This window comes from Arthrobacter sp. UYNi723, assembly GCF_054057635.1.
In genome coordinates this window covers 1-51,881 of sequence record NZ_JBSRZM010000028.1, presented here as the reverse complement: position 1 = coordinate 51,881, position 51,881 = coordinate 1, and the positions used below count along the sequence as shown (strand labels likewise).

Below are 51,881 nucleotides of genomic sequence, written 5' to 3'. Positions count from 1 at the left end.
GGACTCTTGGGCGGGCGCCAACCAGACTGTCTACAACAGCTGGCCGGCTAGCCGGAATTGGAGACACGCAATACCGGCAGGGACTGAGCAGCTGCCATTATTGGGGCTTTCCTGGGAGGCCTGTTCCGCACGCGCGAAAGGACCTCGTCATGCCGGATCTGTCAGCATTCTTCCCGCTTCTTGCCGCGATTATCGGGGCAATGCTGGTGGTCGGCTTTGTTTGGGGGGCCATCAAACTGATGTGGAAAGTGGCGGAGCCCAATGAGGCCCTGATCATCTCCGGCCTGACCCGCGGAACCCTGGAAACCCGGGCCGGAATGGACTTCAAGATTGTCACCGGAAAGGGCGCCCTGGTATTTCCGGGCCTGCAGACCGTCCGCACGCTTTCCCTGACGCTGAATGAAACGGAGCTAAAGGTTTCCTGCGTGACCTGGCAGGGCATCCAGGTGATTGTGGAAGGCGTGGTAATTTACAAAATCGGTGACGCCCCGCCGTTTATCGCAAATGCGGCCAGGCGTTTCCTGGGCCAGCAGCCCAAAATGGAAAGCCAGGTCTACAACGTCTTTGAGGGCCACCTGCGGTCCATCATCGGAAGCATGACCGTTGAAGAGATCATCCGCGAACGGGACAAGATGGGGTCCCAGGTCCGCAGCGCCAGCGGAGTGGAAATGGAGAAGCTGGGGCTGGTGGTGGATTCGCTGCAGATCAAGGACCTGCAGGACCCCACGGGGTACATCCAGAACATCGCCAAGCCCCACATTGCCCAGGTCAAAATGGAGGCCCGGATCGCGGAAGCCACGCGGAACCGTGAGGCGGCCGAGAAGGAAGCCGAGGCGGCGGCAATGATCGCGGACGCGCAGAGCGTTTCGGCCATCCGGCAGTCGGTGGCGCAGGCGAACGCCGAGCGGGCCAAAGCCGAGGCCGCCCAGGCGGGACCGCTGGCGGATGCGACCGCGCGGCAGCACGTCGTCGTCCAGGAAACGGAAGTGGCCAAGCTTGAGGCGGACCGGGAGGAGCAGAAGCTCCAGACCACGGTCCGGAAGCCCGCCGACGCCAAGGCGTACGCCAAACGCACAGACGCGGAGGGCCAGAAGGCGGCGGACATCAGCGCCGCCGAAGCGCTGGCCCGCCGCACGGAACTTGAGGCCCAGGCCAACGCCCGCCGGACGGAGCTGCAGGCCCAGGCGAACGCCACTGCCGCGGCGGCCGCGGCCGGAGCCACGAAGGTCACCGGCGAGGCCGAAGCCGCTGCCACCAGGGCCCGCGGTGACGCCGCGGCCTCCGCCATCAAGGCCAAGGCGCTGGCCGAGGCAGACGGCATCAAGGCGCGGGCCGAAGCACTCGGGACCAACCAGGACGCCGTCATTTCGCAGCAGCTGGCCGAAAACATGCCGGCCATCATCGCCGCAGCGGCCGAGCCTTTCTCCCATGTGGGCCAGATGACCGTGCTAAACGGCGGCGAGGGCGTCAATAAGATGTTGGGCGGCATCCTGGCCCAGGTGGGCGACTACCTTCCTGCCTTGTCCTCGGCACTGAAGAACAGCCGGGAAGGCAAGCGCCCCGCGAAAGGCCCCGATGCATAGAAACGTTGACCGGAGCCTGACCGGCAAGATCGGCCGCGTGACCGGGCGCATTGGCCCCGGAACCCTCGGCGAGGTCATGCTGCCCTACCGGGGCGGCACCAACGCGTTCCACGCCCACCCCTTCGACAAGACAAGCGTCTTTGCGGTCGGTGACGAAGTGCTGGTCATCTATTTCGAGCCGCCGCAAACGGTCTATGTGGACGAACTCCCGGACGTGCTGCGGCACGGCGAAGACGGCTGACCCCAAGCGCTGATCTGTTAACCCAACCTTTCCCTCGACTCAACCCAGGTGACCCCGCCCCGACAGGCGCCGCGCCCACCGTGGAGGGGTGAGGATCGCAATTGTTGCCGAGTCATTCCTGCCGCTGATGAACGGAGTGACCCACTCCATCCTGAGGGTGCTTGAACACCTGGAGGACCAGGGCCACGACGTCCTGGTCATCGCCCCTTCCACCTATGCTGTCGCCGAGTTCGGGGGGCCGGCCGAGGTGGTTCACGGCGCGACGGTGCACCGGGTTCCCGCGGTTCCGCTGGCTGGCTACACCAACGTGCGAGTGGCGATGGGCGGTGTGTACCGGGTCAAGCGAATCCTTGCCGACTACGCACCCGACGTCGTCCACCTCGCATCGCCGTTTATCCTCGGGTGGCGGGCAGTGCAGGCCGCGCATCAGTTGGGGATCCCCACCATAGCCATCTACCAGACCGAGGTTCCCAGCTACGCCGCACGCTATGGTGTGCCGTTCCTGGAGAACTGGGCGTGGAACCGGGTGGAGAATATCCACCTGCTGGCCACCCGGACCCTGGTGCCGTCCACCTTCGCGCTGAACCAGTTGCGCGGCCGCGGGATTCCGCGGGTGGGCATGTGGAAGCGCGGTGTGGATACCGCGCGGTTTTCGCCGGAAAAGCGCGACGCCAGGTGGCGGGCAACGGTTGCCCCCGGGGGTGAGCGGATCATCGGCTACGTCGGCCGGCTGGCCATCGAAAAACAGGTAGAGGACCTCGCCGCGCTCGCCAACGTCCCGAACACCAAGCTGGTGATTGTGGGCGACGGACCCCAAAAGTCCGCCCTGCAGGAAGCCCTGCCGGACGCCGTGTTCACCGGGTTCCTCGGCGGTGAGGAGCTGGCGAAGGCGGTGGCGTCCTTCGACCTTTTTGTCCATCCCGGCGAGTTCGAGACGTTCTGCCAGACCATCCAGGAGGCCATGGCATCGGGGGTACCGGTGGTGGCCACGGGCCGCGGCGGACCCTTGGACCTGGTGGAAAACTCCCGTACAGGCTGGCTGTACCAGCCCGGCGACCTGGCCGGCTTCCGGGCCCGGGTGATGGACCTGATGGGCGACGACGCCAAGCGCCGAGCGTTCGCCACGACAGCGCACGCCTCGGTCCAGGCGCGGACGTGGCCGGTGCTCAGCGCCGAGCTGGTGCGTCAGTACCAATCAGTAATCGCCGGAGAGCCGTTGGCTGAAACCGTCGAAACCAAGAGCCGCCGCCCGGTGGTTGAGCCAGTCGAAACCAAGAGTGGAGCGTCCCTGTGAAAATATCGGTGATCGGCTGCGGCTACCTCGGCGCGGTGCACGCCGCCACGCTCGCGTCCATGGGCCACACCGTGGTGGGCATCGACGTGGACGCCACCAAAGTGGACCAGCTGGGCCGCGGCCAGGCCCCCTTCTTCGAACCCGGCCTGGACGAACTGCTCCGCGACGGACGCAGCACCGGCCGCCTCACGTTCTCCACCGACGTCGCCGCTGCCGCCGGCGCCCAGGTCCATTTCCTGTGCGTCGGGACGCCGCAGTCCAAGACGTCCGACGGCGCCGACCTCACCTTCCTCGTTTCCGCCACCGAGGCGCTGCTCCCGCACCTGGCGAGGGGCGCCGTCGTCGTCGGTAAATCAACGGTGCCCGTGGGCACGGTGGACATGCTCCAGGGCGTCCTCGCGGGGCGGCCGGACGTGCAGCTGGGCTGGAACCCGGAGTTCCTGCGGCAGGGCACAGCAGTGAAGGACTCGCTGGTGCCGGACCGGCTGGTCTACGGTGTGGCGGGCGGACGCGCCGCGGCCTTCAACCCCAAGACCGGGGCGCCGCGTGCCGTGACGGCTGCGCTGGATGCCGTTTATGAGCCGCTGCTGAACGCCGGCATTCCGCGCCTGGTGTGCAACTTTGCCACGGCTGAACTGATCAAGTCGGCCGCCAACGCGTACCTGGCCACCAAGGTCAGCTTCATCAACGCCATCTCCGAACTGTGCGACGCGTCCGGCGCGGACGTGGCCGAACTCAGCGAGGCCATGGGCATGGACCCGAGGATCGGGAACCGCTACATGCATGCCGGGCTGGGCTTCGGCGGCGGGTGCCTGCCCAAGGACATCCGCAGCCTCCGCAGCCAGGCCGCGGCTCTGGGCGTGGACCCGGTGAACGACTGGATGGGCGTGGTGGACGCCATCAACGTCCGCCAGCGGACCCGGACGGTGTCCCTGGCCGGGGAACTGTGCGGCGGCGCGCTCTCCGGACGCGCGATCACCATCCTCGGAGCCTCCTTCAAGCCCGAGACCGATGACATCCGCGACTCCCCCGCCCTGGACGTCGCGGCCCGGCTGGCAGCGGCCGGCGCGCACGTGACGGTGACCGATCCGAAGGCCGTGAACCACGCATGGCTGCGGTATCCGCAGCTGCGGTTCGAAGCCTCCGCAACGCGGGCCTTGGAGGGTGCCGAACTGGTGCTCCTCCTTACTGAGTGGGACGAATACCGGCGCCTGAGCCCTGCCGCTACGGGCGCTTTGGTGCGGCGGCGGGTGATCCTGGACGCCAGGAATGTGCTCGACGCCGCTGCCTGGCAGGCGGAGGGCTGGGTGGTCCGCGGGCTGGGCACCAATGCCGGTGCCGCTGTCAGTGTCGTTTCCGGGGCCGGGGCCAGCGCCGGAATGACGGGAATGCGTAACTCTTAGCCAGTTTTCACCGCTACGGACCAAGCGAAGCGCGAATTCCCGGGCCTCCATTCCCAACAGCGTCTCAAAAGTGACGCATTTTCGTACGGCGATCACAACCTGCACTTTATGATGTGCGTGGGGGTGGTAGCGCATGGGGGGTTCCAAGCGGCAGAACAAGGATTTGGGCGCGCCAAATTTCCGCGCGCTTCTTGATGCCAGCCCGGATGCGCTTCTCGCTGTCAACGCGGACCGCACCATCAAAATGGCCAACGCGGCCGCCAGCAAGCTGTTCGGCTACACCCGCGCTGAGCTGATCGGCAGCGACCACTGGCTGCTCCTGTCGGAGGGGTTCCGGAGCGAAACGCGGCTTCTTCAGGAGCACCTGCAAGCGCAGCCCGATAAACCGCTGCCGCCGCGTGAAGTGTACGGACTGCACCGGGACGGCACAGAGTTCTCCGCCGAGGTGGCAGGCTCACTGCTGGACGACGGCGGCTCGCAGGTTTTGCTGGTTTCAGTCCGGAGCACGGAACACCGGAAGGGAGCTGACGCTGACCTCCTCGAGGCCATGTCACTGCTGACGGCCACCCTCGAATCCACCGCGGACGGCATCCTGGTGATCAGCTCGGACGGCAGTGTTGCCGGGTTCAACGACCAGTTCCTGAAAATGTGGGGCATCCCGCCGGAACTCCTGGACGGTGACACCGAAGTGCCCATCATGCGGCTGATCATCTCCCAGGTTGCCAACCCGGAGGCCTTCATGGCAAGGATCGCCGAGGTTGTGGAGAACCCTGCGGCAGAAAGCCACGACGTGCTGGACTTCAAGGATGGCAGGACCTTTGAAAGGTACTCGCGGCCCCAAAGGGTTGGTGAGAGGATCGCGGGCCGGGTGTGGAGCTTCCGGGATGTCACTCCGCGCAGGCAGGCGCAGGAGCAGGCCGAGCGGGCCCTGACTGATTTGGCCGCGCAGGCGGAACAGCTGAGAGCACTTGCGTTCCAGGACCCGCTGACCGGGCTGGCCAACCGGGCGGTGTTCAACCAGGCCCTCACGGCGGCCCTCACCGAACCACGCCTCAAGACCGTCGATGTCCTGCTGATCGACCTCGACAACTTCAAGGAAGTCAACAACATCCTTGGCCACCAGGCAGGCGATGACATGCTCGTGGAAGTGGCACGCCGGCTGCGCGGCTGTGTCCCCACGGCCGACGTGGTGGCCCGGCTCGGGGGCGACGAGTTTGTGGTGCTGCTGATGGCCTGCCCCGACGCCGAGGCCATTGCCAAATGCATCGTCCGCTCTCTGCATGTGCCCGTGACCATCAACGGCACGGCGCTGCGGCCGAGCCTCAGCCTGGGGCTCGCCTCCATTGGCAAGGATACGATGGTCGCTTCCGAGTTGCTTCGTGAGGCGGATATCGCCATGTACGCGGCCAAAGCTGCCGGCAAGAACCGTTTCCTGCGCTTCCATCCGGACATGATGACTGCGCTGGTGCAGCGGACGGAGATGGAAGCGGGATTGCAGCTCGCGGTCACCCGCGGTGAGATCTCGGTGGCCTTCCAGCCGATTGTCTCCCCGCGGATCGGGCAAATGGTCCAGTTCGAGGCCCTGGCGCGGTGGGACCACGCCGGCGAGCGCATCCCGCCGTCGGTCTTTATCCCGATGGCGGAGCGCAGCGGCCTGATCGGCGAGATCGGCAACGAAGTGATGGGGCTCAGCCTGGTGCAGCTGGCGCCTTGGCTGCGCGAGGACCTGTCGCGGTCGCTCGCGGTCAACGTGTCCGGTGTGCAGCTGCAGGAACCGGCTTTTGCCGGAGGCGTCCTCCGCCTGGCCGCTGCCTGTGGCGTGGGCGCTTACCAGCTGGTCCTGGAAGTCACCGAAAGCGTGTTTTTCGACCCGGACTGCGGACTGATCAGGCAGCTCAGCAGCCTGCGCGAGGCCGGCGTCCGGGTGGCGCTGGATGACTTCGGCACGGGCTATTCGTCGCTGGGCCGGCTGCAGGACCTGCCTGTGGACACCGTCAAGATCGACCGAGCGTTTGTGTCCATGGTCCGGACGGGACAGGAACGCCTGCCCATCCTGAGCTCCATGATCAACATGGCCCATAGCCTGGGCCTGACCGTCACCGCCGAAGGCGTCGAAACCGCCGTGCAGGCAGACTACCTGACCGCGCTGGATTGCGATTCGCTGCAGGGGTACCTGTTCTCGCTGCCGGAGACCGGGCAGCGGCTGGGTCTGGCCTGCCGGCAGGCGGAAGACGCCCTGGCAGCGCTGGCGGGCAGGCGGCCTACAACCGCCTGACCGAGCCAACTTCGGGCTGCGGGAGGACAATGAACCTATGGACGTCGTTGTCATCGAAACGCGGCCGCTCGGGGACCGCAGCTACCTGGTCCACGACGGCGAGGTGGCGCTGGTCATCGATCCGCAACGGGACACGGACCGCGTGGAAGCCGCGGCCGCGGAAGCCGACGTCCGGATCACCCACGTTGCCGAAACCCACCTGCACAACGACTACCTCACCGGCGGGCTCATCCTCGCCCACACGCACAGTGCCGAGTATCTCGTCAGCGCAAACGACGACGTCGCGTTTGAACGCACGCCAATAGCCGACGGCGGCACGGTCCAGGTGGGCCGGCTCACCGTGAAGGCCGTGGCCACGCCCGGCCACACCCACCACCATCTCAGCTACGTGGTCAGCGATGGCGAGGACCAGGCGGTGTTCTCCGGCGGCAGCCTGCTCTACGGGTCCGTGGGCCGGACGGATCTGGTCAGCGACGAGGACACCGAAGACCTCACCCACGCCCAGTACTCCTCGGTCCGCCGCCTGGCCGCAGAGGCCAAGCCGGACGCAGCCCTGTACCCCACGCACGGGTTCGGCTCGTTCTGTTCGTCCGGGCCGGCGTCGAGCGCCCGATCGTCCACCATCGCCGAACAGCAGGAAAACAACCACGCTTTCACGGACGCCGATGAGGACCACTTTGCGCGGGAGCTCATCAGCAACCTGACGGCCTACCCGTCCTACTACGCGCACATTGCCCCCGCGAACCGGCAGGGCCCGGGGCAGGCGGACCTCACCGTGCCGGAATCCGTGGATCCGGAGGAGCTCAGCCGCCGGCTCGCGGACGGCGAATGGGTGGTGGACCTGCGCCACCGGGTGGCCTTCGCCAGCAGTCACCTGCAGGGTTCGGTGAGTTTCGAGTACGGCCGCGGCTCCAGCTTCACCGCGTATCTGGGCTGGGTCCTGCCGTGGAACCAGCAGCTCACTCTGGTGGGGTCAGAGGAGGACGTCGAAAAGGCCATCCGGGACCTCTCCCGCATCGGCATCGACTCCCCCGACGCCGCCCTCGGAACGGACCCGTCGGCACTCGCGCCGGGCACCGCCCTCGTGCATTATGCGCGTGTGGGGTGGGAAGACCTGCTACACGGGCGCAGTGCCGGGGACGTGGTGCTGGATGTGCGCCGGACGGAGGAGTACGACGCCGGCCACCTCGCCGGGGCGGTGAACATCCCGCTGCATGAGCTGCTGGGGCGGATGGCCGAGATTCCGGCGGGCACGGTGTGGGTGCACTGCGCCAGCGGATATCGCTCCGGGGTGGCGGCGAGCCTGCTGCAGCGCGCGGGCCGGCAGGTGGTTCATGTGGACGGGAAGTACGGTCCTTCTTGAGTTGTGAGGGATATCATAGGGATGCGTCTCCGCCCAGGTCTCGGGCGGGCCCGGGTCTCAGCTTTTACGGGTGACGGGCGCACCTATGGGGAGGGATCCGCGTGTCTCAGACTGGTCTCCTGGAGCGACGTCCCGCCATCGGCAGGAGCAAGGCCAAACTGGGTTGGCTGATCTTGCTTGCTGCCGTGGTGCTGGGCGTGCTTGGGCTTTACTTGAGTGCCAACAATGGCACTCTCCCGGCCCTGGTGACCGGTGATTTTTCGATCCTCTTCGCGGCCTTGCTCGCGGGTGCCAGCTGCGGCCGGGCTGCGCTGCGCGGCGGCGTGAACGCCAAGGCCTGGGGCTTTATGGCCGCGGGAGCCTTCATCTGGGCGGCCGGCCAGACGGTGTGGACCTATTACGGCCTCAGCAACGACCACGTGTACCCCTTCCCCTCGCTGGCCGATGCCCTGTTCCTGGCCTATCCGGTGCCGGCCGTCATCGCACTTTTCAGCTTCAAGCGGCAGGCCGGCAGCCGGACGGCGATGTTCCGGACGGTGATGGACGCCGCCGTGATCGCCGGCTCGGTCCTGGTGGTCAGCTGGTACACGGTCCTCAGCGCGGCGTTCAGCTCCGACAGCGGGGACCTCCTGGCCCGCCTGACGGGCATGGCCTACCCCGTGGTGGACGTGATCATCACCTCGCTTGTCCTGGCGCTGGCGATGCGCCGGCAGCCCGGTGAGCGCCTGCCCTGGCTGTGCTTCGGGGGCGGGCTGCTGGTACTTACGGTCACGGACAGCATCTACGTGCGGCTGACGTTCGAGGGCATCTTCGGAGTGACCGGTTCGCCGCTCGCACTCGGATGGATCGTGGCGTTTCTTTTGATTGCCCTCGCACCGCTGCTGCCCTACGCGGAGAACCCGGGGCCGGACCGCAAAGCCTATGCGCTGGCTCTGGAGCTCCTCCCGTACGCGCCGCTCCTGGCCGCCGTGATGATGCTTGCAGCCCCGCACGTCAACGAACTGGGTCCCTTCCTGCTGGTGGTGGGCAGGGCAACGCTGGTTTTCGTGCTGGTGCGGCAGGTGCTGATCGTCATTGAGAACATCACCCTAACCGCCGGGCTGGAGCAGGAAGTGGCGGCCCGGACGGCGGAGCTCGAGGGCCTGGGCGCGATCGTGAACTCCTCCAGGGACGCCATCCTGAGCACCACGCCGGAGGGCATCATCACCAGCTGGAACCCGGGAGCAGAACAGCAGTACGGCTTCACAGCCGCGGAAGCGATCGGCAGTGATGTGGTCCAGCTTCTCCTGCCTCCGGGGAGCACTGAAAGCGATGAAGTCTTCATGCACCTCCGCGATAGCGGGGAGGCCATGAGCTTCGAAACCGAACACCTGCGCAGGGACGGCGTGGTCATTCCCGTGTCCGTGACCATCTCCCCTATCCGGGAAGGTGGGACGCTCCGCGGAGTCGCGTCCATAGCCAGGGACATCACCCTGCGCCGTGCTGCCGAACAGGAGCTGCAGGCGGCCCGGGAGGCTGCGCTGGAATCCAGCCGGCTCAAGTCCGAGTTCCTGGCCACCATGAGCCATGAAATCCGTACGCCCATGAACGGCGTGGTGGGGCTGACCGCGCTGCTGTTGGAGACGCCCCTGGACGAAACGCAGAAGCAGTACGCGCAGGGCGTCAAGGGAGCCGGCGAGGCGCTGCTGGCCCTCATCAACGACATCCTGGACTTCTCCAAGCTGGAGGCCGGCAAGGTGGATCTGGACGCCCGGCCCTTCGACCCACGCCTCCTCGTTGAGGAAGTGGCAGGCCTGCTGACCGAACCCGCGCAGGCCAAGAACCTGGAGCTCATCGCCTACTGTGAACCCGACGTTCCGGCACGGCTGCACGGCGATTCCGGCCGCATCCGCCAGATCCTGCTGAACCTCGCCTCCAATGCCGTGAAGTTCACGGCGACGGGCGAGGTGTCCATCCGCGTGAAAACGGAGACACCTGACGCGCAACCGGGGGCCACCGCCATGGTCTGCTTCGAGATCCGCGATACGGGCATCGGGATCGACCCTTCGCACCACGCGCGCCTGTTCGAATCCTTCTCCCAGGCGGACGCATCCACCACCCGGCGCTACGGCGGCACCGGCCTGGGCCTGGCCATTTGCAGCCGGCTCACTGAGGCCATGGACGGCGAGATCGGGCTGGACAGCTCTCTGGGCGAGGGCAGCACGTTCTGGTTCCGTATCCCCGTGCCTGTGGCCCCGCCGTCCACGGATCCCGTGCCGGCCGCCGGTTTCCTTACCGGGCTGCGCGTCCTGGTGGTGGACGACAACGCCACCAACCGCCTCGTCCTGGAATCCCAGCTGCGCGGCTGGAAGCTGCAGCCGGAGGCCGTGCCGGATGCCCGCACCGCGCTGGCCCGCGCCCACGAAGCCGCAGCAGCCGGGGTGCCCTTCCACCTGGCCGTGCTGGACCTCTGCATGCCTGATACCGATGGCCTGGAGCTGGCCCGCAAACTCAAGGCCGACGCCGCACTGGCGGACATCGAGCTGATCATGCTCACGTCCACCATGCAGGTCAACGCCGCCGAGATCGCCGACGCCGGAGTCCGCGAATGGCTCATGAAACCGGTCCGCAGCTCCGAGTTCTACAACCGCCTGGTCCGGCTGATGTCCACGAGTGAACACCATGCCCCGGCGCCTTCGGCCGGCTCGCCGTCCGGGCCTTCCGAAGCTGAGCAGTCCCCTGAATCGTCCCCTAATTCGTCCTCTGAGCCGTCCTCTGCGTCGTCCTCTGCGTCGTCCCTGCGGGGGCCGTCCCGCGGCCGCATCCTGGTGGTGGAGGACAACGAGGTGAACCAGCTGGTGGCCCGCGCCACGGTGACCAAGTTCGGCTACGCGGTGGACGTGGTTGCCGATGGCGCCGAGGCCGTGGCCGCCACTGCAAAGACCAGGTACGCCGCCGTCCTGATGGACTGCCACATGCCGGTGATGGACGGGTTCGAGGCCACGCGCGTCATCCGCCGGCGCGACGGAGGGGCCGGCCATCTTCCCATCATCGCGATGACCGCCGGCGCCCTGGACGGGGACCGGGAACGGCGCCTCGCCGCCGGCATGGACGATTACCTCTCCAAACCGGTGGACGCCGCCGAGCTTGAAGCCGCCCTGGCCCGCTGGGTCCCCGAGCAGGCCACGGAGGTTCCTGCGCCGCCGGAGCCGGCGGCGCCTCAGTGGGAGGAGGCTCCCCAGCACGAATCTCCCCAGCAGGTGGCTCCCCTGCTGCTGGCCGTCACCGGTGGAGGTGCTCCCGCGCTGGATGCGGACCGGCTCGCCATGCTGCGCGGCCTCGGCCCGGAGGACGGCCTGGGCTTGCTGCCCGCAACGACAGAGGCGTTCCGGAAGGACGTTCCCGCGCGGCTCGCGGCGCTGCGCGAAGCGGTGCACAACGGCGGCGGGCCGGCCCTGGCGCAGGCGGCGCACGCTCTGAAGGGTGCGGCCGCCAACATCGGGGCTACCGCCGTCGCAAGCCTGTGCGGCGAGCTGGAGGACCTGGGACGCAGCGGAAAGCTCGACGGCGGCCGGCAGCTGGTCAGCCGGCTGGAAGCTGAGCTTGTGCGCGTGGACTTTGAACTCGATCTAGCGCTGGAGGTGGCACAGTGAAAGTCCTGGTGGCGGATGACGATCCGGGCTCGCTCCTGGTGGCCCGCGCCGCCGTCGAACGCTACGGGCATGACTGCCTGACGGCGGCCGACGGTGACGACGCGTGGGCGCTGTACCTGGAGCACCAGCCCGATGTTGTCGTGACGGACTGGATGATGCCCGGGATGGATGGGCTGGCGCTATGCCGTGCCATCCGGGCGCGCGGGGCGGACCTGTACACGTACATCGTGCTGCTGACGTCGCAGGGGTCCCGGGACGATGTGCTCGCCGGGCTCGAAGCCGGAGCGGACGACTACGTCACCAAGCCGCTGGATCCGTTTGTCCTGCATGCCCGGCTGCTGGTGGCGCTGCGGGTGACAACGCTGCACGCGGACCTGGCGCATTACCGGAAGGTGCTGTCGCAGCAGGCGCGGACCGATCCGCTGACGGGCCTGCACAACCGGCTCAAGCTTTCCGAGGACCTGGAGCAGCTGCATGCGCGCAGCCAGCGGTACACGGAGGAATACTGCGTGGCCATGTGCGATGTGGACCATTTCAAGAGCTACAACGACATCTACGGGCACCAGGCGGGCGATCTCGCGCTGCGGGCCGTGGCGGAGGCGCTGGTGGGCGCGGCGCGCAAGAGCGACGGCGTGTACCGCTACGGCGGCGAGGAGTTCCTGCTGGTGCTGCCGAACCAGTCACAACTGAGCGCCAGGGCCTTTATGGAGCGGGCGCTGGACAGTGTCCGCGCGCTGGAGATTGTCCACTCCGGGGATCCGCTGGGGCAGCTGACGCTGAGCGCCGGGATTTCCGCGTTCACCGCCGAGCACCGGGCCGACGCCGATACCCTCCTGGGCGAGGCCGACGTCGCGCTTTATGCGGCCAAGGCCGCCGGCCGGAACCGGGTGGAGCTAGCGATGCAGTAGCGGCTACGCGGCTTTCTTGCGCTGCTTCTTGGCCGGCTGCTGCTGAGCAGGCTGCTGCTGCACCGGATGGCGCTTGACGGGCTGCTGCTGGGTTACCGGGCGGTGTTGTGCGGGCTGTTTCGGCGCGGACTGCTTTGGGGCTTCGGGCTCGGCGGGCTGTGCCGGGGCCTCAGCCTGCGTTGCGGGCTCCTGAACCTGCTCGTGCGCTGGTTCTGCGTCCTGCAACGTTTCTTCCTGCGCGGCCTCGTACTCGGCGGTCCCGTCCTGTTCCAGCTCAACCAACGCGTACATGCGGTTGCGGCGCCAGCGGCGGACCAGGTCCACACCGGCCAGGATGCCTGCCAGCGGCGTCAGGACAGCCGCGGCATAGACGAACAGCATCCACGTCAGCGTGGCCATGGGGGGCTGGTTGTTGTTCAGCAGGGAGAGCCCGCCGAACATGGCGATGATCCAGAAAAGCAACACCGCCGTCAGCACCGCGGCCGCGGGGAAGTACTGGTTGCGTACGATCTTCTTCAGGGTTTCCATGCATGTTCCTCCTGCCTGGCCGGGTGCGGTGAGAGGCCGCATGAACACCAGTATGCGGCTGCCGGCCCGCGGATTCGCGCAACACGCAGGGGGTGGTGACGAACGTAACTGCGGCCAGGCGAGACCGGTGATCAAGCCTGTCGAGATCCAGGTTTCGACAAGCTCAACCAACGACGGACTCAAGCTCAACCACCGGTCGGGGCTTCCATGCTGCGGGCATTGCCAATACCGTGGATGACAACCGCCCCCTGACCCGCATGATGGAAAGCGTGGACACCGTGGTGCTTGGCCGGGTGAGCTACCAGGAATGGGCTGGGTACTGGCCCACAGCATCGGTGGACGAGGACTTCGCCGGCTTCATCAACCCGGTGGAGAAGTTCGTGGCATCCCGGACGCTGACAGAACCGCTCGAGTGGCAGAACTCCCACCTGATCGAGGGACCGCTGGAGGAATTCGTGGCGGGCATGAAAGAGCGCGACGGCGGCGAGATCGCCGTCACCGGCAGCATTTCCGTGGTGCGCCAATTGCTGTTCGCCGGGCTGCTGGATGAGCTGACCCTGATCACCCACCCAGTGGTGGCCGGCAGCGGCAGGAAGCTGTTCCAGGACGGCGACCCGGTGACGCGGCTCGGCCTGAGGGACCAGTACCGGACCACGAAGGGCAACGTCGTCAGCACCTATGGGCTGCTGGGCGAATAACGCTCTAAAGGACTTCCTGGACGATTTGAGTCAGAGTCATCGACTGGCCTCGCGCCCAGGAGAGACCGAACGGGATGGGGCCGGCCTGGGATCGGGCGCGGCTGATGATCCCTTCCACTCGACGCTGTTCCGGAGCGCTGAGCACCAGCCCACGGTCTCCACGGTAGGCGTGGACGGCAGCCAGAACTCGGATCGCCCGCTCATGACGGCCCTGCTCAACGTAGACGTCTGCAAGTGATTCAAGGAACGTCGCAATGTTGGTCTCTGCACCAAGCTCGACGACAGAACGTACTGCCTCGTTCAAGAGCCGCTCCGCAGCGTTGACGTCTCCAGCCTGACGGGTGCTGTCGGCCAGATTAACCAGCGCTATGCCAAGCAGCCATCTGTCCCCAAGTGGCCGCGCAAGCTCAAGGCTCCGTTGGCAGGAATCAATTGCCCGTGTGTAGTCGCCGGCATAGAACGAAGCCAGACCAAGGTTGGTGAGGGCAGCCGCCTTGATTCGTGGGCTGGCGTTGGGTGACCGTACGGCCGCTTCCGCAAATTGCTGTCCCGCCCCAAAGTCGTCATCTTGCATGGCCTGAACTGCCAGGCACGACAGGCTCCAGGCGACACCTTCTTCGTTACCGGCGAGCCGGAAGGCTTCCAGGGCCCGCTGATGGAGGCGCTTCGCCTTTCCATTGCGGCCGGTCATCCAGCAGAAGGTGGCAGTTCCACTGAATGCGGCGGCCTGGAGGTCCTTGGGAACATCCGTAGCCTGCTCAATCAGCCCTAGAGCGATTCCGCACTGCTCCGCCACGTCTTCTGTCAGCTGCCAAAAATGCCAAAGCTGCCCGATAAGCCTGAGGGCCAGTTCCGTTGAACCATCCGGACCGGCCGCCCACAGCAGCGCCGCTCGGAGGTCGAGGGCATCGGACTGCAACAGCCGGAAGGCTTCCACCTGGTCGTGCCCCCACAACCGGGGGCCGACAGCCTCGGCGAGGCCGAGGTAGTACTCGGCGTGCCGGCGTCGAACCGTCGCGGGGTTGTCGAGCGTGCACAGCCGGTCGCGGGCAAACTCGCGAATCGAATCCAGCAACGACGCCCGGCTTTGTCCTGCGGGATCGGTGTAGCGACGCAGCAGGCTGTGCCGGGCGAGCGCGGTCAGCACGTCTTCCGTCAGTAGGTCTTTGCCCACAGGCTCCGTGTCTGGCGGCACCCTACAGATGCTGCTGACTGCCGCCATGGTCGGATCCGCAGCGAAGACGCCGAGCTGGTCGAAAAGCTCTCGCTCCGCCCCGCCCAACAACTCGTAACTCCACGCGATCGTGGCCGTCAGCGTCCGCTGGCGGGCCGGAAGGTCGCGGAACGCTGCAGGCAACGCGGCGAGACTGACTTCAAGGTCCTCCAGGAGGGCACTCTCGCTGCGGTGCCGCAACTGCGCGGCCGCCAGTTCAATGGCCAGCGGCAGGCCGTCCAGCCGGTGGCACAGCCGGGTGAGCACGGCCGCATTGGCATGGTCAACGTCGAAATGCGGACGGACCGCCCGGCCGCGGGCCAGGAGCAGTTTCACGGCCGGCACCTCCCGTAACAGCCGCGGAGGCAGGGGCGCGTCGAGCGGCGGCAGGGCCAGTGGCGAGAGCTCATATTCGTACTCTGCGCGCAGCCCGAGGCGTCTCCGGCTCGTGGTCAGGATCAGGAGGTCGGGGGCTGCGGTGAGCATATCCAGCACCACCGGCCAGGCCTCCTCCAGATGCTCGAAATTGTCCAGGACCAGCAGCAGCCGGCGGGTACGCAGGAAGCGGGACGCGACCTTCAGCGGATCTTCACCGCCCCAGTCCTCCAGGCCAAGGGCCGCGGCGATGGCGCCTGGAACTTGCTGCACCTGGGTGAGCGGGGCCAGATTAACCCAGCCCACGCCGTCGGCCATCCGCTCACCGAGCCGGGCGGCGGCCGCCAACGCGAGGCGGGTTTTTCCCGTCCCGCCCGGACCCGTGACGGTCAGCAGCCGGCACCCCTCCGAGCGGTACAGGGAGCACACTTCCCCCAGCTCTGCTTCCCGGCCAACCATCGGAGTGAGTTCGGCCGGCAGGTTGTCCAGCCGTTGCCTGATCCCGCGGTGCCCGTCGGCGGCGGGGGCAGCGAGCGACCCATCCTGCCGCAGCACCAGCGTTTCCAGTTCCCGCAGGCGCGTACCGGGATCAATACCCAGTTCTGCCGCGAAGATGCCGCGCGCTTCACGGCATGTAGCCAGTGCATCCGCCTGCCGCTCGGAACGGTACAGGGCGAGCACAAGTGAGCCCCACAGGCGTTCCCGGTATGGATGCCGCTGAACCAGTCGCCGCAGCTCCCCCACCAACGTGCCGTGCCGGCCCAAAGCGAGCTCGACGTCGATGAGGTCCTGATAAGCGTCCAGCCGGGCTTCTTCCAGCTCGTCCAGATCCGGACCCAGAAGTTCGACGTCGGCAAGGTTAGGGAAGGCGGACCCCTTGAAGAGCTCCATGGCGTGACGCAGATATTCTGCTCCGCCTGCCAAATCCCCCGACTGAACAGCCCGCTCCCCGGCGGAAACGTGCTCACGGAACTGCAGCAAGTCGAGTTCGTCTTCGGTGGCTGTCAGGATGTAGCCGCCGGGCCGGCTGGCCAGCCGTTGGGAAGCCACATCTTTGGACCGGCCGGGCTCGAGCAGGCGTCTGAGGTTGGCCACGTACACCTGCAGTTGTGGTCCTGGTTGGGAGGGTGGCCGGCCCTCCCAGACTGCCTCGGCCAGGAAGTCAGTGGGCACCACCGAGTTAGCCCGCAGAGCAAGGCACGCCAGGACTATCCGAAGTTTCCCGCTGCCCACGCTGACCGGTGTGCCGTCGGCAACGACTTCCAGCGGGCCCAGGGTCCTGATCCACAGTGCGCCCATCGCCAAGCACCCCTCACCGACCGGCCGCTGGCCCGGACCTGACCGGCCCGGTACTGCGGAACTCATCGACCAGCGACCCCATTGCGCCCGCCCTGACACGCGATGGGCCCCGAGGAGCCGCATCAACCCCATCATGCTCCTGCGGCGGGCAGAGGGTCCAGAGTCCCGGCAGCGATTAAGGACCGGTTAAGCCCCGGGAGCCACGCTTGAGTCACCCATCCGATATACGTTCGAAAGGAAATCCCATGAAAACCACGATTACCCGCGCATTGGCCCCTGCAGCCTTGGCTGCAGCCGCCCTGGTCGCCCCTGCGCCCCCGGCTGTTGCCGCCGCTACTCCCGGGCCGATTGCTGGCTCATTCACCGTGCCATGCCCGGGCTTCAAGGTGGTCCTCACGGCTGACGGCAAGGTAGGGTCCATCGCACTGCCCGGTGACAGGGGGAAGATCATCTGGCCTGGCTTGAGTATCATTGTCACGGCTAAATCAGGGAAGTCTGTAACCTATCAGGGCGCCACAGGCGTGACACACACAGAGACGCTCTCCGATGGCGGCCAGTACGTTACAGCGACGGGACGCAACGTCATCACGGTCCCCAAGGCCAACGGACATCCTGTGGGGGTGTTCTTCACGATCGGTACCGTCAGCTGGATCCTCAACGCCGACGGAACGGAACGAGGAGATATGTTTTCGGGTAGCGGCACGGTAACCGACGTCTGCGCCGAACTGGCCGGCTGAGTTCTAGGACGCGTTGCGTTCGATTGCCTGGCCGATGATCCGGGCGCCCTCGGGAAAGGCGCCCGGATTCGTCCCTGAGTAGTTAAGCCGGATGAACGGGCCTGCTGGTTCGGCCGGGAACCATTCGTTTCCCGCGGCGATGATCACCCCGGCGCTTTCGCAGTCGCGGGTCAGCCGTTCGAGGTCGGTCCCGTCGGGCAGCCGCGCCCACAGGTTCAGGCCGCCCTTGGGCACCTGCTCGATGTGCGCCTGCGGGGCGTGCTGGCGCAGGCTGGTGACCAGCAGGTCGCGGCGTGACTCGAGCTGGTGGCGGAGGCTGCGAAGGTGCGTCTGCCACCCGGGCTGCGTCACGACGTCGAGCGCTGCCGCCTGGAGCAGCCCGCTGACGTACATCGATTCGGCCGCCCGGTCCGCCAGGATGCGCTCCCGTGCCGGACCGCGGGCGATCACCGCGGCGACCCGGATCGACGGTGACACGCTCTTGGTCAGCGAGCGCAGGTAGACCACGTGGCCGGAGTCATCGCGGGAGGCGACGGGCACGGGGTTGGAGCTGATGCCAAAGTCGTGCGCCCAGTCGTCCTCCACAAGGAACGCGCCCTTCGCGCGCACCACGTCCAGGACCTGTTCACGCCGTTCAGCAGACCACTGCGCGCCAGTGGGGTTGGCGTAGTTGGGCTGCGCGTAGAACAGCCGCGCGCCGGACTCCTCAAAGGCTCGGGCCAGTTCCGCCGGGTCCGGTCCGTCCGGTCCGCTGGGCACCGGGACAATGCGCACGCCGCCTTGCCCCGCTGCCAGGATGGCACCCCAGTAGGACGGCGATTCCATCAGCAGCGGCTGTCCGCGGCCCGCGAGCGCGCTGAAGATGGAGCTCAGCCCGCTTTGGCTTCCGGGGAGTACGACGACGTCGCTCGGGTTCGGCGGGGTGGTCCCGGCCGGTGTCGAGGCACCGAGTTCGTGCGCGAACCACGATTGCAGTTCCGGCATTCCGGCTGCGGGCGGACGGAACAAAGCCGCGTCACCGCGGGCTGCCCGGGCAATGGCGGCCCGCACCAGCCGCTCGGGCAGGAGTTCGCGGTCCGGGTAGCCGGAGTGGAAGGAGATGGCATCGTTGGCCACGTTGCGCATGGTGCTGGACGCCGGGGGCGGGGGCGCCAGCGGGGAACGGAGGGCCGCCGTCTGCCAGCCGTAGTCGGACGGACGGGCGCTCCGGACGGCGCGCACGAAGGTCCCCACGCCGGGCCGGCTCTCGATCAGCCCCTGTGCCGTGAGCGTCTGCAGGGCCTTCTGCACCGTGACGGGACTGGCCTGGTACTCGGCCACCAGCGAGCGCGTGGACGGCAGCTTCGCACCGGGCGCGGCCGAAGAAATCCATTTCTTCAGGTGCGCCACAATCCGGGAACTGCTATCGTTGTTCATGAGAGACAATAGTAGCGCTACTACGCTTTTACCGCCAGTGATACCGTCCCGTCAGCCCATCGGCCTCTGGTGGGGTCTCATCGGAGTAGCGGCGTTCTCCTTCACGGTTCCGTTCACGAAGGTGGCCGTCGAGTCCCTGTCGCCGCTGTTTATCGGGTCAGGCCGTGCGGTGGTAGCTGCCATCCTCGCCGCCTTCGCGCTCGCCCTCACCCGGCAGCGGCTACCCCGCGGCACGCAGTGGGTCCGCCTCGCGGTCGTGGCCGGCGGCATCGTCGTCGGGTTTCCCCTGCTGACTTCCTTTGCGCTCACCAACACCCCGGCCAGTCACGGGGCAGTGGTGATCGCCCTGTTGCCCGCCGCGACGGCGACCGTGGCTGTCCTGCGGGGGCGTGAGCATCCCCCGCTGGCGTTCTGGCTCATCACCGGCGTGGGCGGGTTGGCCGCAATAGCGTTTGGCTCCCTGCAGTCCGGCGGGTTCGGGCAGCTGCACTGGGCCGATCTGCTGCTCCTCGGCGCGGTCATTGCCGCGGCCATTGGCTACGCGGAAGGCGGCCTGCTGGCCCGTGAGCTCGGCGCCTGGCAGACGGTGTCGTGGGCGCTCGTTCTGGCGTCGCCGCTGATGGTGTTCCTGGCGGCGTTGTCCGTGGCGCAGCAGCCGCCGTCGGGCACACCGGTGCAGTGGCTGGCCTTTGCCTACCTCGGCGTGGTTAGCATGTTCCTCGGCTTCTTCGCCTGGTACCGCGGCTTGGCTATTGGCCCCATGGCCCAGGTCAGCCAGATCCAGCTTGTCCAGCCCGTGCTGAGCATCTGCTGGGCGGGCCTCCTGCTCGGCGAGTCGCTGACTTTGCCCACCATGGTGGGCGGCCTTGCTGTGATCCTCTGCGCAGGGGCCGCCGTCCGGGTCCGGCTCAAGCCAGCCTCAACTCACGCCGCCGGCCTCCGCACAACCAAATCCCTCCAGCCAACAAAGGATTAGTCCCATGTACACGCCAGTCCATTTTGAAGCCGGCCCCGACGCCATCCATGAACTACTGACCCGGCCGGGCGCCGCCAACTTGGTCACCATGACGTCAGGAGGCTTGATCGCCACGCTGCTGCCGTTTGTCTACGATTCCTCGGTGGGCGAGCACGGCGCGCTGCAGACGCACGTCGCCAGGAACAACCCCCAGTGGTCCGAACCGGCCAGCGGGGAATCCCTGATGATCATCCAGGGCGCGGACGCCTACATTTCGCCGTCCTGGTACGCGTCGAAGGCCGAGCACGGCCGCGTTGTGCCTACGTGGAACTACTCGACGGCGCACGTGTACGGCCATCTCGTGATCCATGACGACCCGGCCTGGCTCGCCGGCCAGGTCAGGCGGCTCACCGGCGTCCACGAGGCCGGTTTTGACCACCCGTGGAGCGTGGACGATGCGCCGGAGCGCTACATCTCCGGCCAGCTTCGCGGCATCGTGGGCATTGAACTGGTGATTACAAGGATCGAAGCCAAGGCCAAGTTGAGCCAGAACCGGCCCGACGCCGATATCGACGGCGTGGTCGCTGGCCTCAGCTCCAAGGGACAGGCAGAGAGCGCCACTGACGTCGAGCGGGCACGCTGACTCGGTTCAGGCCTGGACCGGCGCCCCTGCAAAACCGGCTCAGCGGGCGATGAGCGCCTCGCTGGCCTCCCACAGACCCTGCGCCAGCTCGGCGTCGTACGCCTGGGCGTTGGCCTTGGCAAGGGCGCGCTTGGCGTAGTAGGCGCCGGAGATCCAGTCGGTGCCGGCGGTGCCGTTGACGAGCCAGAGCAGGTTGTCGGCGCCCTGGTCCGGCGTGAGCATAAAGCGGTTGAGCAGGGTCTTGTAGGCGTGCCGCATGGGGCTGGTGGAGTCCGCCGCGAAGTTGGTGCGGACCACGCCCGGGTGGAACGCCGCCGTCGTGATTCCCTGCTCGCCGAAGCGGCGGTGCAGCTCGGACGTGAAGAGGATGTTGGCGAGTTTGGCGGTGCCGTAGGCGCGGTTGGTGGAGTAGGTGTGCTCCGATTTGAGGTCGAAGAGGTCCATTTTGCCGAAGCCGTTGGCCGCGCTGGCGGTGTTGATGACCTTGGCGTTGCTGGCGGTGAGGACATCCATCAGTTCGGTGGTGAGCAGGAACGGCGCCAGGTGGTTGATCTGGAAGGTGGACTCGTTACCGTCCACGGTCAGCAGGTGCTTGCCCAAGATGCCGCCGGCATTGTTGGCCAGGACGTCGATACGCGGGTAGTCGGACTTCAGCTGCGCGGCGAGCGTACGCACCTGGTCCAGCTCGGCGAAGTCACTGACGAAGTAGTCCGCGTTCAGCTCCTTCGCGATGGCCTGCGTCTTCTCCTCGGAACGGCCGACGACGACCACCCGGTCGCCTGCCTGCGTCAGCGTCCGCGCGGCTGCCGCGCCGATGCCGTCGCTGGCGCCGGTGATCACGATGGTGCGTTGGGTCAAGGGGTGTCCTTTGGTTGAGGTGGGAACCTGGGAGGTGAGTGCGGACTCCTGCAAGCCTAGCGGTACGGAAATTCTGTCCACGGCGCCCGGGCGGGCATAAGCTGCACAAGGAATCACACCGCAACCCTGGGAGAATGCCACATGGAGATGGCCAAAGCGTCCGACGAAGCCAAGGAGCGCTTCCGCTCAGTAGTGCCGGACAACCCCGAAGTAGTCGTCAAGCCGATGTTCGGCAACCTGGGCGCCTTCGTGAACGGCAACATGTTCGCCGGACTGTTCGGTTCCACCATCGGAGTGAAGCTGTCCGACACCGACCGGCAGGAGCTGGAAAGCTCCGAGCGGACCGTCCCGTTCGGCCCGGCGGAGCGGCCCATGGGCGGCTACACCGGGCTGCCGGAGGTGTGGAACGCCGAGGGCGAGGGTGACGACGCGCGGGCAAGCGCGTGGGTGGAGAAGGCCTTCGAGTACGTCGCGGGGCTCCCGCCGAAAGCGCCCAAGGCAGCCAAACCGCGCAAGTAGGCGCCGGTGGCTGAACTTGTCGAAACCCGGGGTTTCGACAAGCTCAACCACCGAAGTCAAGCACGACGGCGGGGCGGCCAGAATTTCTCTGGACGCCCCGCCGTCGTACTTCAGTCAGCCGTGGCTGGAGTCGGTTCGCTAACCCGCCACGCCGGCGAGCAGGAACAGGACCGCGGCGATGGCGAAGCCCATGACACCGATCAGGGTTTCCATGACGGTCCAGGTCCGCAGGGTGGTCTTGACGTCCATGCCGAAGAAGCGGCCCACCAGCCAGAAACCGGAGTCGTTGACGTGGGAGACCACCACGGAGCCGGCCGCCACGGCGATAACCAGCGCGGCGACCTGCATACCGGTCAGTCCGGCGGTGGCCACGGCCGGGGCGATGAGGCCCGCGGTGGTGGTCAGGGCCACGGTGGCGGAACCCTGGGCGATGCGCAGGATGGCGGAGATCAGGAAGCCGGCCAGGATCAACGGGATGCCCAGGTTGCCCAGGACATCGGCGAGTGCCGCGCCGATGCCCGAGGTTCGCAGGACACCGCCGAACATGCCGCCGGCGCCCGTGATCAGGATGACGGAGCAGACCGGGCCAAGCGAGGATTCGAGCAGCTTCTCGATGGCGCCGGCGTCCTTGCCGCGGCGGGCGCCCAGGACGAACACGGCTACCAGGACGGCGATCAGCAGGGCTACGGGGGTTTCACCAATGGTGCGCAGGATCTGGAACCACTGCTCGCTCTTGACCGAGTCGGAAAGCACGCCGGAGGACGCCAGGGTGTTCAGGCCGGTGTTGATGAAGATCAGGACGAGCGGCAGGAGCAGCAGGCCGATGATGGTGCGGAAGCGCGGCGGGTGGGACTCGGCCTCGGCGCTGGCGTGGCCGAGGATTTCCGGCACCGGGAGGACCAGCTTCTTGCCGGTCCAGAGGCCAAACAGGTAGGCGGTGACGTACCAGGTGGGGATGGCGGCGATGAGGCCGGCGATCAGGACCAGGCCGATGTTGGCATCAAAGAAGGCGGCAGCGGAGACCGGGCCTGGGTGCGGCGGCAGAAAAATGTGCATCACGGAGAACGCACCGGCGGCCGGGAGGCCGTAGCGCAGCACTCCCCCGCCCAGGCGGTGGGCCACGGCGAAGACGACAGGCAGCATGACAACCAGGCCGGCATCGAAGAAGATGGGGAAGCCGAAGATCAGGGAGGCAAGGCCCAGGGCGAACGGGGCACGCTTTTCGCCGAACACGCCGATCAGGTAGTCGGCCAGCACCTTGGCGCCGCCGCTGGTCTCAACGATGCGCCCGAGCATTGCGCCCAGTCCCACCAGGAGCGCCACGGTGCCCAGGGTTGTGCCGAACCCGTTGATCAGCACCGGAACCACCTGGTTGGCGGGGATTCCGGTGGCGAATGCCGTCGCGAGGCTGATCACGATCAGGGCGACGAGTGCGTGCATCCGCAGCTTGATAATCAGAAACAGCAATACGGCGATTGCCGCAGCCGCGATGAGCAGCAGGGGGCCTGCGCCCAGCGTCTGGGTCCATCCTTCGATGACCATGGTTCTCCTTTGAAACAGAACTACTTGGGGATTGGGGAAAATTGGGCCGGCTCAGCAGGCGCCGGCTCAGCTGGCGCTGGGCTCCATGTGGGCGCTCGGCTCCAGACCCGCGGGAAGCTCGAGGCCAGCCAGCACGGCGGCGACGATCTCCTCCGGGGAGTTGGAGATGTCCAGGCGGAGGCTGCCGGCGGCAAGCTCGTTGCCGGTCAGCGGCTCCAGGGTGGCCAGCTGGCTGGGCAGGAGGGTGGGCGGCATAAAGTGGCCTTCGCGGCCCTGCATGCGATGGCCGATCAGGTCGGCCCCGCCGTCGAGGTGGATGAACAGGACCCGGCCCTGCGCGTCGGAGAGCAGCTGACGGTAGCTCTGCTTGAGCGCGGAGCAGGTGAGCACGGTGCTCTTCCCGGCAGCGGCATTTGCGGTCATCCAGTCCTGGATTTCCTGCAGCCAGGGCCAGCGGTCCCCGTCCTGCAGGGGAATGCCCTGGGTCATCTTGTCGATATTTGACTGGGGGTGGAACTCGTCCGCTTCGGCACAGGCCCAGCCAAGCTGCTGGGAAAGCGCAGCCGCAATGGTGGACTTGCCGGAACCGGCAACGCCCATCACCACCAGGTGCGTGGCTGGATACTGCATGTTTTACCTCCGAAGAAGACGCCGTTGGCTAAATGAAGAAAGCTCATGGCGCACCTCACAGGGAACTGCGCCGGGAGATAAGGTATCACCATTTCGAGCCATAGATAGTATCTTTTGGTGTCACAAGTCATACCTTTGGGACTTTGTCGGTACGATTGGAGGGCGCACAGGCGCAGACGAAAGCAGGAAAGATGTCGACGGCGACACCACCGGACGCGGATGACGCGCACGACGGCGGGGCTTCCCCCGCCATGCATGAACGCGTTCTCGAGGCGGTTGGCTCTGCCATCGCGGCAGGGAGCCTTCCTCCGGGCAGCCGGCTGACCCTTGAGGGCCTCCAGCAGGAGTACGGCATCTCCCGCACCGTTGCGCGGGACAGCATGAAGGTCCTGGAGTCCATGAACCTGGTGTATTCGCGCCGGCGGGTGGGCATCGTGGTCCAGGAGCGCAGGCTGTGGAATGTCTTCGATCCCAAGCTGGTGCGCTGGCGCCTTGGCTCTGTCCGGCGCGACATCCAGTACAGCAGCCTCACGGAGCTGCGCATCGCCATCGAGCCCATTGCAGCCGCAGGTGCTGCCCGCCGGGCGAGCGCCGCGGAACGGGCCAAGCTGGTTGCCCTGGCTGCGGAGCTGCGGCGGCTGGGCGAAGCCGGCGAACTTGAGGCGTTCCTGGCGGTGGACATCGAGTTCCATTGCCTGCTGCTCCAAAGCTGCGGCAATGAGATGTTCACAGCGTTGGAAGGCATGGTGGCCGAGGTGCTCACCAGCCGGACCAAGCAAGGCCTGATGCCCTTCAAACCGCGGAACGAAGCGTTACAGGCCCACGAGGATGTTGCGGCCGCAGTGGCCCGCGGCGACGCGGTGGGGGCGGAGACCGCCGTCCACCACATCCTGGACGAGGTCCGGAACGCGATGGGCCTGCACTGACCCGGTGGTTGAGCTGGGCCCACACCCGCAGGGTTCCCTGGCCGAGCTTGCGAGGTTAGGGAACGGGTGGGGAGAAACCCTTCCCGCCCCCTGATTTCCTGAGTAGCCTGCAATTAGGCTCATGCAAAGGGCCCATACCTGCCGTCCAGAAGTATCTGTGAGGTGAAAGATGGCCACCACCGGACATTCACGAATAGGGACCGCCGCAACTGCTGCTCCTGCGGTAGTACCCCGGCGCAAAGGCGCCATGGTGGTCAGCTGGATGACCTCCACCGACCACAAGGTCATCGGGTACATGTACCTGATCGCCTCGTTTGTGTTCTTCCTGATGGCTGGAGTGATGGCACTGCTGATCCGGGCCGAGCTCTTCGAACCCGGCATGCAGGTCCTGCAGACCAAAGAGCAGTACAACCAGCTGTTCACGATGCATGGCACCATGATGCTGCTGATGTTCGCCACCCCGCTGTTCGCCGGCTTCGGCAATGTCATCATGCCGCTGCAGATCGGCGCTCCCGACGTCGCGTTCCCGCGGCTGAACGCCCTGGCCTTCTGGTTCTTCCTCTTCGGCTCCACCATCGCCGTGTCCGGCTTCATCACCCCGCAGGGCGCTGCGGCGTTCGGCTGGTTCGCCTACGCGCCATTGAACAACACCACCTTCACCCCTGGCATCGGCGGTGACCTCTGGGTCTTCGGCCTGGCGCTGTCCGGATTCGGCACCATCCTGGGTGCGGTCAACTTCATCACCACCATCATCTGCATGCGCGCCCCGGGCCTGACCATGTGGCGGATGCCCATCTTCACCTGGAACACACTGGTCACGGCCATCATGGTGATCATGGCATTCCCGCCGCTGGCCGCGGCCCTGTTCGCACTGGGGGCGGACCGCAAGTTCGGTGCCCACATCTATGACCCGGAGAATGGCGGCGCTATTCTCTGGCAGCACCTGTTCTGGTTCTTCGGCCACCCCGAGGTCTACATCATTGCGCTGCCGTTCTTCGGCATTGTGTCCGAGATCTTCCCGGTCTTCAGCCGCAAACCGATCTTCGGCTACAAGGGCCTTGTCTACGCCACCATCGCCATCGCAGCCCTGTCCATGACCGTGTGGGCGCACCACATGTACGTGACCGGTTCGGTGCTGCTGCCGTTCTTCGCCTTCATGACCATGCTGATCGCGGTGCCAACCGGCGTGAAGTTCTTCAACTGGATCGGCACCATGTGGCGCGGCTCCCTGACGTTCGAGACTCCCATGCTGTGGGCCCTCGGCTTCCTCATCACTTTCCTCTTCGGCGGCCTGACCGGCATCATCCTGGCTTCACCGCCGCTGGACTTCCACGTCTCCGATTCCTACTTCGTGGTGGCGCACTTCCACTACGTGGTGTTCGGCACCGTGGTGTTCGCGATGTTCGCAGGCTTCTACTTCTGGTGGCCAAAGTTCACCGGCAAGATGCTCAACGAGCGCCTCGGAAAGATCCACTTCTGGATGCTGTTCCTGGGCTTCCATGGGACCTTCCTGATCCAGCACTGGCTGGGTGTCAAGGGCATGCCCCGCCGCTACGCGGACTATCTGGTGGAGGACAACTTCGCCTGGATGAACCAGTTCTCCACCATCTCGTCATTCCTTCTCGGCGCCTCGACAATTGCGTTCTTCTGGAATGTTTACATCACGTCGCGCAGCACGGAGCGCGTCGAGGTGGATGACCCGTGGGGCTTCGGAGCCTCGCTCGAGTGGGCAACGTCCTGCCCGCCGCCGCGCCACAACTTCATGTCCCTGCCCCGGATCCGTTCGGAACGTCCCGCCCTGGACCTCCACCACCCCGAGCTCAGCGTCCGCGCGCACGAAACCACGCATAGCCCAGCCGCGGCCGCCCTCGGTGCTGCCGATATCGGCGAAAAGGACGTACGCAATCCAAACCCGGACGAGTGACGGGCGTTGAGCCTGCCAACCTCCGGTGGTTGAGCCTGTAGAAACCTAAACCGAGCGGCCCACAGCCTGGACCGCCAGCATGAACTTCACGCCGCCGTCGGTTAGCAGTGCCCTGTCAAGAGGCCCCACTTTGGGCGCCATCAGGTGCAGGCACTTGAAGTTTCGCCGCACCACGCGGTTGATGTCGCTGACCCACTCGTCCGGGATGGGATGGCCGGACCGGGTAACAAACCCGGCGGCCAGCATGACGCCGCGGATCGCCTCCATCTCGCGGTTCCACGTGGGCGCGATGCCACTGAGATGCCAGTCCGTGTGGACGCGGGTGACCAGCCGGACGGCGTCGTGCTCCTGATGGCCGACGGCATCCACGAGGTAGTCCCACAGCTCCGCGGGCCGTTCCAGGCAGCGTTTTCCGCGTGGCGTGAGCACCAGCCTGCCCTTGAACTTCCGCAGGAGCTTCCAGTCGATGAGGTGTAGCCGGAGCTCGAGAACCGGCCGTGCGTGCGTCTCGCGGTTGCCCTTGCCCATGATGGGATCGCTCCAGCCGAGCTCGTCCATGGCGCGTTTGACCATGGCGGGCTTCAGGTAGCCGTCCTTGGTGAGTTCCAGGCCGTCCGGAGCGGCGTTTTCCAACAGCCAGCGGACCGGCAGCAACACGGCGTCGCGCTCCTCGTCCGTGAGGGGCTGCGGCCACCATTGGAGGCTGAGCAGCCGGAGTTTTCGGTTGGCGGCCCGGCGGTCGAATTCGGCGGGTGCAAAGTGGCTGCCATACTCGCCCGTTACGCCGGAGATCCAGTACTTCGCCGCCGAGTGTTCCGGATGCTCCGGGTCCGAGACGATCTGCAGCAGTCGCTTGTAGCCGTGCGGTCCGCCGGAGTCCTCCACCGGTCCGCGGTTGGCTCCATCAACGCACAGCAGTTCCCCGGCCGGAAGGTCCGTTGAACCAAGCAGCTCCACGTGATGCGTCCAGCTGTCGCCAAAGTCGTATTCGTATTCCAGTGCGGTTCCCGGCTTTTGAGGATCCAGCAGTTCGGAAAGTACAACGCCGACGGCCGGTTCTGCGTCCAGATCTTCCGTGAGGTCGTGGGGACCCACAATCTCCCGCGCCTTTCCGGCCCTGTCCACGCCGCGGATGGCGTAGAGGTGGCTGTTTTCCCAGCCGAAGGCGGCCTGAACAGCGAGGTGGAACTCGGGAACCGTCAGTGTCAAAGGGACCTGCAGCCTCCGCCAGATCAGCGGTTCGGTGTCCGTGATGCTGATCCGGAGGTCGAAGGCGTGGACGGTTCCGGAAAGTTGCATGCGTGCCATCCTGCCAGAGTGCGTCCGGGGATCCGTCATAGTGCAGGCTCAACGGACTCAACGGACTCAACGGCATAGGGTTTGGTGGCCGCCCGCCGCAGCGGATGACGCAGGCGCACCTGGTACGGACCATTCCGGAACGTGGCGCGGGGGTCCATCTGGACAACCACGAGTGGTTCGTCGCGGGAGCAGTCCAGCCGTACCACCATGCCATCCCGCCGCCCGTTCACGTACAGCGGGGTTGCCCGCTCCACGGCTGTTTCCTGAAGGCGTTCCCGATATTCCTGCTCTGCCGCCAGGAAGAGGATTCCATGCGCCAGCCCCATGACTTTCAGCGGGATCACGGCGTCAGGCGGTGCGGGTTCCGTGGTGGGCAGAGCGCGGACGTGGTGTTCCTGCGCAGCTGACGCCCTGGCGGCCTTCGCGTGCCGGTCGCATTCCGTGCACCGGGTCCGCTCCCCGACGGCGGCCAATGGGGTCACGAACAGTCTTCTGGGGGCGTGGTCCCAGCTGTTGGCCGTGACCTGGCACCACGCCGGGTGGTAGTCCGTCCCGTACTTCATGATGTAGACCTGGTCGTCGCCCAGCAGGGGCGCCCCGTCCGGACGGGCGGCGGGCTCCACTGGTTTGAGCTCGCCAGGGCCTCTGGCCTCTGCCTGGGCGGAGCGGCTGAAATTGAGGTACGTGCGGATCAGCGGACTGAGTCGGCGTTTTGATATTGGCACGGAAATGCGCGGCCTCTCTGTGCTGGAACGATGCGATCAGCACATCCGGGTTAACAAAAACAGGGCCGGTCAGATGACCGGCCCTGTTTTGAAAATGAAACCCTAAGGCCCCAGAATCTCTAAAGAATTAGAGTGCCTGGATGTTGACGGCCTGGGGACCCTTGGGGCCCTGCTCGGTTTCGAAGGAAACCTTCTGGTTCTCTTCGAGTGAGCGGAAGCCGGAAGAGGCGATCGCGGAGTAGTGAGCGAAAACGTCCTGTGAGGAGTCATCGGGGGAAATGAAGCCGAAGCCCTTTTCAGCGTTAAACCATTTGACGGTACCAGTAGCCATTATTTTTGTCCTTCGTGAAGGTGGAGGAAAAGTCCCGACTTTCGGGTCCTCCGGTGTGGGGTGTTCAAAACCGCTACTTCAGAAAGACGCGGACTTTCGACCGCGCGTACTGCCTGAACTACCAACTGCATAAACACAACAACAGGATCAACAGTACAGGAGATTTTCCGAACCATTTACCACCGGCCACCGAGACGCTTGGTTGAGCCTCCAAGATCCGGTGGTTGAGCCTGTCGAAACCCAGGCGTACCGTTCTCCCATGGGACCAATTCGGGCCATCCTTCTACCGGGTGCTGTACTCCCCGCCCAGGCCGCCTTCGGCGAACTCATCGCAGCCCTCGGGCCGGATATCCAGGCAATCGCCAAGGATCTCGAGCTCTACGCGGACGATGGGCCGCCGGCGGACTGGAGCCTGGACACAGAGATCGACGGCGTGCTGCGCGAAGCCGATACCCGGGGATGGGAGACGTTCCACTTAACGGGCTATTCAGGTGGCGGCGCGGCGGCGCTGGCGTTCGCTGCCAAGCACCCTGGCAGGCTGCTGAGCCTGGCGCTGCTGGAACCTGCCTGGGCCGGGAACTGGGACTGGAGCCCTGCGTACACGGAGCTCCGAAAGAAGTACGAGCAGCTGGAAACACTCCCGCCGGAACAGTTCATGCCCGCCTTCATGAGGCTCGGAGTTAAGCCCGACGTCGTCCTTCCGCCGCCGCCGGATCCCCCGCCGCCGTGGATGGCCAACCGGCCGGCGGGTATCAGGGCGTTCCTGCGAACCTTCAAAAACTATGACCTGGAGAGGGCGCGTTTGGCTGCCTTTCGCCAGCCCGTCTACTTCGCCTTGGGCGGCCTGAGCAATCCCCATGACTACGGCGATATCGCCAGCCGGCTGTCCAGGGTCTTCTTCCCGGACTTCCACCTGGAAGTGTTCCCCAAGCGCCACCATTTCGATCCGCCACACCGGATCGAGCCCGAGCGGCTGGCTGAATTGCTCCGGCGGCACTGGGAGCAGGCGGTGGTTGAGCCTGTCGAAACCCACGGTGGTTGAGCCTGTCGAAACCCACGGTGGTTGAGCCTGTCGAAACCGAGCCTCCCGAAACCCGCAGTGGGTGATCCTTACCCTCGGGCGCACAGATTGCTACGCTTGCTACGGAGGTAACCATGGCGACCATTCCACACCGGGAACTGCGCAACCAGAGCAGCAGAATCCTGGAGCGCGTTAAGAACGGCGAAACCATCGACGTCACGAACAACGGCGAGATCGCCGCAACCTTGATCCCGCCGTCGGCGTCGCCCTTTGAGCGGTTGCTGCTGGCGGGCCAGGTACGTCCAGCCGCCAAGGGGCCGGTCGATTTCCAGACGCTGCCGCGCGTCCCGTCCGAAGCCGGCACGGCTGAGATCCTGGCTGACCTCCGCGGGGACCGGTGATCATCTACCTGGACACGTCGGCTGTCCTCAAGCTGGTGGTCGAAGAGCCAGAATCATCCGCGGCCGCCCAATACCTCTCAACCGCGGCAGCCCAGGGCCACCAGCTGGTGGCCTCGATGCTGCTCCATACAGAACTCCATTGCGCGGCCCATCACCGCGGATTTCCCGGCGAGACCGTCAATACGGTCGTGGGAGCCATCAACCTGGTCGATCTTGCCCGCTCGGACCTTATGTACGCGGCGGCCCTGCCCGGCAAGCTCCGAAGCGCCGACGCCATACATCTGGCCGCAGCCATCCGGCTGCAGTCCGACTTAATGGTGGCGTATGACGCCGAGCTCCTGGCTGCTGCCGTCGATGCGGGCATCAACGTCCTGTCGCCGGGGACGACAAGTTCGATCACTGTCACCGTCCCCGTGTAGCTTAGGAATAACAGCACCCTGCATGAGGACGCCATGGATTTCTACGCCATCAACGCACTGCGTGAGAACCACGCAGGGTGGTCCCTGCTCCGCGCACAGAACGCCCCGCTGGCCGTCAGCTTCTTCATCAAGGCCTTCACCGGGCCCAACCAACGGGACATCGGCCGGCAGCAACTCATTGACCACCTCGACGATGTCCTGTTCGGCCTCCGTGAAGTCTTTGGCGAGGACAGGTTCCCCCGCCCGGCCGGTGAGTACCTGGACGAGTGGGCCGCCCCGGAACGCGCGTGGCTGAGAAAGTATTACGTGCCCGGCCATGACGAGCCCCGCTACGATCTCACCGCCGCCGCCGAGGACGTGGTCCGCTGGGTGGAGAGCCTGAGCGGGCGGGACTTCGTGGCCACCCAGTCCAGGCTGACCAGCATCTTCGCCGTGCTTAAAGCCCTGGTCCAGCAGTCCGAAACCGATCCGGAGGTCAGGCTCGCCGAGCTCCAGCGCCAGCGGGACGGAATCGACGCCGAGATGCAGCGGATCAAGGACGGCAACATCCGCGTGATGACGGCTCCGGAAGCCCTGGACCACTTCCAGCAGCTGACCACCCTGGCCAAGGACCTGCTCTCCGATTTCCGGGAGGTGGAGCAGAATTTCCGCAAGCTGGACCGGCAGGTCCGCGAACAGATCGCCACGTGGGACGGCACCCAGGGCGAGCTGCTGGCCTCCATCTTCGCCAACCAGCAGGACATCAGCGGCTCCCTCCAGGGCCGCACGTTCCAGGGCTTCTGGGACTACCTGATGTCCCCGCAGCTGCGCACCGAACTGCGGGACCTGCTGCAGCGGGCCACCCAGATCGACGCCCTCGCCAAACTGGACAACCTGCACGCCGTGACCAACCTGCACCAGGACTGGCTGCCCGCCGTCGAGCAGACCCAGGCCACAGTCCGCCAGCTCTCACAGCAGATGCGCCGGCTCCTGGACGACAAGGTGTTCCTGGAGAACAAGCGCATCATGCAGCTCGTCAGGAGCATCGAATCCGGCGCACTGGGCACCCGGGAGGTGCCGCCGTCGGGCGTCTTTTTGGAGATCGCGACGCAGTCCGTGGACGTCGTGCTCCCCTTCGAACGGCCGCTGTATGAGCCGAGCCGGCGGATCATGGTGGACGACGTCGTGGTGGCGGCAAACGACACGGAAGTGGACGCCGGCGCCCTCTTCCGCCAGTTCCACGTGGACACGGAACGCCTGAAGTCCAATATCGACGATGTCCTTGCCGGCGCTGAGCAGGCCACCCTTGGCGAGGTGGCGGCGGCGCATCCCCTCTCGCAGGGACTGGCCGAAATCGTTGCCTACTACCAGCTCGCCACCGAATCGGACTGGGCCTCCATCAACCCGGACGAGTCACAGCAGTTGTCCTGGCAGCTCCCGGACGGCAGCATCCGGGAAGCCACCGTCGAACAGATCATCTTCGTGAGGCCAGCATGACCACCACAGACGCACCTGAAACACACACGCCCGAGGAACTTCCCGGCGTCGTCACCAGGCTCTTCAAAGGCGTGGTGTACGCCGAGTCCGACGAGAAGATCTGGCAGTCGCTGCTGGGACTGTCCTCCCACGTCCGCGACTACGTGGCTGTGCTTGGCCTTGACCTGATCCTGGACGAGTCCGAGGGCTACGCGTTCCTGAAATCGCGCGAGGATCCGGACGGCACACTTCCGCGGCTCATCCCACGCCGCCCGCTCACCTTCAACGTCAGCCTCCTCCTGGCGCTGCTCCGCGGCCGGATGCTCGAATTCGACACGAACAGCAGCGAACTGCGCCTGATCATGACCGAGCAGGACATCGCGGACATGGTGGCCGTCTTCCTGCCCGAATCCAGCAACGAGGCTCGGATCCTGGACCAGCTCGGCACCAACATCAAGAAGGTGGTGGAGCTGGGCTTCCTGCGGAAACTGCGCGGCCAGTCGGGCACGTACGAGGTGGCCCGGATCCTGAAGGCATACGTGGATGCCCAGTGGCTGGAGGAATTCGACGCGCGGCTGGCCGATTACCGCGCTTCGCTCACCGGAGCCACCGCCACCGGCCCCAAGGAAGAGGACCGCACATGACCACCGAGACGGCCACCGCCACTAATGCTGAGGCTGACCAGCAGGAGATGCTGTTCAGCCTGGATGAAAAAGCGGACGACGCCGGCACTCCCCCGGGCTTCCGGCTGCACCGTCTGGAGCTGCTCAACTGGGGCACCTTCCATCAGGAGGTGCGGACGTTCCGGCTTGACGGTTCGAACAGCCTGCTGACCGGCGACATCGGCTCCGGGAAGTCGACAGTGGTGGATGCGATCACCACCTTGCTGCTGCCGGCCAACAGGATCGAGTACAACAAGGCGGCGGGTGCACAGAAGAAGGAACGCACGCTGATGTCGTACGTGAGGGGTTTCCATAAGAGCACCCGGAGCGCAGGCGGTGAATACTCCAAGCCTGTAGCGCTGCGCGGCACCGGCAAGCTGACAGTGGTCCTGGGCGTGTTCCACAACGCCGTCCTGGGCAAGTCAATCAGCCTGGCCATCACGCTCTGGGCCACCCAGGAGGCCGGCCAGCCGAACCGCTTCTACTCGCTGGTGGAGGGCGAGCAGTCCATCGCCGGGGACTTCGCCAACTTCGGCCAGGACCCCGCGAAGCTGAAGAAGCAGCTCCGGGCCGCGGGGGCGTCCATCCATGAAACCTTCGAGCCCTACGCGGCGGCGTTCAAGCGGCAGTTCGGCATCAGCGGCAATCAGGCCATGGAGCTGTTCCACCGCACGGTGTCCATGAAGCAGGTGGAGAACATCACCAACTTCGTGCGCACCAACATGCTCGAGGAAGACGACGTCGAAGCCCGGATCGGCAACCTCATCCACCACTTCGACGACCTGAAAAAAGCCCACGACGCCGTCCTCCGCGCCAAGGACCAGATCGCCCTGCTCACCCCCATCACCGAGGGCGCGGCCCAGCACACCGCCCTGAGCCGGGACGATGAATTCGCCCGCCAACAGCGGGACCAGCTGCACCCGTGGTTCACGGACCGGAAGCTGCAGCTGAGCATCGAGCACCAGACGGAACTGCAGAATACCGGCCTGCGGCTGCAGGAGGACAGCGGCAAGCTGGCCACCGAAATCACCCAGCTCCGCCTCGACCTGGCCGCCGTCAAGGAAGACATCCGCAGCAACGGCGGCGGCCGGCTGGCCGCCATCGAGGCCGAGGCCGCACGGCTGGGCGAAGAGTCCCGGTCCCAGCGGGTGCGCTTCGAAAAGTACGCCGAAGCTGCCGCGGAGCTCGGTCTTCAGGCCCCGGCCGACCGCGTCCAGTTCGACGCCAACCGGGCCCGGCTGGCCGACGTCGAAAAGGAACTCGCCGCCACAGCCAACGACGTGCAGGATAGCCGCACCGAACTGACCATGACGCGCACGGTGCTCACCGGCCGCGCCACCGACATCGCCGCGGAGCTGACCAGCCTGCAGGCGCGCCCCAACCTGCTGCCGCGCCCCCAGGTGGAGCTCCGCCGTCGGCTCTGCGACGGGACCGGCATCCAGGAATCTGACCTGCCGTACGCCGGCGAGCTGCTGCGTGTCCGCGACGGCGAGGCGGCCTGGGAAGGCGCCGCCGAACGCACCCTGCGCGGCTTTGCGCTGTCGCTGCTGGTGCCGTCGGAGCACTACGCTGCGGTGAGCGGCTGGGTGGACGGCAACAACCTGCGCGGCCGGCTGGTGTACCTGAAGATCGGCGAATCGTACGCTCCGAAGCCGGCCGAGGCGGGCACGCTGGGGGCGAAGATCGCCATCAAGCAGGGGACTCCGTTCCGCAATTTCCTGCTGGATGAGCTCAGCAGCCGCTTCGACTATTTCTGCTGCGACACGCTGGAGGACTTCCGCCGTCGCTCCAAGGCCCTCACCGCCAACGGCCAGCTCAAGGGCGGCCGCGGCCGGCACGAGAAGGATGACCGGCAGGACCTGTCTGACCGCCGGAACTATGTCCTGGGCTGGGACAACCTGGACAAGATCAGCCGTTTCCGCGCCGAACAGGACGAGGTCCAGGGCCAGCTCAGCGTGGTGGCTGGCCAGCTGTCCCGGGTCAACGATTCGCTGGGCGCCATCGGCCGGCAGAACCAGCAGCTGGGCATCATCGGGGCGGTCTCGGACTTCGCCGAGCTCAGCTGGCAGCTCACCGCACGCCGCATCGAGGAGCTCAAGGCAGAAAAGGCCCAGCTGGAGTCCACCAGCGACGTGCTGCGGCAGCTGACGGCGAAGGAAGCCGAGCTCACCGGAAAACTGGAACGCCTGCAGGTGCGGGCCGATGACGTCCAGCGCCGGATCGGCTCCAACGAGGGCGCGGCCAAGGACATCGTCGAGGCGATCGAGGACTGCCGCAGCGTCCTGAACGAGACCCCGTTGACGGACGACGTCGGCGTGCTGGCCGCCGTCGCAAGGCTCGCCGCCGGGGCACTCGCCGGCAAGCCGCTCACCTACAAGAACACCGGCACCGTGGAAAGTGCGGTCCGGAATGGGCTGACCGACACCATCGACGCGCTGTCCAAGCAGATCGCCCGGGCCGCCGAGAAGACTGTCCGGCTGATGGCCGAGTTCCGGAACAAGTACCCGAACGAGACCACGGAGATTGACGCCGCCCTGGAGTCCGCCGGCGAGTTCGGCAAGCTGCTGGAGCAGCTGGTCAGCAACGATCTGCCGCGCTTCGAGGCGCATTTCAAGGAGTCCCTGAACCAGAACACCATCCATGAGGTGGTGGCGTTCAACGCGTTCCTGGACAGCCGCCGGCAGGACATCGTGAACCGGATCGGCGAAATCAACCTGTCCTTGGCCGGGATTGAGTACAACGCCGGCCGGCACATCCAGCTGGAGCACCAGAACAGCACCGACCTGGACGTGCGGCAGTTCGGGATGGACCTGCGGGCCTGTTCGGAGGGCACCATCGGCGACGATGACCAGTACTCGGAGCAGAAGTACCTTCAGGTGGCGCGCCTGATCGAGCGGTTCCGGGGCCGGGACGGCTACACCACCCTCGACGAGCGCTGGACCGCCAAGGTCACGGATGTCCGGAACTGGTTCACGTTTTCCGCCTCGGAGAAGTGGACCGAAACCGGCGAGGAGTTTGAGCACTTCACGGATTCGGGCGGCAAGTCCGGCGGCCAGAAGGAGAAGCTCGCCTACACCATCCTCGCGGCCGCCCTGGCCTTTCAGTTCGGGCTGGCGTCCGGCAAGGGCGCCGGCAAAAACGCCGGCAGCGGGCGCAGCTTCCGGTTCGTGGTCATCGATGAGGCGTTCGGCCGCGGCTCCGACGAGTCGGCCCGGTACGGGCTGGAGCTGTTCCAGCGGATGAAGCTGCAGCTGCTGATCGTCACTCCCCTGCAGAAGATCCATGTGATCGAACCCTTTGTCTCCCATGTGGGGTTCGTGGCCAACACCAACGGCGACGATTCGCAGCTGCGGAACATGACCATCCAGGAATACCGGGACGAGCGGGACCGGCGTGCCGGCTGACGCACGCGGTCTCGGCTGGACCACGCTGGCAGACCTGCGGGCGCAGTCGCTGAAGGCCTGGGGCAGCGGGGCGCTGCTGCGCGAGGTGCTGGAACCGGGCGGACTGTACCCCCGCCGTCGTCCGTTGAAGCGTCCGACGGCGGCGACCCTCCGGAGTGACTACGCTGCGGCGAGTGCGTGGGCGGCTGAGTTGTTCGCCGCAGTGGGTCCGTTCAGCCTGGAAACCGCGGAGGTGGGCCGCACCACGGTGGGGGCCAACCAGCTGCCCGCCGCGGCGGTGTTCGCGTCTGCGGAGGCCGAGATTGCTTTTACAGGCAGGATGAAGGACGCCGCCCGGTTTGTGGAGCTTGCCGGCGGGTTGTCAGCACTGGATCCTGCGTTCCGCGGGTGGGCGCTGAAGCGGCCGTTGAAGCTTTTGGAGCTCGGGGCTGATGTGCTGACGGCTGCCCGGGTGGCGCTCTGGCTGCGGGACCACCCCGAGCCGGGGTTCTACGTCCGGCAGCTGAGCCTGCCCGGCGTGCACACCAAGTTCATCGAGAACCACCGGGCTGTTGTTGGCGAGCTGGCATCGGAGCTGCGGGCGGACGTTGTTGATGTTTCAGATGCCGAGGAGGACGGGGGCCTGGCTGAGACCCCGGCCGCGCCCGGTTCGCTGCTCGGCTTGACCCCGGCCCGGACGCCGGCGGCGCGCTTCGCTGCGGCGCACGGCTTCCTGCATCCGCCCGAGCTGGTCCGGTTCCGCCTTCTGGATCCCGGCATGCAGCTGCTTGGCCAGGCGCGGGACCTGACCGTCACCGCGGAGGCGTTCAGCACCCTGCAGCTGCCCATCAGCACAGTGATGATCACCGAGAACCTGGTCAACTTCCTGGCCGTCCCGGAGCGCCCGGACGCGCTGGCCGTCTATGGGGGCGGTTATGGGTTCTCATCGCTGCGGGATGCCGGGTGGCTGCGGAACTGCGAGGTCCTCTACTGGGGCGACCTGGACACCCACGGGTTCCGGATCCTCGACCAGCTCCGCGCGGTCCACCCGCACGTGGTGAGCCTGCTGATGGACGAAGCCACGCTGCTGGCCCACCGCGATGCCTGGGGCAGTGAGCCGTCGCCGTCGAAAGCTGTGTTGACCCGGTTGACCGCCGAGGAGTCGGCGCTCTACGACGGGCTCCGCAGCGACGCCTACGGTATTGCGGTCAGGCTGGAGCAGGAGCTGATCCGCTGGAACTGGGCGCTGGAGCGGCTCGATATCAGTCACTGAGACTGCTCACGGTGACTTCGAATTCTTCCACCGCAACGATCTGCGTTTTTTCCGCCTCGCTGTTCTCCTTGCGGATCTTGTTTGCTTCCTGCCGGCTGGCAGTCATCGCTTCCTCGGTATCCCAAAGCGTGATGGAGATGGCCTTGTCTATTTCTTTCCCGCTCAGGTAGTAGATTCCCTTGCAGCCGGGGATCTGACGCACCCTGCTGACGATGTCTTCCGTAGGGGTGTCTGAGACCGTCTCGGGGCCGGTCTTGTACGTGCTGACTCTAGCGAACATCGGTTTTTCCTCCCGTAGTCACTGCGCGGAACCGCTGGCCGGCTCCCCGTTGCGACACAGGGAACCAGTCCGTGCGGCAGGAACCTGGTGTTGCCATCCGTAGCAGATGTCCTCCGGATGGCGGTTCCTTCCATTAGTAAGGACCGGCCAAGGTCCAAAAGCAAGGCCCTGAAACTGGCCAGCTATGACTGCTGGCAGTGCGGCGGGTGACAGGAGTAATCTCTCGTGCTTAGGGACGGGGGTTTAACCCGTTCCCGACCAAGGGGACCGGCCCCCACCCCGGAAGGGTGGAAGCCCAAATGAGAACCAAAGCGCTCGCCGTCGGCGTCATCGTAGCCGCCTCATCAGTCATGTTTGCCCCGAGCGCGCTGGCGTTCGAGCCTTCAGCGGACCCCCAGGATAAATTCAGCTGTCCCGGAGGCAATCCCGTCGCCGGACACCCGGGATTCCCCGGAATCGTGACGGGCGTTGAGAAGTCGTTTGTAAATACCGATGCCACTGCCGCGGCCGCGTGGTCAGCAACGGTCCTGTTCGATGGCCCGCTGGCCGTCTGCTGAGCGGCCCAAGTCCATCCCGGCGACAAAGACCCCCGTCCGGAACTTTCCGGACGGGGGTCATTTACTGGAGTCCACCGGGTTGAGCCCCGCGAGAGACCTCACATCAAATTGTTTTCCCAACAAGCCATCCACACTGCGATGCGGCCCCGAACAGCAGGTATAACCCGTTGGTTCAGCAGGTCAGCACTACCCGCTGATTCAAAAAATGCACTCAGGAGATCATCATGGCTACCCACACCCACACCGGCACAACAGCCCGCACCAACGTCCAGAAGGCATCGATGCTTGTCGGCGCAGTGTTCCTGCTGGTCGGCATCCTAGGCTTCGTCCCGGGCATCACCGGCAACTTCGACCAGCTGCACTTCGCCGGCCACGAATCCGAAGCCATGCTGCTGGGCCTCTTCCAGGTCTCGGTACTCCACAACATCGTCCACCTGCTCTTCGGCGCAGCAGGAATCGCCCTGGCCAAAACCGCCACCGGCGCCAAGTCCTTCCTCCTCTACGGCGGCATCATCTACCTGGTCCTGTTCGTCTACGGACTGATCGTCCCCCAGGAATCAGCCGGCAACTTCGTACCCCTGAACGGCTTCGACAACGGCCTGCACCTCCTCCTCGGCGTCGGCATGATCGCCCTGGCCCTCATCCTCACCAAGGGGCATACCAAGGCACACGCCTAACCCAAACCCACACGCATGACAAGGGCCCCGGCCGCAGCTTCCCGCTGCTGCCGGGGCCCTTGGCGTTTCCGGCATCATGACCTCGAAACGCCCACGGTTGAGCCTGCCGAACGGCTGCGGCGGCTGCCGGTCCGCACGCACCCTTTCGGGGTAAGGCGGGCCTGTCTGAGCAATAAATCCCCGCTCAGGCTCCGGATGCGCTCAGTTCTCCGGGGAGTTCTTCCAGGGAAGCGACGGTGTAATCGGGTGCGGTGAAATAGCCAGGGTAGCTTCCGCCGGTCCGGTTGATCCAGGCAGTGCCGAGGCCGGCCCGGGCTGCGCCGTGGATGTCCCAGGGGTGCACGGCCACGAGCAGCATCTGCTCGGGAGCCACCGCGCAGACCCCGGCGGCGTAGTCGTAGGCGGCCCGGGCAGGCTTCCATCCCCGGGCATCCTCCACGGAAAGCAGCCGTTCAAACTGGTCCCGTATCCCTGCCGGGCCGAAGAGTTTTTCCGCGACCTGGGCGGAGCCGTTGGTCAGGGTCACCAGCCGGTATCCCGCTGTCCGCAGTGCCCGGACGCCTTCCGGAACGTCGGGGTGCAGGCCGAGTCCGGCCATTCCTGCCATGACATGTTCCACCGCCGTGTCCAGGTCCGTGCCGATGCCCGCATTGGCGAGCAGCCCGCGCAGAGCCTCTGCACCGATCTCGGCGAAGGCGCCGTTGCCGCCGGCGGCAGTGAGGGCGAAACCGTCGCGAAGCAGCGTGGCGAACCAGAGTTTCGCCAACTGGGCAGGGGCGCCGACTTCGGCAAAGCGGTCCCCCATCGGTGACATGTCCGAAAGCGTTTCGTTAACGTCAAAAACAATGACTGACGGGGCGCTGTTCATGAGTTCTCCTTCATCTTCACGGCCTTGTGGTTTACGAGGCGCAGCAGGAGAGCCGCGAGACGTCCGTAGTGTAGGTCTGCGCGGCAATTTTCAGGCCTTCTGCCATGGTCAGGTACGGCGCCCACAGGTGGGCGACGTGGTCCACGCTCAGGCCGCCTTCCAGGATATAGACGCCCGCAGCGGCCAGGTCTCCTGCTTCCTTGGCCACCGCCGTGATTCCCACGATCCTGCCGGTCGCTTTCTCGGCGACAATCTTGATGAAGCCGCGGGTGTCTCGGTTGACCAGGGCGCGCGGGACGTATTCCAGCGGCAGCACCCTGCACTCGCACGCGCTTCCGGCCTGGTTGGCCTGCCGGTCGGTCATGCCCACCGCGGCCAGGGCGGGACTGGTGAAGGCGACCCGAGGCAGATGCCGGTAGTCGATTTTCCGGGCGCCGGCGGTGAAGGCGTTCTCGACGGCAAGGGCCCCGTGCGCCGCGGCGACGTAGACGAACTCCCGGTGGCCTGTGACGTCCCCGGCAGCCCAGATGCGGGGATTGCCGGTTGCCAGTGTGTCATCAACCGGGATCTCGCCGTTCGCTCCAAGTACGACGCCGACAACCGGCAGGTGCAGACCCGCCGTGACAGGGCGCCGGCCGGTGGCCACGAGCAGATGGGTGCCTTTGAACTCCCTGGTGCCCCCCGCAACGGTGGCCGTGACGCTCACCGTACCTCCGGCGTCGCGCGCTACCTTTTCCGGTACGGCACGCCGGACCACCCGGATGCCTTCATCCGCGAAAACCTCCGCCAGGGCCTGTCCGGCTTCGGGTTCCTCAGTGGAGGCCAGCCGGGAGCGGACCAGCATGGTCACCTTCGAGCCGAGCCGGGCGAACAGCTGCGCCTGTTCCAGGGCCACGAAGCCTCCACCGATCACCAGCAGGGACTCGGGGACCTCGGTGAGATCCATCGCCGTGGTTGAGGTCAGGTATCCCGTTTCTTCGAGGCCGTCCACCGCCGGTGCCCACGGCGAGGATCCGGTGGCCACCACGTAGTGGGCGGCGCGGATCCGTTTCGGCTGCCCGTCGGGAAGGGCGATGTCCAGCAGCGGATCGTCCGCGCTGCCGGTGAACGAGGCATGGCCCTGGTGCAGATCCCAGCCGTAGTCCGCGATCAGGTCCAGATACTTTTCTGCGCGCATCCCCTCCACCAAATCCTGTTTTCCGGCCGTCAGTGCCGGCATGTCCACCGGCATGTCCACCGGCATGTCCACGGCGGGCAGGCCCGGGAAACGTCCCGCGTCCAGGGCCGTGTGGCGGGCCTCTGCCGCGGCAAGCAGGGCCTTGGAGGGAACGCAGCCGGTGTTCACGCACGTCCCGCCGACCGTGCCGCGTTCCACCATGGCCACGCGCTTGCCCAGTCCGCTGGCCCGTATCGCGGCAGCAAATGCCGCGCCGCCGGAACCGATCACAGCCAGGTCGTACTCATTTTCGGCAGTTTCAGTCATGGGGGCCTCCGAGGGGTGGGATGCATCGGGTCGGTGCTGCGTCGGTTACTGTAATGACCCACTCTTGACCCTTCCCCATAGGGGAAGGTCAAGCTCCGCTCCCACCTGAAGATCAGCTGAGGAGTCAACCGTTCCACTATGGTGGAAGGTCAGAAGCCGGTGGAATCAGCCGAAAGCGGGAAGCCATGCGTATCGGAGAAGCGGCCGCCGCCGCGGGTGCCACCACCAAAGCCTACGGTTCTACGAAGAGCGCGGCCTCCTGCCCGACGTCGGCCGTACAGTCAGTGGATACCGCGAGTACACCGCCGAGACGGTCAGCAGGCTCGAATTCATCAGGCGCAGTAAAGAAGCTGGCCTCAGCCTTGCCCAGATTGACGAGATCCTGCGGATCCGCGACGCCGGGCACGCGCCCTGCGCCCACGTACGTGAGCAGCTGGCCCACCAACTGCGCACCCTGGACCGGCAGATCGCCGAACTGACCGCGCTCAGAATCGCCGTGGCCGAGCACCACCGCACCGTAACGGCCGCCGACCCGGCCGCCTGCGAGCCCACGCAGATCTGCAGTTACCTCTGAGACCGCACGCCCGATGCCCGGCCTCCTCGAGGGGCCAGGTGACGGAGATTCCAGCCTGTCGAAACGCCCGGCCGGGCGTTTCGCTGTTGCTGGGGCGGTACGATCTGTCTCATCGGCAGTGCGTCAGCTTTGCCTGAGCTGGAGATTATTTGGGGACGCCTCGTTAGTGGGACCCGGTCCGGCGTTTCAGCCGCCAGCAGCGCCGCGAAGGCATGGCCCGGGCCGCTGGCCTTTGTGAGATAGAGGCAGGGTTCCGCCGCCGTGGTTCCCGTCCCGCCAGAATTCCTTCGCCAGGCCAACAGGGTCGCATAGAACCACGACGGCGGGGTACGTCACGCCCTGTGGTTCCGTCAGCGTCGGCGAACGGCAGCCGCTCCCCTAACCCGTGGGACTGAACAGGGCACTTGTCCAACAAACGCGTCACACCGGTAGGCTGGGAATCCCCACACCTACGAAGCGAGGCATAACGTGCACGAGGACGCCGCCAGGTTCCTGTCCCAGCCGGTGGAGGCCCAGCCCGGCTCCCCGCTCCGGGTTGCGGTGTACTCCCGGATCGCCGAGGCCATCCGCAACAGCCTGCTGACGCCCGGCTCGATGCTCCCCACGGAAACGGAGCTCGGCGCGGACATGAAGGTCAGCCGCACCGTGGTCCGCGAAGCGCTGATGCTGCTGGAGGAAGACGGCCTCATCCGGGCCCGCCGGGGCGTCGGGCGCTTCGTCGCCGACACCCTCCCCCGCATCGGCATCGAGCGGATCCGCCCCTTCGAGGAAGTCCTCGGCGGACCCGGGCAGCACCTTGAAATCAAACGCATCCAGCGGGAGCGGCAGCCGGCCTCCGAATTCGTCGCCCCCGGCGTGGGCGTCGGGCCCGGCGCCGACTGCTGGCTCTGGGAGTCCGTCCTGATCCGCGACGGCGAGGCCATCGCCCACCTGCAGGAAAACATCTCCGCCCTGCCGGTGAGCGTGCGCAGCGGTTCCGCCGCCGCCGCGCCGCTGGATATAGAGGACGACGGCGGCAGCACCCTGCTTGCCTCCCTGAACAGCCGCTTCGGTAAGGTCCTCGGCCCCGGCGAGTGCCAGATCAGCCTGAGCCAGGTGGGGCCCAGCCGGGCGAAGCTGCTGGACCTGCGGGCGCCGGATCCGGTCCTCGTGCTGACGCAGTACGTCAGGCACGGGAACCGGCCCTTCTATCTGGCCAAGTGCCTCATCGCCGCCCGCGCCGGGCACCTGTCCGTGATGCAGTCCCTTCAGTCCTGACCCATGTCCTGTCCGGGAGTTTTTGGGCAGATATGGTGGCGTGGAACGTGCCAAAAGGCCATTATCTGGACAAAAACTCGGGGAGGGGTCAGCTACCGGACACAAGCTACCGCATCGCATGCGTTCACGCGGCCATGTGCCCAGTAGGTTCCTGTGCCGGGAATCTTGTCGGCGGTTGATTCGACTTTTTCGCGGACTGAGGTGTTTCCGGTCCCAGCAGAAGTGCTCCAGACAAGCGCGGCAACGCCGGCGACGATGGGTGAAGCCATCGAGGTACCGCTGGCGATGTCGTAACCATGGGAGCGATTATTCTGGGTGCCGAGGGTGAACTCGTGGTTCGGGAAGGTCGAGTACACGCTGACACCGGGCGCTGCGACGTCCACCCACTTGCCGTAGGTCGAGAAGGAGGCTTTTGCGCCGTTGTTGTCGGTTGCTGCGACGGCAATGACGTTAGGGTAGGCGCCAGGGTAGATCTTGGCCTGGGTACCGGCATTCCCGGCTGCGGCAACGATCACGACACCCGCAGTCCATGCCTTATTGACGGCGATTTCGAGGGTGCGTGAAGAGACGCGCTGTCCCAGGCTCATGTTGATGACCTGGGCACCATTGCTGACGGCCCAAGCGATGCCGTTGGCAATGCTCGAGGTGGAGCCGGACCCGGAGTCGTTCAGGACTTTGCCGTCCAGAATGTCGCACTCCGGGCACACACCGGAGACCCCAACCGTGTCTTTGATGGCGGCAATGATACCGGCGACGTGGGTGCCGTGGCCATAGTTGTCTTCGCCGGTTGCCGCATCACTGTAGTTAATGCGTGCAACAACCTGTGATGAGATGTCGGCGTGGCCACTTGTGACTCCTGTATCGAGCACAGCCACCCTGATGTCCGGACCTTCGGTTTTAACCCACGCTTCGACGGCGTCCACATCGGCGTTGGGCTTACCCCCGGCCACAGTTACGCCTCCCGTGGTGCTGGTAAATCCCTGACCAGTGTTCTGCAAAGCGTACTGGCGCGGGAAATAGTCGACGTTCGGCTGATCATTAGCAGCAGTGACCACCTGGTCCGGCTCGGCGTACTCAACTGCCGGGTTCCGGCTCAGTGCCTCGATGAGTTGGAGTTCCTTACCGGCCGGCACTGCGATGAGGTGGGCGCCGGTACTGCCAATCCCCGGGCCGTCGCTGAGGCCATGGCGGCGCAGTACCCCGGCTGCCGCCGCATCGTCACGGAACTTGACCATGATCTGTCCCGCAATGTGCGACGGCTCGGGCGCTGCGTTGAGTGGGCCTGCGAAGGTGAAGGCGCCGAGCCCCATCATGAGCGCTGCGAAACCGGCGATAACTGTTTTTTTCATGGGGTTATCTTGCACCAACCCGGACCGGCTGGATAGTTCGGCGCGGCAAATCGCCCTACCTAATCACGCAGGTGACGGAACCGCGGCGGCGAGTGCCGCCGTCGTACTTTCAGCGAAGGAAAGCAGTGTCTCCACCAGGTGCGGTGCGAAGTCCTGTTCAAGTGAGAGCACCACACGGCACCGGGCGCCGGGCTGCTCCGGGTAGCCCAGGTAGAAGCCGCGCATGTCGCAGACGGTCTGCCCGCGGCCCGGCCCGGCAGAGGTGTCGACGGCGGCATGCACCACCGGGGCCACCGTCGCCTTAATGCCGCCCACCGCGAGCGCCGCCGCCAGCGGATCGTGCATGGCGGAGCAGGGCCGGCCGAAGATGCCCTCGTAGAACCGGAAGTAGTAGCCCAGCATGTCGCCGAGGGCATGCGGGACCGGGTGGTCCGCGGCGAGCAGTTCCTCCCGGTGGCTTTCCTCCAGGACGTTGGCCATGGTCACGTCCAGCGGCACCAGGGTCACGTCCCAGTCGGCGGCCAGCACCAGGGCGGCGGCCTCGGGGTCGTTGAAGATGTTGGCTTCCGCCACCGGGCTAATGTTCCCGGGGGCCAGGGCCGCCCCGCCCATGATGGTGATGTACTGCACGAGCCGGGGCAGCTCGGGGTCCAGGCGCAGCGCCTCGGCGATGTTGGTCAGCGGGCCGATGGCGAGCACCCGCAGCGTTCCCGGATACTCATGGGCGAGCCGGACCAGCATCTCGGCCGCACTCTCGGACTCCAATGTGGCGGACGCCGTCGTAAGGGAAACCCCGCCGATCCCGTTCTCCCCGTGCACCCACGGCGCCCCGCCGCCGAACGAGCCGGCGAGCGGATCGTGGGCGCCAAGTGCCACGGGGATGTGCGCGTGGCCGGCGAGCTGGAGCAGGTCCAGGGTGTTGCGGGCGCCGACAGCGGCACTGACGTTTCCGCTGACGGTCCCGATCCCCACGACGTCGGCCGCGGGCGCGGCGAGCAGGTAGGCCAGGGCGAGGGCGTCGTCGATCCCGGTATCGCAGTCGAGGTAGAACGGGAAGGTGTCGGTCATGGCGGTGGTTCTCTTTCGGTAAAGGGGGTTAGACCGTCTCGCCCTTGGGGGCGGCGACGAAGAGGCTGACGATGAACGCGGCGGCCGTGATGGCCACCGAGATCCAGAGGGCGGTGGTGTACCCGGCGGCGGTGGCCTGGGCGGCGAAGGGTGCCACGAGGACGACGCCGAGGCTCGCCCCGATGCCGAAGGAGGCACCGTTGATGCCGGGCAGGGCAGCCGGGGCTTCCTTGGGTGACAGGAGCACGGAGAGCCCGTTGATGGCGGTGAGGAAGAGCCCGTTGTAGAAGATGCCCAGTGCGGCGACGGCGATCAGCACCGCCACTTGGTTGTCGGAGAACGTGGCCGCGGCGATGGCGCACGCCAGGCTGAGTCCGGTGCCGGCGCGGAGGGTTTTGATCCAGCCGCGGCGGTCGGCGAGCCAGCCGGCCAGGGGTGCGGCGAAGACGCCGATGAGGGCTGCCGGGGTGAGGAACAGCAGCGCGGACACGGAGGCGGTCAGCCCGAAGCCGGCACCGGCGTCCTGGCTGAGGAGCACCACGGTGAAGTTGATGATGGCGAAGATGCCGGCGAGGGTCAGGACGGTGGTGGCGATGACGGGCCAGACCTGGCGAGAGCGCAGGTGGTGGACTGCGATGAGAGGGTTGGTGCGCCGTTTCTCGATGATCCAGAAGGCGGCGAAGGACGCGATGGTGGCGGCGAGCAGTGCCAGGGTGCTGGGCGCGGTCCAGCCCGCGGCGGATCCGCCGGAGACGAAGTAGGTGATGAACACAAGGAACACGGAGAGGGATCCGGCGCCCCACCAGTCCATGGCGCCGCGCACTCCGGCGGGGCGTCCGGCCGGGACGATTTTGATGATGCAGGCCGCGGCGATGGCGGTGAGGACGAGCACGACGACGAAGATGGACCGGTAGCCGAGGGTCTCGGCCATGAGCCCGCCCACGTAGCCGTCCACGCCCCCCACTCCGCCGTTGATGGCGGCGATGATGCCCACGGAGGTGCCGAAGACCTTCGCCTGCAGATTTTCGCTGAGGACGATGTAGGCGAGCGCGAAGACGGCGCTGGAGACGCCCTGCAGGAACCGGCCGGTGACGAGCAGCGGCAGCGTGGGGGCGGCGATGCAGAGGATGGTGCCGGCGCCCATGATGCCGAGGACCAGGAGCAGGGCGGCGCGGCGGCCGATGAAGTCGCTCCAGCGGCCGATCACGGGCCCGGCGATGGCGCCGGCGAGGAAGAACATGGACTGGACGGGGGCGGCGCTGTCGGCGCTCTGGCCGAAGCTGGCGGCGATCTGCGGCAGCGCGGGGGTGACCATGCTGGCGTTGAGCTGGAAGGACAGCACGCCCAGCAGCAGGGTGGAGATCAGCAGGGCGGCGCGGCGGCCGGCGAAGGCGGGCTGTTCCGCGCTGACCGGCGGGGAGGCGGCAACCGACGTTGGGGTGTTCACATCAAACTCCTTTGTTCGAGCTGGATCGTCCGGAATGGCGATTCGAGTTGTTATACAACCATGTATGACGCACAAGTACAACCATGCCGTACACTATTTCCTAATCCGGCCGCTTCCGGCTTCCCCTTGAGAGAGACTCCCCATGAGCAATCGACTTCCTGCCGTCACCGTCGTCGGCAGCATCAACCTGGACCTGATCGCCACCGCCGAGAGGCTTCCCACCGCCGGCGAAACCATCGGCGGCGCGGTGCTCTCCGAACAGCCCGGCGGCAAGGGCGCCAACCAGGCCGCAGCAGCTGCCCGCTTGGGCGGCGGCGCTCGCATGGTCGGCGCCGTGGGCAGCGACGCCCAGGGGCAGCGGATGCTTGACGCACTGGCCGGTGCCGGCGTCGACACCTCTGACGTGGCCGTCCTGCCGGATGCGACCGGGACGGCACTGATTGTGGTGGACCGCGACGGCGAGAACCAGATTGCCGTCTGCCCGGGCGCCAACTCCAGCCTCTCCCTGGAGGGTGTGGAGTTCGGCCCCGAGGAGACGGTGCTGTGCCAGCTGGAGGTGGGCCTGCCCGTGGTACTGGAGGCCGCCAGGCGGTCCGCCGGGTACTTTGTGCTGAACGCCGCACCGGCAATGGACCTGCCGGCCGAGCTGCTGGAACGCTGCGACCTGGTGATCGTCAACGAGAGCGAGTACGCCCTGATCCCCGCCCTCGCCGCGGCCAAGCTGGTGGCCGTGACGTACGGCAAGGACGGCTCCGCGATGTTCGAACACGGGCGGAAGGTGGCCGAAGCCCCGGCCTCTGCCGTGAGCGTGGCGAACACGGTGGGCGCCGGCGACGCGTTCTGTGCCGCCCTGGTCTTGTCCCTGCGACAGGGGCTGGATTACACCCATGCCTTGGCCGTGGCCAACGCGGTGGGAGCGGACGCCGTGGGCCATCCCTCCTCCCAGCCGGATTTGGCACAGCTGGGCCACTATGTTGAGCGGACCGCCGCAACCGACGGTGCGCGGTGAGCGTCGCTTTCAGGCGGGCGGCGCCGTCGGACTTTCCCGAGGTCCGGCGCATCACCCGCGAGGCCTACGTGCGGGCTGGACACTTCGCCGCGGACCACCCGTACATGAGCGTGCTGGAGGACGTGGAACACCGCGCCGAGCATGCTCAGGTGTGGGTGGCGGAGGCTGCCGGGCGGGTGGTGGCGGCGGTGACGCTGACGTTCGCCGGCCAGCCGTACAGCGAGATCGCCGCCGACGGGGAGCTGGAGTTCCGGATGCTGGCCGTTGATCCTGCGGTTCAGGGCGGCGGGATTGGTCGCGCTGTAGTCCGAAGGGTCATTGAACACGCGCAGTCGCTGCCCGCAATCAGGGCGATCAGCATTACGAGCGCCACGTTCATGGAGCGCGCCCACCGCCTCTATGAGTCGCTGGACTTCCGGCGGGCGCCGGAGCGGGACTGGTACGTGCCGGGCGAGGACGTGCTGCTGTGGGTGTTCCGGCTGGAGCTGTAACGGACGACGGCGGCACCCGGCGGCCCCTGACACGGCGCGGACATTAGACGCGCTCGGGGAAAGACTCCACCTTGGCCGGGTCGCGTTCCACAACATCACCCAAGGCATCGTCAATCATGTCGAGCGTTTCGGGCTTAAGCACCAGATCGGCGGCTTTGACCGTGTCTTCGAGCTGTTCCGGCCGGCTGGCGCCAACAATCGCTGCCGAGACATTCGGATTTGCCAGGACCCAGGCCACGGCCAGGGTGGCCAGCGGCACGCCGAGTTCCGCGGCGATCGGCCTGAGATTCTCAACCCGATCGATGACCGCGGGCTGCATAAATTTGTGTTCGGTCTTCACCCCGCCATCGTCGGAACTGAAACGGCTGCCGGCCGGGGCGGCGGACGCACCATACTTGCCGCTCAGAACGCCTTGGGCCAGCGGCGACCAGCACACCTGGGTGATTCCGAGCTCCTCGCAGGCCGGCACGATTTCAGGCTCGATGACACGCCAGAGCATGTTGTACTGCGGCTGGCTGGCGACGAGCTGGATGCCGAGTTCCGCCGCCAGGCGGGCACCGCTGCGGATCTCCTCCACGGTCCATTCGGAGACGCCGATGTAGTGGGCCTTGCCGGCCCTGACGATGTCGGCAAAGGCGCCCATGGTTTCTTCGAGGGGGGTTTCGTAGTCATAGCGGTGCGCCTGGTAGACGTCCACGTAGTCCATCTGCATGCGGCGCAGCGAGCCGTTGATGGATTCCATGACGTGCTTGCGGGAAAGCCCGCGGTCGTTCTTGCCCGGGCCTGTGGGGAAGAACGCCTTGGTCATGACCTCGATGCCTTCGCGGCGGACACCTTTGAGTGCCTCGCCGAGCATGGTTTCGGCTTTGGTGCCCGCGTAGGCGTCGGCCGTATCGAAGGTAGTGATGCCCAGGTCGAGGGCCTTGCGCACGCACGAGGTGGCCACGTCCTGGTCCACGGTTTCGCCGTGGGTGGCCCAGTTGCCCAGCGCAACGGCACTGACGTACATGCCGCTCTTGCCAAGTTTGCGGTATTGCATAAAGTTTCCTTTCAGAGATCGCCGGGGGATCCGGCGGAATGCGTAGGGTCCGGGGCGGTGCGTATTGCACGGAGGGCACGGGGCGGGGCGGTGCTTTCGCGGACAACGAGGCGTGCCTGCCGGATGAGGGTCTTGGGTTGGGTGCCGCCCATGGTTTCCAGGAGGATCCTGGCGACGTCCTGGCCCTGTTCGGCCACCTTATGGTCCATGGTTGTCAGGCCTACGACGTCGCAAAGCTCGTGGTTGTCAAAACCCAGGACGGAAAAGTCCCCGGGGACGTTCAAGCCCGCTTGGCGGAGGACTTTGAGGACACCGAAGGCCATCTCATCGGAGGCCACGAATGCGGCGGTGGGCGCTGCTTCCGCAACGAGCAACCGCGACATGGCAGCGGCGCCTCCCGCAACACTGTTCTCGTCAAACTCTTCGAGGACGGCGTCCCTGGCCAGTCCGGCCTCGCCGAGAGCCTCCCGGTAGCCCATGAGCCGCCGCAGGGGCGGAACGCCGCCCAGGTTGCTGTCTGGCTCATCACGGATACCGATGAAGGCTATCCGCTGGTGGCCGAGGTTCAGCAGGTGCCGCACCGCGGACCGGCCAGCCCCGACGTCGTCCACAGACACCGATCCGGCACCCGGCGATTCGGCACCAAGCAAAGCCACCGCCTGCCCCTGGGAGGCGAGCGATTCCAGTTCCTCCCGGCTTGGCTGCAAAGCCATGATGATGACACCATCCGTGCGGCCATGCAGATGGACGGTACTGAAGAACCTCCGGCGCTGCTCGGCCGTGGCGAGCTCATAGAGGAGTACATCGAACCCGGCCTCCCGGAGCGCAGACGTAGCCTCGCCGATCACTTTCCCGAAGAACCATTTCGCGAGCACCGGTACCACGATGCCCACAGTCATGGTCCGGCCGGTGGCAAGGCGGGACGCAGCCGGAGAGGCTGAGTATCCCAGTTCATCAGCGGCATTTTGCACGCGCTTGCGGGTTGCGGCCGAGACTCCGGGAACCGAGCGAAGCGCCCGGGAAACTGTAGAAACGGAGACGCCCGCCCGTTCCGCAACTGATTCAACGCTAACCAGCATGCAGCTATGTTAGGCGTTTACCCGTCGACATCACAAGCGCTTGCAAAGACCCTTCCCGCATCGCATCGAAGCGCGCCGTTGAACTTTCCGAGACGAGCTACTGCCGCTTCCCCTGCACAAAGGCATCACCGCGGTAGCGAGTCCCAGACCGCTAAGTGAGGCATAAGACGAGCCCACCCCGGACTCTGGAAGCAGTACAGACAGCTGGAAGCACTGCCGGCCGAGCAGTTCATGGATTGCTGCGCGAGCACTAGAGCGGGCCGAGGGGCCGCTGGCCTGAAGCGCCCCGGTCGCTGTACTGCCGGCGACCGGGGTCAGCGAACACCTCTGCCTTGCCACCCGGCATTTACCGCATCATGGTCCGGCTGCAAAGATTTCCTCAATGGCTACCTCGCAACCTGGTACGTGCGTGCCGGCATGGACCTGCGAGAACCGGCTTACAACTTGGCCCAAATTATCGAAACCAAGGCGGTCGGCAGCACCCTTGATCCGGTTGATGATGACCGGAACGGCGCCGGGGCCGTCCATGACGGCGTGGTCCGAGATGCCAAGTCCGGTGCAGGCGGCGTTGGCGTTGGCAATGTCGGCCGATGCCGGGGCAGCGCCGGCAAAAAGCACCACCATTACGGCGGCGGCAGCGGCAGCAGAGGTGCGTTTGATGTTCATGGATATCTCCTGACGTTAGGCTTCGGCGAAGCCCCGATATCCATGGCGGAGAGGATAGAGAACTCCGCCAGTGAGGCCATTCTCCGCTTGCAGGATGAACCCCGCA

At 66.2% G+C, this 51,881-nt stretch carries 45 protein-coding genes and 1 pseudogene; 28 read left to right on the top strand and 18 right to left on the bottom strand.

Annotated elements, in window-relative coordinates; translation table 11 throughout:
• Window positions 1-149 precede the first annotated feature (149 nt).
• The 8 genes from ACVWY0_RS18420 to ACVWY0_RS18385 all read left to right on the top strand — a co-directional run bounded on the left by ACVWY0_RS18420 (window position 150) and on the right by ACVWY0_RS18385 (window position 12,699).
• Window positions 150-1,583 (top strand): flotillin family protein, encoded by a 1,434-nt coding sequence (locus ACVWY0_RS18420; RefSeq protein WP_485837953.1) that lies wholly within the window; start codon window positions 150-152, stop codon window positions 1,581-1,583.
• Window positions 1,576-1,824 carry a hypothetical protein gene (locus ACVWY0_RS18415; RefSeq protein ID WP_485837952.1) on the top strand — a complete coding sequence of 83 codons (249 nt, stop codon included), beginning with the start codon at window positions 1,576-1,578 and terminating at the stop codon, window positions 1,822-1,824. Before ACVWY0_RS18420 ends, ACVWY0_RS18415 begins: the two co-directional genes overlap by 8 nt.
• Before the next feature lie 88 nt (window positions 1,825-1,912).
• A complete protein-coding gene (locus ACVWY0_RS18410) occupies window positions 1,913-3,118 on the top strand; it encodes a glycosyltransferase family 4 protein (protein WP_485837951.1) in 1,206 nt (401 codons plus the stop codon).
• The gene (locus ACVWY0_RS18405; protein WP_485837950.1) at window positions 3,115-4,521 is read left to right on the top strand and encodes a UDP-glucose dehydrogenase family protein; all 1,407 of its coding nucleotides are present in this window, start codon (window positions 3,115-3,117) and stop codon (window positions 4,519-4,521) included. Before ACVWY0_RS18410 ends, ACVWY0_RS18405 begins: the two co-directional genes overlap by 4 nt.
• Window positions 4,522-4,654: 133 nt before the next feature.
• Complete coding sequence (locus ACVWY0_RS18400; protein ID WP_485837949.1) at window positions 4,655-6,796, top strand: putative bifunctional diguanylate cyclase/phosphodiesterase; 2,142 nt, start codon at window positions 4,655-4,657, stop codon at window positions 6,794-6,796.
• 37 nt (window positions 6,797-6,833) lie between these two features.
• Complete coding sequence (locus ACVWY0_RS18395; RefSeq protein WP_485837948.1) at window positions 6,834-8,159, top strand: rhodanese-like domain-containing protein; 1,326 nt, start codon at window positions 6,834-6,836, stop codon at window positions 8,157-8,159.
• A gap of 101 nt (window positions 8,160-8,260) precedes the next feature.
• Window positions 8,261-11,791, top strand: coding sequence for a response regulator (locus tag ACVWY0_RS18390; protein WP_485837947.1), 3,531 nt, complete (start codon window positions 8,261-8,263; stop codon window positions 11,789-11,791).
• A complete protein-coding gene (locus ACVWY0_RS18385) occupies window positions 11,788-12,699 on the top strand; it encodes a GGDEF domain-containing protein (protein WP_485837946.1) in 912 nt (303 codons plus the stop codon). Before ACVWY0_RS18390 ends, ACVWY0_RS18385 begins: the two co-directional genes overlap by 4 nt.
• A gap of 3 nt (window positions 12,700-12,702) precedes the next feature.
• Here the strand turns inward: ACVWY0_RS18385 and ACVWY0_RS18380 are convergent, their stop codons facing one another.
• Window positions 12,703-13,227, bottom strand: a complete 525-nt coding sequence (locus ACVWY0_RS18380; protein ID WP_485837945.1) for a hypothetical protein — start codon at window positions 13,225-13,227, stop codon at window positions 12,703-12,705.
• A 137-nt stretch (window positions 13,228-13,364) separates the two neighbouring features.
• Between ACVWY0_RS18380 and ACVWY0_RS18375 the strand changes: the two genes are divergently transcribed.
• Entirely contained in the window at window positions 13,365-13,925 is a 561-nt protein-coding gene (locus tag ACVWY0_RS18375) for a dihydrofolate reductase family protein (RefSeq protein WP_485837954.1), read from the top strand.
• Window positions 13,926-13,929: 4 nt separating this feature from the next.
• Here the strand turns inward: ACVWY0_RS18375 and ACVWY0_RS18370 are convergent, their stop codons facing one another.
• A complete protein-coding gene (locus tag ACVWY0_RS18370) occupies window positions 13,930-16,812 on the bottom strand; it encodes an AfsR/SARP family transcriptional regulator (protein WP_485837944.1) in 2,883 nt (960 codons plus the stop codon).
• 245 nt (window positions 16,813-17,057) lie between these two features.
• On the opposite strand from ACVWY0_RS18370, the gene ACVWY0_RS18365 reads away from it, so the two are divergent.
• Window positions 17,058-17,549, top strand: coding sequence for a hypothetical protein (locus ACVWY0_RS18365; RefSeq protein WP_485837943.1), 492 nt, complete (start codon window positions 17,058-17,060; stop codon window positions 17,547-17,549).
• 3 nt (window positions 17,550-17,552) lie between these two features.
• Here the strand turns inward: ACVWY0_RS18365 and ACVWY0_RS18360 are convergent, their stop codons facing one another.
• Window positions 17,553-18,965, bottom strand: a complete 1,413-nt coding sequence (locus ACVWY0_RS18360) for an aminotransferase-like domain-containing protein (protein ID WP_485837942.1) — start codon at window positions 18,963-18,965, stop codon at window positions 17,553-17,555.
• Here ACVWY0_RS18360 and ACVWY0_RS18355 point away from each other — a divergent pair.
• Window positions 18,964-19,941, top strand: a complete 978-nt coding sequence (locus ACVWY0_RS18355) for a DMT family transporter (protein ID WP_485837941.1) — start codon at window positions 18,964-18,966, stop codon at window positions 19,939-19,941. The genes ACVWY0_RS18360 and ACVWY0_RS18355 overlap by 2 nt on opposite strands.
• Window positions 19,942-19,945: 4 nt before the next feature.
• Entirely contained in the window at window positions 19,946-20,563 is a 618-nt protein-coding gene (locus ACVWY0_RS18350) for an FMN-binding negative transcriptional regulator (protein WP_485837940.1), read from the top strand.
• A 39-nt stretch (window positions 20,564-20,602) separates the two neighbouring features.
• Here the strand turns inward: ACVWY0_RS18350 and ACVWY0_RS18345 are convergent, their stop codons facing one another.
• The gene (locus ACVWY0_RS18345) at window positions 20,603-21,421 is read right to left on the bottom strand and encodes an SDR family NAD(P)-dependent oxidoreductase (RefSeq protein WP_485837939.1); all 819 of its coding nucleotides are present in this window, start codon (window positions 21,419-21,421) and stop codon (window positions 20,603-20,605) included.
• Window positions 21,422-21,562: 141 nt separating this feature from the next.
• On the opposite strand from ACVWY0_RS18345, the gene ACVWY0_RS18340 reads away from it, so the two are divergent.
• Window positions 21,563-21,940 (top strand): TfoX/Sxy family protein, encoded by a 378-nt coding sequence (locus ACVWY0_RS18340; RefSeq protein WP_485837938.1) that lies wholly within the window; start codon window positions 21,563-21,565, stop codon window positions 21,938-21,940.
• 138 nt (window positions 21,941-22,078) lie between these two features.
• Here the strand turns inward: ACVWY0_RS18340 and ACVWY0_RS18335 are convergent, their stop codons facing one another.
• Both ACVWY0_RS18335 and ACVWY0_RS18330 read right to left on the bottom strand, forming a co-directional pair.
• Window positions 22,079-23,482: a GntP family permease gene (locus ACVWY0_RS18335; RefSeq protein ID WP_485837937.1), complete on the bottom strand. Its 1,404-nt coding sequence runs from the start codon at window positions 23,480-23,482 to the stop codon at window positions 22,079-22,081.
• Window positions 23,483-23,548: 66 nt separating this feature from the next.
• Window positions 23,549-24,112, bottom strand: coding sequence for a gluconokinase (locus ACVWY0_RS18330; protein ID WP_485837936.1), 564 nt, complete (start codon window positions 24,110-24,112; stop codon window positions 23,549-23,551).
• Between the two features lie 191 nt (window positions 24,113-24,303).
• Between ACVWY0_RS18330 and ACVWY0_RS18325 the strand changes: the two genes are divergently transcribed.
• Together ACVWY0_RS18325 and ctaD are read left to right on the top strand one after the other, a co-directional pair.
• The gene (locus tag ACVWY0_RS18325; RefSeq protein ID WP_485837935.1) at window positions 24,304-25,038 is read left to right on the top strand and encodes a FadR/GntR family transcriptional regulator; all 735 of its coding nucleotides are present in this window, start codon (window positions 24,304-24,306) and stop codon (window positions 25,036-25,038) included.
• A 169-nt stretch (window positions 25,039-25,207) separates the two neighbouring features.
• On the top strand, window positions 25,208-26,962 hold the full coding sequence (gene ctaD / locus ACVWY0_RS18320; RefSeq protein ID WP_485837934.1) for an aa3-type cytochrome oxidase subunit I: 1,755 nt from the start codon (window positions 25,208-25,210) through the stop codon (window positions 26,960-26,962).
• 45 nt (window positions 26,963-27,007) lie between these two features.
• On the opposite strand, the gene ACVWY0_RS18315 is transcribed toward ctaD, so the two are convergent.
• The 3 genes from ACVWY0_RS18315 to ACVWY0_RS18305 all read right to left on the bottom strand — a co-directional run bounded on the left by ACVWY0_RS18315 (window position 27,008) and on the right by ACVWY0_RS18305 (window position 29,317).
• A complete protein-coding gene (locus ACVWY0_RS18315) occupies window positions 27,008-28,261 on the bottom strand; it encodes a plasmid pRiA4b ORF-3 family protein (protein WP_485837933.1) in 1,254 nt (417 codons plus the stop codon).
• A gap of 35 nt (window positions 28,262-28,296) precedes the next feature.
• Window positions 28,297-28,986, bottom strand: coding sequence for a hypothetical protein (locus ACVWY0_RS18310; protein ID WP_485837932.1), 690 nt, complete (start codon window positions 28,984-28,986; stop codon window positions 28,297-28,299).
• A gap of 127 nt (window positions 28,987-29,113) precedes the next feature.
• Window positions 29,114-29,317 carry a cold-shock protein gene (locus ACVWY0_RS18305; protein ID WP_024365339.1) on the bottom strand — a complete coding sequence of 68 codons (204 nt, stop codon included), beginning with the start codon at window positions 29,315-29,317 and terminating at the stop codon, window positions 29,114-29,116.
• A gap of 259 nt (window positions 29,318-29,576) precedes the next feature.
• Here ACVWY0_RS18305 and ACVWY0_RS18300 point away from each other — a divergent pair, with 259 nt between their 5' ends.
• The 7 genes from ACVWY0_RS18300 (at window position 29,577) to ACVWY0_RS18270 (ending at window position 37,931) form a co-directional block, all read left to right on the top strand.
• On the top strand, window positions 29,577-30,359 hold the full coding sequence (locus ACVWY0_RS18300) for an alpha/beta fold hydrolase (RefSeq protein ID WP_485837931.1): 783 nt from the start codon (window positions 29,577-29,579) through the stop codon (window positions 30,357-30,359).
• Between the two features lie 113 nt (window positions 30,360-30,472).
• Window positions 30,473-30,739, top strand: coding sequence for a type II toxin-antitoxin system Phd/YefM family antitoxin (locus ACVWY0_RS18295; protein ID WP_485837930.1), 267 nt, complete (start codon window positions 30,473-30,475; stop codon window positions 30,737-30,739).
• A complete protein-coding gene (locus ACVWY0_RS18290) occupies window positions 30,736-31,158 on the top strand; it encodes a type II toxin-antitoxin system VapC family toxin (RefSeq protein WP_485837929.1) in 423 nt (140 codons plus the stop codon). The genes ACVWY0_RS18295 and ACVWY0_RS18290 overlap by 4 nt, the downstream gene beginning before the upstream one ends.
• Before the next feature lie 33 nt (window positions 31,159-31,191).
• Complete coding sequence (locus ACVWY0_RS18285) at window positions 31,192-32,634, top strand: DUF3375 domain-containing protein (protein ID WP_485837928.1); 1,443 nt, start codon at window positions 31,192-31,194, stop codon at window positions 32,632-32,634.
• Window positions 32,631-33,257 (top strand): DUF4194 domain-containing protein, encoded by a 627-nt coding sequence (locus tag ACVWY0_RS18280; RefSeq protein ID WP_485837927.1) that lies wholly within the window; start codon window positions 32,631-32,633, stop codon window positions 33,255-33,257. The genes ACVWY0_RS18285 and ACVWY0_RS18280 overlap by 4 nt, the downstream gene beginning before the upstream one ends.
• Window positions 33,254-36,679 carry an ATP-binding protein gene (locus ACVWY0_RS18275; protein ID WP_485837926.1) on the top strand — a complete coding sequence of 1,142 codons (3,426 nt, stop codon included), beginning with the start codon at window positions 33,254-33,256 and terminating at the stop codon, window positions 36,677-36,679. The genes ACVWY0_RS18280 and ACVWY0_RS18275 overlap by 4 nt, the downstream gene beginning before the upstream one ends.
• The gene (locus ACVWY0_RS18270) at window positions 36,669-37,931 is read left to right on the top strand and encodes a Wadjet anti-phage system protein JetD domain-containing protein (protein ID WP_485837925.1); all 1,263 of its coding nucleotides are present in this window, start codon (window positions 36,669-36,671) and stop codon (window positions 37,929-37,931) included. Before ACVWY0_RS18275 ends, ACVWY0_RS18270 begins: the two co-directional genes overlap by 11 nt.
• Here the strand turns inward: ACVWY0_RS18270 and ACVWY0_RS18265 are convergent.
• Window positions 37,921-38,211, bottom strand: a complete 291-nt coding sequence (locus ACVWY0_RS18265) for a hypothetical protein (RefSeq protein WP_252601264.1) — start codon at window positions 38,209-38,211, stop codon at window positions 37,921-37,923. The genes ACVWY0_RS18270 and ACVWY0_RS18265 overlap by 11 nt on opposite strands.
• A gap of 299 nt (window positions 38,212-38,510) precedes the next feature.
• Between ACVWY0_RS18265 and ACVWY0_RS18260 the strand changes: the two genes are divergently transcribed.
• Both ACVWY0_RS18260 and ACVWY0_RS18255 read left to right on the top strand, forming a co-directional pair.
• Entirely contained in the window at window positions 38,511-38,768 is a 258-nt protein-coding gene (locus tag ACVWY0_RS18260) for a hypothetical protein (protein ID WP_252607758.1), read from the top strand.
• A 224-nt stretch (window positions 38,769-38,992) separates the two neighbouring features.
• The gene (locus ACVWY0_RS18255) at window positions 38,993-39,445 is read left to right on the top strand and encodes a DUF4383 domain-containing protein (RefSeq protein ID WP_252607757.1); all 453 of its coding nucleotides are present in this window, start codon (window positions 38,993-38,995) and stop codon (window positions 39,443-39,445) included.
• Between the two features lie 184 nt (window positions 39,446-39,629).
• On the opposite strand, the gene ACVWY0_RS18250 is transcribed toward ACVWY0_RS18255, so the two are convergent.
• Window positions 39,630-40,313, bottom strand: a complete 684-nt coding sequence (locus ACVWY0_RS18250) for a haloacid dehalogenase type II (protein ID WP_485837924.1) — start codon at window positions 40,311-40,313, stop codon at window positions 39,630-39,632.
• A gap of 31 nt (window positions 40,314-40,344) precedes the next feature.
• On the bottom strand, window positions 40,345-41,796 hold the full coding sequence (merA, locus tag ACVWY0_RS18245) for a mercury(II) reductase (RefSeq protein WP_485837923.1): 1,452 nt from the start codon (window positions 41,794-41,796) through the stop codon (window positions 40,345-40,347).
• A 185-nt stretch (window positions 41,797-41,981) separates the two neighbouring features.
• Between merA and ACVWY0_RS18240 the strand changes: the two are divergent.
• Both ACVWY0_RS18240 and ACVWY0_RS18235 read left to right on the top strand, forming a co-directional pair.
• Window positions 41,982-42,370 (top strand): annotated as a pseudogene (locus tag ACVWY0_RS18240) (MerR family transcriptional regulator).
• A 468-nt stretch (window positions 42,371-42,838) separates the two neighbouring features.
• Window positions 42,839-43,627 (top strand): GntR family transcriptional regulator, encoded by a 789-nt coding sequence (locus ACVWY0_RS18235; RefSeq protein WP_485837922.1) that lies wholly within the window; start codon window positions 42,839-42,841, stop codon window positions 43,625-43,627.
• A gap of 92 nt (window positions 43,628-43,719) precedes the next feature.
• Here ACVWY0_RS18235 and ACVWY0_RS18230 read toward each other — a convergent pair whose 3' ends face one another.
• The 3 genes from ACVWY0_RS18230 to ACVWY0_RS18220 all read right to left on the bottom strand — a co-directional run bounded on the left by ACVWY0_RS18230 (window position 43,720) and on the right by ACVWY0_RS18220 (window position 47,491).
• A complete protein-coding gene (locus ACVWY0_RS18230) occupies window positions 43,720-44,976 on the bottom strand; it encodes a S8 family serine peptidase (protein WP_485837921.1) in 1,257 nt (418 codons plus the stop codon).
• Window positions 44,977-45,039: 63 nt separating this feature from the next.
• Complete coding sequence (locus tag ACVWY0_RS18225; RefSeq protein ID WP_485837920.1) at window positions 45,040-46,044, bottom strand: nucleoside hydrolase; 1,005 nt, start codon at window positions 46,042-46,044, stop codon at window positions 45,040-45,042.
• A 28-nt stretch (window positions 46,045-46,072) separates the two neighbouring features.
• The gene (locus ACVWY0_RS18220; protein ID WP_485837919.1) at window positions 46,073-47,491 is read right to left on the bottom strand and encodes an MFS transporter; all 1,419 of its coding nucleotides are present in this window, start codon (window positions 47,489-47,491) and stop codon (window positions 46,073-46,075) included.
• Between the two features lie 142 nt (window positions 47,492-47,633).
• On the opposite strand from ACVWY0_RS18220, the gene ACVWY0_RS18215 reads away from it, so the two are divergent.
• Both ACVWY0_RS18215 and ACVWY0_RS18210 read left to right on the top strand, forming a co-directional pair.
• The gene (locus tag ACVWY0_RS18215; RefSeq protein WP_485837918.1) at window positions 47,634-48,500 is read left to right on the top strand and encodes a PfkB family carbohydrate kinase; all 867 of its coding nucleotides are present in this window, start codon (window positions 47,634-47,636) and stop codon (window positions 48,498-48,500) included.
• Window positions 48,497-48,991, top strand: a complete 495-nt coding sequence (locus ACVWY0_RS18210; RefSeq protein ID WP_485837917.1) for a GNAT family N-acetyltransferase — start codon at window positions 48,497-48,499, stop codon at window positions 48,989-48,991. The genes ACVWY0_RS18215 and ACVWY0_RS18210 overlap by 4 nt, the downstream gene beginning before the upstream one ends.
• A 43-nt stretch (window positions 48,992-49,034) precedes the next feature.
• On the opposite strand, the gene ACVWY0_RS18205 is transcribed toward ACVWY0_RS18210, so the two are convergent.
• The 3 genes from ACVWY0_RS18205 to ACVWY0_RS18195 all read right to left on the bottom strand — a co-directional run bounded on the left by ACVWY0_RS18205 (window position 49,035) and on the right by ACVWY0_RS18195 (window position 51,775).
• Window positions 49,035-50,030 carry an aldo/keto reductase family protein gene (locus tag ACVWY0_RS18205; RefSeq protein WP_485837916.1) on the bottom strand — a complete coding sequence of 332 codons (996 nt, stop codon included), beginning with the start codon at window positions 50,028-50,030 and terminating at the stop codon, window positions 49,035-49,037.
• Window positions 50,031-50,041: 11 nt separating this feature from the next.
• Entirely contained in the window at window positions 50,042-51,109 is a 1,068-nt protein-coding gene (locus ACVWY0_RS18200) for a LacI family DNA-binding transcriptional regulator (protein WP_485837915.1), read from the bottom strand.
• A gap of 354 nt (window positions 51,110-51,463) precedes the next feature.
• The gene (locus ACVWY0_RS18195; protein WP_485837914.1) at window positions 51,464-51,775 is read right to left on the bottom strand and encodes a hypothetical protein; all 312 of its coding nucleotides are present in this window, start codon (window positions 51,773-51,775) and stop codon (window positions 51,464-51,466) included.
• Between the last annotated feature and the right edge of the window lie 106 nt (window positions 51,776-51,881).

Coding starts and splice junctions, on each gene's coding strand:
- ACVWY0_RS18420 (WP_485837953.1), top strand. CDS start 150: ATGCCGGATCTGTCAGCATTCTTCCCGCTTCTTGCCGCGATTATCGGG.
- ACVWY0_RS18415 (WP_485837952.1), top strand. CDS start 1,576: ATGCATAGAAACGTTGACCGGAGCCTGACCGGCAAGATCGGCCGCGTG.
- ACVWY0_RS18400 (WP_485837949.1), top strand. CDS start 4,655: ATGGGGGGTTCCAAGCGGCAGAACAAGGATTTGGGCGCGCCAAATTTC.
- ACVWY0_RS18395 (WP_485837948.1), top strand. CDS start 6,834: ATGGACGTCGTTGTCATCGAAACGCGGCCGCTCGGGGACCGCAGCTAC.
- ACVWY0_RS18380 (WP_485837945.1), bottom strand. CDS start 13,227: ATGGAAACCCTGAAGAAGATCGTACGCAACCAGTACTTCCCCGCGGCC.
- ACVWY0_RS18370 (WP_485837944.1), bottom strand. CDS start 16,812: ATGGGCGCACTGTGGATCAGGACCCTGGGCCCGCTGGAAGTCGTTGCC.
- ACVWY0_RS18365 (WP_485837943.1), top strand. CDS start 17,058: ATGAAAACCACGATTACCCGCGCATTGGCCCCTGCAGCCTTGGCTGCA.
- ACVWY0_RS18355 (WP_485837941.1), top strand. CDS start 18,964: ATGAGAGACAATAGTAGCGCTACTACGCTTTTACCGCCAGTGATACCG.
- ACVWY0_RS18360 (WP_485837942.1), bottom strand. CDS start 18,965: ATGAACAACGATAGCAGTTCCCGGATTGTGGCGCACCTGAAGAAATGG.
- ACVWY0_RS18350 (WP_485837940.1), top strand. CDS start 19,946: ATGTACACGCCAGTCCATTTTGAAGCCGGCCCCGACGCCATCCATGAA.
- ACVWY0_RS18340 (WP_485837938.1), top strand. CDS start 21,563: ATGGAGATGGCCAAAGCGTCCGACGAAGCCAAGGAGCGCTTCCGCTCA.
- ACVWY0_RS18335 (WP_485837937.1), bottom strand. CDS start 23,482: ATGGTCATCGAAGGATGGACCCAGACGCTGGGCGCAGGCCCCCTGCTG.
- ACVWY0_RS18330 (WP_485837936.1), bottom strand. CDS start 24,112: ATGCAGTATCCAGCCACGCACCTGGTGGTGATGGGCGTTGCCGGTTCC.
- ACVWY0_RS18325 (WP_485837935.1), top strand. CDS start 24,304: ATGTCGACGGCGACACCACCGGACGCGGATGACGCGCACGACGGCGGG.
- ctaD (WP_485837934.1), top strand. CDS start 25,208: ATGGCCACCACCGGACATTCACGAATAGGGACCGCCGCAACTGCTGCT.
- ACVWY0_RS18315 (WP_485837933.1), bottom strand. CDS start 28,261: ATGCAACTTTCCGGAACCGTCCACGCCTTCGACCTCCGGATCAGCATC.
- ACVWY0_RS18305 (WP_024365339.1), bottom strand. CDS start 29,317: ATGGCTACTGGTACCGTCAAATGGTTTAACGCTGAAAAGGGCTTCGGC.
- ACVWY0_RS18300 (WP_485837931.1), top strand. CDS start 29,577: ATGGGACCAATTCGGGCCATCCTTCTACCGGGTGCTGTACTCCCCGCC.
- ACVWY0_RS18295 (WP_485837930.1), top strand. CDS start 30,473: ATGGCGACCATTCCACACCGGGAACTGCGCAACCAGAGCAGCAGAATC.
- ACVWY0_RS18285 (WP_485837928.1), top strand. CDS start 31,192: ATGGATTTCTACGCCATCAACGCACTGCGTGAGAACCACGCAGGGTGG.
- ACVWY0_RS18280 (WP_485837927.1), top strand. CDS start 32,631: ATGACCACCACAGACGCACCTGAAACACACACGCCCGAGGAACTTCCC.
- ACVWY0_RS18275 (WP_485837926.1), top strand. CDS start 33,254: ATGACCACCGAGACGGCCACCGCCACTAATGCTGAGGCTGACCAGCAG.
- ACVWY0_RS18265 (WP_252601264.1), bottom strand. CDS start 38,211: ATGTTCGCTAGAGTCAGCACGTACAAGACCGGCCCCGAGACGGTCTCA.
- ACVWY0_RS18260 (WP_252607758.1), top strand. CDS start 38,511: ATGAGAACCAAAGCGCTCGCCGTCGGCGTCATCGTAGCCGCCTCATCA.
- ACVWY0_RS18255 (WP_252607757.1), top strand. CDS start 38,993: ATGGCTACCCACACCCACACCGGCACAACAGCCCGCACCAACGTCCAG.
- ACVWY0_RS18250 (WP_485837924.1), bottom strand. CDS start 40,313: ATGAACAGCGCCCCGTCAGTCATTGTTTTTGACGTTAACGAAACGCTT.
- merA (WP_485837923.1), bottom strand. CDS start 41,796: ATGACTGAAACTGCCGAAAATGAGTACGACCTGGCTGTGATCGGTTCC.
- ACVWY0_RS18230 (WP_485837921.1), bottom strand. CDS start 44,976: ATGAAAAAAACAGTTATCGCCGGTTTCGCAGCGCTCATGATGGGGCTC.
- ACVWY0_RS18225 (WP_485837920.1), bottom strand. CDS start 46,044: ATGACCGACACCTTCCCGTTCTACCTCGACTGCGATACCGGGATCGAC.
- ACVWY0_RS18215 (WP_485837918.1), top strand. CDS start 47,634: ATGAGCAATCGACTTCCTGCCGTCACCGTCGTCGGCAGCATCAACCTG.
- ACVWY0_RS18205 (WP_485837916.1), bottom strand. CDS start 50,030: ATGCAATACCGCAAACTTGGCAAGAGCGGCATGTACGTCAGTGCCGTT.
- ACVWY0_RS18200 (WP_485837915.1), bottom strand. CDS start 51,109: ATGCTGGTTAGCGTTGAATCAGTTGCGGAACGGGCGGGCGTCTCCGTT.
- ACVWY0_RS18195 (WP_485837914.1), bottom strand. CDS start 51,775: ATGAACATCAAACGCACCTCTGCTGCCGCTGCCGCCGCCGTAATGGTG.